Origin of the sequence: Herbaspirillum sp. 1130 (assembly GCF_017833835.1) — a bacterium.
GTDB lineage: Bacteria > Pseudomonadota > Gammaproteobacteria > Burkholderiales > Burkholderiaceae_D > Herbaspirillum > Herbaspirillum huttiense.
On the sequence record NZ_JAFICQ010000001.1, the window covers coordinates 1,496,955 to 1,552,785 of the forward strand.

Annotated in this window: 53 protein-coding genes (2 of these 53 only partly in view); 24 read left to right on the forward strand and 29 right to left on the reverse strand. The window is 63.1% G+C overall.

Features of this window, described 5'->3' with window-relative positions:
- Window positions 1-2,567, reverse strand: partial view of a transcription-repair coupling factor gene (gene mfd, locus JOD78_RS06515; RefSeq protein ID WP_121042326.1) — the 5' portion only. It extends 871 nt beyond the left edge of the window; only the first 2,567 of its 3,438 coding nucleotides appear in the window; its start codon is at window positions 2,565-2,567; its stop codon lies off the left edge, out of view.
- A 197-nt stretch (window positions 2,568-2,764) separates the two neighbouring features.
- Here mfd and ispD point away from each other — a divergent pair, with 197 nt between their 5' ends.
- The 3 genes from ispD to JOD78_RS06530 all read left to right on the forward strand — a co-directional run bounded on the left by ispD (window position 2,765) and on the right by JOD78_RS06530 (window position 4,528).
- Window positions 2,765-3,505 carry a 2-C-methyl-D-erythritol 4-phosphate cytidylyltransferase gene (ispD, locus tag JOD78_RS06520; RefSeq protein ID WP_209566897.1) on the forward strand — a complete coding sequence of 247 codons (741 nt, stop codon included), beginning with the start codon at window positions 2,765-2,767 and terminating at the stop codon, window positions 3,503-3,505.
- Window positions 3,502-4,005 (forward strand): 2-C-methyl-D-erythritol 2,4-cyclodiphosphate synthase, encoded by a 504-nt coding sequence (gene ispF / locus JOD78_RS06525; RefSeq protein ID WP_209566898.1) that lies wholly within the window; start codon window positions 3,502-3,504, stop codon window positions 4,003-4,005. The genes ispD and ispF overlap by 4 nt, the downstream gene beginning before the upstream one ends.
- A 316-nt stretch (window positions 4,006-4,321) precedes the next feature.
- A complete protein-coding gene (locus JOD78_RS06530) occupies window positions 4,322-4,528 on the forward strand; it encodes a cold-shock protein (RefSeq protein WP_006464465.1) in 207 nt (68 codons plus the stop codon).
- 151 nt (window positions 4,529-4,679) lie between these two features.
- On the opposite strand, the gene aceB is transcribed toward JOD78_RS06530, so the two are convergent.
- Window positions 4,680-6,266: a malate synthase A gene (aceB, locus tag JOD78_RS06535; RefSeq protein ID WP_204726666.1), complete on the reverse strand. Its 1,587-nt coding sequence runs from the start codon at window positions 6,264-6,266 to the stop codon at window positions 4,680-4,682.
- Between the two features lie 252 nt (window positions 6,267-6,518).
- Here aceB and JOD78_RS06540 point away from each other — a divergent pair, with 252 nt between their 5' ends.
- Window positions 6,519-7,427, forward strand: a complete 909-nt coding sequence (locus tag JOD78_RS06540; RefSeq protein ID WP_209566900.1) for a LysR family transcriptional regulator — start codon at window positions 6,519-6,521, stop codon at window positions 7,425-7,427.
- Between the two features lie 11 nt (window positions 7,428-7,438).
- On the opposite strand, the gene JOD78_RS06545 is transcribed toward JOD78_RS06540, so the two are convergent.
- The 6 genes from JOD78_RS06545 to JOD78_RS06570 form a co-directional block, all read right to left on the reverse strand.
- Window positions 7,439-8,440, reverse strand: coding sequence for a hypothetical protein (locus JOD78_RS06545; RefSeq protein WP_245201988.1), 1,002 nt, complete (start codon window positions 8,438-8,440; stop codon window positions 7,439-7,441).
- A 151-nt stretch (window positions 8,441-8,591) separates the two neighbouring features.
- Entirely contained in the window at window positions 8,592-8,978 is a 387-nt protein-coding gene (gene speD / locus JOD78_RS06550) for an adenosylmethionine decarboxylase (protein ID WP_121041987.1), read from the reverse strand.
- Entirely contained in the window at window positions 8,975-9,136 is a 162-nt protein-coding gene (locus tag JOD78_RS06555; protein ID WP_157845714.1) for a hypothetical protein, read from the reverse strand. Before JOD78_RS06555 ends, speD begins: the two co-directional genes overlap by 4 nt.
- The gene (locus JOD78_RS06560; protein ID WP_209566902.1) at window positions 9,136-10,581 is read right to left on the reverse strand and encodes a DUF4178 domain-containing protein; all 1,446 of its coding nucleotides are present in this window, start codon (window positions 10,579-10,581) and stop codon (window positions 9,136-9,138) included. The genes JOD78_RS06555 and JOD78_RS06560 overlap by 1 nt, the downstream gene beginning before the upstream one ends.
- A gap of 77 nt (window positions 10,582-10,658) precedes the next feature.
- Window positions 10,659-11,696: an SPFH domain-containing protein gene (locus tag JOD78_RS06565; protein ID WP_204726669.1), complete on the reverse strand. Its 1,038-nt coding sequence runs from the start codon at window positions 11,694-11,696 to the stop codon at window positions 10,659-10,661.
- Window positions 11,697-11,735: 39 nt separating this feature from the next.
- A complete protein-coding gene (locus tag JOD78_RS06570) occupies window positions 11,736-12,122 on the reverse strand; it encodes a DUF350 domain-containing protein (protein ID WP_039785084.1) in 387 nt (128 codons plus the stop codon).
- A gap of 54 nt (window positions 12,123-12,176) precedes the next feature.
- On the opposite strand from JOD78_RS06570, the gene JOD78_RS06575 reads away from it, so the two are divergent.
- Both JOD78_RS06575 and JOD78_RS06580 read left to right on the forward strand, forming a co-directional pair.
- Window positions 12,177-13,688 carry a polyamine aminopropyltransferase gene (locus JOD78_RS06575; RefSeq protein WP_209566904.1) on the forward strand — a complete coding sequence of 504 codons (1,512 nt, stop codon included), beginning with the start codon at window positions 12,177-12,179 and terminating at the stop codon, window positions 13,686-13,688.
- A complete protein-coding gene (locus JOD78_RS06580) occupies window positions 13,688-15,319 on the forward strand; it encodes an NAD(P)/FAD-dependent oxidoreductase (RefSeq protein WP_209566906.1) in 1,632 nt (543 codons plus the stop codon). The genes JOD78_RS06575 and JOD78_RS06580 overlap by 1 nt, the downstream gene beginning before the upstream one ends.
- 66 nt (window positions 15,320-15,385) lie before the next feature.
- Here JOD78_RS06580 and JOD78_RS06585 read toward each other — a convergent pair whose 3' ends face one another.
- Together JOD78_RS06585 and JOD78_RS06590 are read right to left on the reverse strand one after the other, a co-directional pair.
- Window positions 15,386-16,996, reverse strand: a complete 1,611-nt coding sequence (locus JOD78_RS06585; RefSeq protein WP_204726672.1) for a methyl-accepting chemotaxis protein — start codon at window positions 16,994-16,996, stop codon at window positions 15,386-15,388.
- A gap of 215 nt (window positions 16,997-17,211) precedes the next feature.
- Window positions 17,212-18,597, reverse strand: a complete 1,386-nt coding sequence (locus tag JOD78_RS06590) for a PLP-dependent aminotransferase family protein (RefSeq protein WP_209567640.1) — start codon at window positions 18,595-18,597, stop codon at window positions 17,212-17,214.
- Window positions 18,598-18,830: 233 nt separating this feature from the next.
- Between JOD78_RS06590 and JOD78_RS06595 the strand changes: the two genes are divergently transcribed.
- From JOD78_RS06595 to JOD78_RS06605, 3 genes are all read left to right on the forward strand, one after another.
- Window positions 18,831-20,132 carry a hydroxymethylglutaryl-CoA reductase, degradative gene (locus tag JOD78_RS06595; RefSeq protein WP_209566909.1) on the forward strand — a complete coding sequence of 434 codons (1,302 nt, stop codon included), beginning with the start codon at window positions 18,831-18,833 and terminating at the stop codon, window positions 20,130-20,132.
- Window positions 20,133-20,193: 61 nt separating this feature from the next.
- Window positions 20,194-21,408: an ABC transporter substrate-binding protein gene (locus tag JOD78_RS06600; RefSeq protein ID WP_121041999.1), complete on the forward strand. Its 1,215-nt coding sequence runs from the start codon at window positions 20,194-20,196 to the stop codon at window positions 21,406-21,408.
- A 399-nt stretch (window positions 21,409-21,807) separates the two neighbouring features.
- Complete coding sequence (locus tag JOD78_RS06605; RefSeq protein WP_134136051.1) at window positions 21,808-23,109, forward strand: MFS transporter; 1,302 nt, start codon at window positions 21,808-21,810, stop codon at window positions 23,107-23,109.
- Window positions 23,110-23,154: 45 nt separating this feature from the next.
- Here the strand turns inward: JOD78_RS06605 and JOD78_RS06610 are convergent, their stop codons facing one another.
- The 10 genes from JOD78_RS06610 to msrP all read right to left on the reverse strand — a co-directional run bounded on the left by JOD78_RS06610 (window position 23,155) and on the right by msrP (window position 33,660).
- Window positions 23,155-23,490 carry a helix-turn-helix transcriptional regulator gene (locus JOD78_RS06610; protein WP_039785071.1) on the reverse strand — a complete coding sequence of 112 codons (336 nt, stop codon included), beginning with the start codon at window positions 23,488-23,490 and terminating at the stop codon, window positions 23,155-23,157.
- A 140-nt stretch (window positions 23,491-23,630) separates the two neighbouring features.
- Window positions 23,631-24,005 (reverse strand): helix-turn-helix transcriptional regulator, encoded by a 375-nt coding sequence (locus JOD78_RS06615; protein WP_209566911.1) that lies wholly within the window; start codon window positions 24,003-24,005, stop codon window positions 23,631-23,633.
- A 2-nt stretch (window positions 24,006-24,007) separates the two neighbouring features.
- Entirely contained in the window at window positions 24,008-24,406 is a 399-nt protein-coding gene (locus tag JOD78_RS06620; RefSeq protein ID WP_245201989.1) for a hypothetical protein, read from the reverse strand.
- Window positions 24,370-25,947 carry an ABC transporter transmembrane domain-containing protein gene (locus tag JOD78_RS06625; protein WP_245201990.1) on the reverse strand — a complete coding sequence of 526 codons (1,578 nt, stop codon included), beginning with the start codon at window positions 25,945-25,947 and terminating at the stop codon, window positions 24,370-24,372. Before JOD78_RS06625 ends, JOD78_RS06620 begins: the two co-directional genes overlap by 37 nt.
- 929 nt (window positions 25,948-26,876) lie before the next feature.
- Window positions 26,877-27,752: an EAL domain-containing protein gene (locus JOD78_RS06630; RefSeq protein ID WP_209566913.1), complete on the reverse strand. Its 876-nt coding sequence runs from the start codon at window positions 27,750-27,752 to the stop codon at window positions 26,877-26,879.
- Window positions 27,753-27,821: 69 nt separating this feature from the next.
- Window positions 27,822-29,147, reverse strand: a complete 1,326-nt coding sequence (locus JOD78_RS06635; RefSeq protein WP_209566915.1) for a TolC family protein — start codon at window positions 29,145-29,147, stop codon at window positions 27,822-27,824.
- Between the two features lie 329 nt (window positions 29,148-29,476).
- Window positions 29,477-31,189 (reverse strand): tetratricopeptide repeat protein, encoded by a 1,713-nt coding sequence (locus tag JOD78_RS06640; protein WP_209566917.1) that lies wholly within the window; start codon window positions 31,187-31,189, stop codon window positions 29,477-29,479.
- A 55-nt stretch (window positions 31,190-31,244) separates the two neighbouring features.
- Entirely contained in the window at window positions 31,245-31,943 is a 699-nt protein-coding gene (gene msrA / locus JOD78_RS06645; RefSeq protein WP_121042007.1) for a peptide-methionine (S)-S-oxide reductase MsrA, read from the reverse strand.
- A gap of 77 nt (window positions 31,944-32,020) precedes the next feature.
- Window positions 32,021-32,677, reverse strand: coding sequence for a protein-methionine-sulfoxide reductase heme-binding subunit MsrQ (locus tag JOD78_RS06650; RefSeq protein ID WP_199725074.1), 657 nt, complete (start codon window positions 32,675-32,677; stop codon window positions 32,021-32,023).
- Window positions 32,678-32,691: 14 nt separating this feature from the next.
- Window positions 32,692-33,660, reverse strand: coding sequence for a protein-methionine-sulfoxide reductase catalytic subunit MsrP (msrP, locus tag JOD78_RS06655; protein ID WP_121042018.1), 969 nt, complete (start codon window positions 33,658-33,660; stop codon window positions 32,692-32,694).
- A gap of 242 nt (window positions 33,661-33,902) precedes the next feature.
- Here msrP and JOD78_RS06660 point away from each other — a divergent pair, with 242 nt between their 5' ends.
- Window positions 33,903-34,574, forward strand: a complete 672-nt coding sequence (locus tag JOD78_RS06660; RefSeq protein WP_209566920.1) for a heavy metal response regulator transcription factor — start codon at window positions 33,903-33,905, stop codon at window positions 34,572-34,574.
- Complete coding sequence (locus tag JOD78_RS06665; RefSeq protein WP_121042022.1) at window positions 34,571-36,037, forward strand: heavy metal sensor histidine kinase; 1,467 nt, start codon at window positions 34,571-34,573, stop codon at window positions 36,035-36,037. Before JOD78_RS06660 ends, JOD78_RS06665 begins: the two co-directional genes overlap by 4 nt.
- Here JOD78_RS06665 and JOD78_RS06670 read toward each other — a convergent pair.
- Window positions 35,967-37,130 (reverse strand): AI-2E family transporter, encoded by a 1,164-nt coding sequence (locus tag JOD78_RS06670; protein ID WP_245201991.1) that lies wholly within the window; start codon window positions 37,128-37,130, stop codon window positions 35,967-35,969. The two genes, JOD78_RS06665 and JOD78_RS06670, sit on opposite strands and share 71 nt — an antisense overlap.
- A 530-nt stretch (window positions 37,131-37,660) precedes the next feature.
- On the opposite strand from JOD78_RS06670, the gene JOD78_RS06675 reads away from it, so the two are divergent.
- The 6 genes from JOD78_RS06675 to JOD78_RS06700 all read left to right on the forward strand — a co-directional run bounded on the left by JOD78_RS06675 (window position 37,661) and on the right by JOD78_RS06700 (window position 42,139).
- A complete protein-coding gene (locus tag JOD78_RS06675; RefSeq protein ID WP_121042024.1) occupies window positions 37,661-38,233 on the forward strand; it encodes a GbsR/MarR family transcriptional regulator in 573 nt (190 codons plus the stop codon).
- Window positions 38,234-38,238: 5 nt separating this feature from the next.
- Window positions 38,239-38,511 carry a cytochrome oxidase putative small subunit CydP gene (gene cydP / locus JOD78_RS06680; RefSeq protein ID WP_209566921.1) on the forward strand — a complete coding sequence of 91 codons (273 nt, stop codon included), beginning with the start codon at window positions 38,239-38,241 and terminating at the stop codon, window positions 38,509-38,511.
- 6 nt (window positions 38,512-38,517) lie between these two features.
- Window positions 38,518-40,140: a cytochrome ubiquinol oxidase subunit I gene (locus tag JOD78_RS06685; protein ID WP_121042028.1), complete on the forward strand. Its 1,623-nt coding sequence runs from the start codon at window positions 38,518-38,520 to the stop codon at window positions 40,138-40,140.
- 27 nt (window positions 40,141-40,167) lie between these two features.
- Window positions 40,168-41,307: a cytochrome d ubiquinol oxidase subunit II gene (gene cydB / locus JOD78_RS06690; RefSeq protein WP_121042030.1), complete on the forward strand. Its 1,140-nt coding sequence runs from the start codon at window positions 40,168-40,170 to the stop codon at window positions 41,305-41,307.
- A gap of 36 nt (window positions 41,308-41,343) precedes the next feature.
- Window positions 41,344-41,514, forward strand: a complete 171-nt coding sequence (gene cydX / locus JOD78_RS06695) for a cytochrome bd-I oxidase subunit CydX (RefSeq protein ID WP_008330178.1) — start codon at window positions 41,344-41,346, stop codon at window positions 41,512-41,514.
- Between the two features lie 103 nt (window positions 41,515-41,617).
- The gene (locus JOD78_RS06700; RefSeq protein WP_121042033.1) at window positions 41,618-42,139 is read left to right on the forward strand and encodes a DUF2867 domain-containing protein; all 522 of its coding nucleotides are present in this window, start codon (window positions 41,618-41,620) and stop codon (window positions 42,137-42,139) included.
- A gap of 117 nt (window positions 42,140-42,256) precedes the next feature.
- On the opposite strand, the gene JOD78_RS06705 is transcribed toward JOD78_RS06700, so the two are convergent.
- Window positions 42,257-42,691 carry an organic hydroperoxide resistance protein gene (locus JOD78_RS06705; RefSeq protein WP_039785041.1) on the reverse strand — a complete coding sequence of 145 codons (435 nt, stop codon included), beginning with the start codon at window positions 42,689-42,691 and terminating at the stop codon, window positions 42,257-42,259.
- Window positions 42,692-42,930: 239 nt separating this feature from the next.
- Entirely contained in the window at window positions 42,931-43,416 is a 486-nt protein-coding gene (locus tag JOD78_RS06710) for a MarR family transcriptional regulator (protein ID WP_209566922.1), read from the reverse strand.
- 131 nt (window positions 43,417-43,547) lie between these two features.
- Between JOD78_RS06710 and earP the strand changes: the two genes are divergently transcribed.
- Together earP and JOD78_RS06720 are read left to right on the forward strand one after the other, a co-directional pair.
- Window positions 43,548-44,741, forward strand: coding sequence for an elongation factor P maturation arginine rhamnosyltransferase EarP (gene earP / locus JOD78_RS06715; protein WP_209566923.1), 1,194 nt, complete (start codon window positions 43,548-43,550; stop codon window positions 44,739-44,741).
- Window positions 44,742-44,862: 121 nt separating this feature from the next.
- Window positions 44,863-45,438 carry an elongation factor P gene (locus JOD78_RS06720; RefSeq protein ID WP_017451702.1) on the forward strand — a complete coding sequence of 192 codons (576 nt, stop codon included), beginning with the start codon at window positions 44,863-44,865 and terminating at the stop codon, window positions 45,436-45,438.
- A 230-nt stretch (window positions 45,439-45,668) separates the two neighbouring features.
- On the opposite strand, the gene JOD78_RS06725 is transcribed toward JOD78_RS06720, so the two are convergent.
- A complete protein-coding gene (locus JOD78_RS06725) occupies window positions 45,669-46,505 on the reverse strand; it encodes a FadR/GntR family transcriptional regulator (RefSeq protein ID WP_209566924.1) in 837 nt (278 codons plus the stop codon).
- A 141-nt stretch (window positions 46,506-46,646) separates the two neighbouring features.
- Between JOD78_RS06725 and denD the strand changes: the two genes are divergently transcribed.
- On the forward strand, window positions 46,647-47,621 hold the full coding sequence (denD, locus tag JOD78_RS06730; protein ID WP_209566925.1) for a D-erythronate dehydrogenase: 975 nt from the start codon (window positions 46,647-46,649) through the stop codon (window positions 47,619-47,621).
- 79 nt (window positions 47,622-47,700) lie between these two features.
- On the opposite strand, the gene mmsB is transcribed toward denD, so the two are convergent.
- From mmsB to JOD78_RS06745, 3 genes are all read right to left on the reverse strand, one after another.
- Entirely contained in the window at window positions 47,701-48,594 is an 894-nt protein-coding gene (mmsB, locus tag JOD78_RS06735; RefSeq protein ID WP_121042041.1) for a 3-hydroxyisobutyrate dehydrogenase, read from the reverse strand.
- A 10-nt stretch (window positions 48,595-48,604) separates the two neighbouring features.
- A complete protein-coding gene (locus JOD78_RS06740; protein WP_209566926.1) occupies window positions 48,605-50,113 on the reverse strand; it encodes a CoA-acylating methylmalonate-semialdehyde dehydrogenase in 1,509 nt (502 codons plus the stop codon).
- Window positions 50,114-50,184: 71 nt separating this feature from the next.
- Window positions 50,185-51,426 carry an ABC transporter substrate-binding protein gene (locus JOD78_RS06745; protein ID WP_121042045.1) on the reverse strand — a complete coding sequence of 414 codons (1,242 nt, stop codon included), beginning with the start codon at window positions 51,424-51,426 and terminating at the stop codon, window positions 50,185-50,187.
- 213 nt (window positions 51,427-51,639) lie between these two features.
- Between JOD78_RS06745 and JOD78_RS06750 the strand changes: the two genes are divergently transcribed.
- From JOD78_RS06750 to JOD78_RS06765, 4 genes are all read left to right on the forward strand, one after another.
- On the forward strand, window positions 51,640-52,557 hold the full coding sequence (locus JOD78_RS06750) for a LysR family transcriptional regulator (RefSeq protein WP_121042047.1): 918 nt from the start codon (window positions 51,640-51,642) through the stop codon (window positions 52,555-52,557).
- Window positions 52,558-52,648: 91 nt separating this feature from the next.
- Window positions 52,649-53,230 (forward strand): DJ-1/PfpI family protein, encoded by a 582-nt coding sequence (locus tag JOD78_RS06755; RefSeq protein ID WP_034329926.1) that lies wholly within the window; start codon window positions 52,649-52,651, stop codon window positions 53,228-53,230.
- Between the two features lie 153 nt (window positions 53,231-53,383).
- Window positions 53,384-53,971, forward strand: a complete 588-nt coding sequence (locus JOD78_RS06760) for a sigma-70 family RNA polymerase sigma factor (protein WP_034329923.1) — start codon at window positions 53,384-53,386, stop codon at window positions 53,969-53,971.
- A gap of 89 nt (window positions 53,972-54,060) precedes the next feature.
- Window positions 54,061-54,351 carry a hypothetical protein gene (locus tag JOD78_RS06765; protein ID WP_245202061.1) on the forward strand — a complete coding sequence of 97 codons (291 nt, stop codon included), beginning with the start codon at window positions 54,061-54,063 and terminating at the stop codon, window positions 54,349-54,351.
- Between the two features lie 29 nt (window positions 54,352-54,380).
- On the opposite strand, the gene JOD78_RS06770 is transcribed toward JOD78_RS06765, so the two are convergent.
- A complete protein-coding gene (locus JOD78_RS06770; protein ID WP_204726685.1) occupies window positions 54,381-55,634 on the reverse strand; it encodes an NAD(P)/FAD-dependent oxidoreductase in 1,254 nt (417 codons plus the stop codon).
- Window positions 55,635-55,636: 2 nt separating this feature from the next.
- Window positions 55,637-55,831, reverse strand: the final stretch of a protein-coding gene (locus JOD78_RS06775; protein ID WP_204726686.1) for an enoyl-CoA hydratase-related protein. Its footprint extends 609 nt past the window's final position; 195 of the gene's 804 nt are visible here — the last part of the coding sequence; its start codon lies off the right edge, out of view; its stop codon occupies window positions 55,637-55,639.

The window sequence follows — 55,831 nt, forward strand, 5'->3', positions numbered from 1 at the left end:
ATCACCTTCTCCAGGTCGCGTTCGTGCATCTGACCGTGCGCCACGCCGATGCGCGCTTCCGGCAAAAGCTGCTCCAGCGCGGCCTTGCGGTTGGCGATGGTTTCCACTTCGTTGTGCAGGAAGTAGACCTGGCCGCCGCGTTTCAATTCGCGCAGGCAGGCTTCGCGGATGGTCGATTCTTGTTCGGCGCGCACGAAGGTCTTGATGGCCAGGCGCTTCTGCGGCGCGGTGGCGATCACCGAGAAATCGCGCAGGCCTTCCAGCGCCATGCCCAGCGTACGCGGGATCGGCGTGGCGGTCAGCGTGAGCACATCGACCTCGGCGCGCAGCGATTTCAGGGCTTCCTTCTGGCGTACGCCGAAACGGTGTTCTTCATCGATGATGACCAGGCCCAGGCGCGAGAACTTCACTTCATCGGAGAGCAACTTGTGGGTGCCGATGACGATATCGATGGTGCCATCGCCCAGTCCCTTGATGGCTTGCGTGACTTCCTTGCCGGTGCGGAAGCGCGACAGTTCGGCGATCTTGACCGGCCAATTGGCGAAGCGGTCGGCGAAGGTGGCGGCATGCTGTTCGGCCAGCAGCGTGGTCGGGGCCAGGATGGCGACCTGCTTGCCGCCCATCACCGCCACGAAGGCGGCACGCAGGGCCACTTCGGTCTTGCCGAAGCCGACGTCGCCGCAGATGAGGCGGTCCATCGGCTTGCCGCCGGTCATGTCCTTGATGACGGCATTGATGGCGGCGGCCTGGTCGGCCGTTTCCTCAAAACCGAAACTGTCGGCGAAGGCTTCATAGTCATGTGCCGAATACTGGAAGGCATGGCCCTGGCGCAGCGCGCGGCGGGCGTACAGGTTCAGCAGTTCGGCGGCCGTATCGCGCACCTGCTGGGCGGCCTTGCGCTTGGCCTTTTCCCACTGGCCGGAGCCCAGTGCGTGCAGCGGTGCGTCTTCCGGCGAGGCGCCGGAGTAGCGCGAGATCACGTGCAGTTGCGACACCGGGACGTAGAGCTTGGTCTCCTTGGCGTATTCCAGATGCAGGAACTCGGTCTCTCCCTCACCCAGGTCCATGCTGACCAGGCCCATGTAGCGGCCGATGCCGTGGCTGCTGTGGACCACCGGGTCGCCGATCTTCAATTCCGACAGGTCGCGCACCATGTATTCCACATCGGTGGCGGCCTGCTGCTTGCGGCTGCCCACGCGGCGGCCGCTACCGGCGTACAGCTCGGTCTCGGTAATCAGCGCCAGGCCGCCGGCGGTGACGAAGCCGGCGTGCAGCGGGGCCACACCCAGCATCAGCGGCTCATTGCCGGAGAGGAAATCGTTCCAGTCATCGCACAGCGCCGGATGCAGGTCGTATTCGGCAAAGTACTGCTGCAGGGTTTCACGCCGGCCATTGCTTTCGGCACAGATCAGCACGCGCTCGGCCCCCTTGAGCAGGAAGCTGCGCAGGTTGACCAGCGGGTCTTCCGCGCGGCGGTTCACGGCGATGTTGGGCAGCGGCGCCGAGATGGCCGAAGGCGCATCATCGGTCTTGAGCACCCAGCGGGCGTGGGGTTTCAGCAGGGTGAAGAAATCTTCATCGTCCAGGTAGATGGCGCGCGGCTCCAGCACCGGGCGCTCGCGGTCGGCGTGAAGGAAGGTCCAACGCGAGCGGGTATCGCTCCAGAAGCGCTTGATGGCTTGTTCGATGTCGCCCACGGTGGCGAACATGGCATTGGCCGGCAGGTACTGGAACAGCGTGGCCGTCTCTTCGAAGAACAGCGGCAGGTAGTATTCGATGCCCGCCGAGGCGATGCCGTTGCCGATGTCCTTGTAGATGGCCGAGCGCGACGGATCACCCTCGAACACTTCACGCCAGCGATTGCGGAAGGCCAGGCGCGAGGCCTCGTCCATGGGGAATTCGCGGCCCGGCAGCAGGCGGACTTCCGGCACCGGATAGAGCGAGCGCTGGGTATCGGCGTCGAAGGTGCGGATGGTCTCGATGGTGTCGCCGAACAGATCCAGGCGATACGGCAGCACCGAGCCCATGGGGAAGATGTCGATCAGCCCGCCGCGCACCGAATATTCACCCGGCGACATGACCTGGCCCACGTGGGTGTAACCGGCCAGGGTGAGCTGGGACTTGAGCTTGCCCTCATCGAGCTTTTCGCCCTGCTTGAAGAAGAAGGTATAGGCCGCCAGGAACTGCGGCGGCGCCATGCGCAGCAAGGCTGTGGTGGCCGGCACGATCAGCAGGTCGCACTGGCCGGACTGCACTTCATAGAGCGTGGCCAGGCGTTCGGAGACCAGGTCCTGGTGCGGCGAGAAGGCGTCATAGGGCAGCGTTTCCCAGTCCGGCAGCAGGTGGCAACGCAGGCGCTCGCCTTCCTTGGACTGGAACCAGGGGATTTCAGCCAGCAGGCGCTGGGCATCGGTGGCCCCGGCCACCACCACGGCCAGCATGCGGCCTTCGGCCTTGAGGGCCAGCGCGGCTTGGGCCAGCAGATAGGCATCGGCAGAACCGTGCACGGCGGGAGGCTGGAAACGCACACCTGCTTTGGGCAGGCTTTTTTTCGGGTCAAAAGACATCAGGATCGGGAGGATCGGCTTGGTTTGGACTTGATTCGAGCAAGGCAACGGCGCAGGCCCGGCCGCGGTGGCCATGCTGGCAGCGCCGCAAAATGCCGGTCGCTTGCAAGGGATTGGCATTAGAATTCAGCCTCTCATTATAAACGAAGGCCCCATCGCAAGCCGCCGCCAGGCGGGCGTCGGGCCAGGTGCATGGCATGAACCCTTCGCAGTCCGCTTGTTCCCCGCCCCGCCACTTTGCGCTCATTCCCGCCGCAGGCGTGGGCGCGCGTATGGGCGTCCAGATCCCCAAGCAATATATGCCGCTGGCAGGCAAACCCATGCTGCTGCATGCGCTGCAGACCTTCGCGGACCACCCACGGATCGCCCATACCTTCGTGGTGGTCAGTGCCGAGGATGGCTGGATTGACTCCCTGATGACGCCAGATTTGTTGCAACGCGTGAGCATTCTGCGGGTAGGCGGGCCGACGCGCCAGGACAGCGTCTTCAATGGCCTCAACGCCATCCGTGACCGGGTGGCCGATGCCGACCGGGTACTGGTTCATGATGCCGCCCGCCCCGGTTTGGACGCGCCGCTGCTGGATCGCCTGCTGGATGCCCTGGCAGACGATGAAATCGGTGGCTTGCTGGCGGTGCCGGTCGTCGACACCTTGAAGCGCGGCGATGGCGGCGCCCCTGCCCGCTCGCAGGAGACCGTGCCGCGCGCCGGCCTGTGGGCGGCACAGACCCCGCAGATGTTTCCCTATGCCCTGCTGCAGCGCGCCTTGCATCAGGCGCAAGAACAAGGCCGCCTGGGCGAGATCACCGACGACGCCAGCGCCATCGAGATGCTGGGCTTGCGTCCGCGCCTGGTGGAGGGCAGCCCCCGCAATCTGAAGGTCACGCTGGCGCAGGACGCCGCGCTGGCTGAATTCTTCCTGAAAGGTCCGCACGCATGAACGCTTCTTCCCCCTTCCCTTTCCGCATCGGCCAGGGCTATGACTGCCACGCGCTGGTGGAAGGCCGCCCGCTGATCCTGGGCGGCGTCACCATCCCGCACAAAAAGGGCCTGCTGGGCCATTCGGATGCCGACGCCCTGCTGCACGCCATCACCGACGCGCTCTTCGGTGCAGCCGCGCTGGGTGACATCGGCCGCCATTTCCCCGATACCGATCCGCAATTCAAGGGAGCCGACTCGCGCGTGCTGCTGCGCGAAGCCGTCAAGCGCCTGGCCGCCGCCGGCTACGCCGTGGGCAACGTGGATGCCACCATCATCGCCCAGGCGCCCAAGATGGCACCGCACATCCCGTCCATGGTGGCCAACGTCGCCGCCGACCTCGGGATTTCTGAAGGGCAAGTGAATATCAAGGCCAAAACCAATGAAAAAATGGGCTTTTTGGGGCGTGAAGAAGGGATTGCGACCGAAGCGGTTGTGCTGATCCACCGGCAAAACGGCTGAAAAGCGGCGTCAGAAAGTTCCCGACAAGCGCACGTAGGACATTCACTGACACGCCGAAACCCGCACCAGACAAGGGATTGAAGCCGGTTCTGCGCACCATTTCCCGGCACTGAAAGAAATCTAAAGCACCAGAATCAGCCATTAAAACTTTTAATGGAAGTTTCGTACCGAAAATGGCTTGCATTCTCGATTTAATGAGTATAATCGTCGCGTCGTTAGGATTCGAGCTGGTAGTGCGGTTCTTCGCTGTCATTCCTCCCGAGTAACGATAAAGAGCCGGGCGCAAGCCCCAATCAATTAAATTTAGGAGTCCGTAATGGCAACTGGTACCGTCAAGTGGTTCAACGATGCAAAGGGTTTTGGTTTCATCACTCCCGATGAAGGTGGCGAAGATCTGTTCGCTCACTTCTCGGCTATTCAGTCGAATGGCTTCAAGTCCCTGAAGGAAAACCAACGCGTTTCCTTCGAAGTGACCACCGGCCCGAAGGGCAAGCAAGCTTCGAACATCGTTCCGGCTGCTTAAGCTTTCAAGCTGAAAAAAAATCCCCGACTCGTCGGGGATTTTTTTCGTCCTTCGCTTTCGTACTTTCGCAAAGTGAAGTGATGGGCATCAAAAAAATCCCCGCCCTCTTGCGAGTGGCGGGGATTTTCATTTGCGCTGAGGCGGATCTGAATCAGATTTCTTCGTACAGCGGCAGCGTCAGGAACTCGGCGAAGGTCTCGGAAGTGGACATTTCTTCAAAGATCTTGGCCGCGCGGTCGTAGGTCGGGCCATCGCCTGCCACTTGCTTCACCTTGGCCAGCTCTTCCGGAATCATCGCGCGCACCATGTCGGCGGTGACCTTGCGGCCGTCTTCCAGGTTGCCCTTGGCGCTGCGGATCCACTGCCACACCTGGGCACGGCTGATTTCGGCGGTGGCCGCATCTTCCATCAGGTTGTGGATGGGCACGCAACCGTTGCCGGCCAGCCAGGCACCCAGGTAGTGGATGCCGACGTTGATGTTGTAGCGCAGGCCGGCTTCGGTGATCGGGGTTTCGGGCTGGAAGTTCAGCAGGTCGGCCGCCTTGACCTCGACGTCCGGACGCTGTTTTTCGAACTGGTTGGGCTTGTCGCCCAGCACGGCCACGAATTCCTTCATGGAAGCTTCGACCAGGCCCGGGTGCGCCACCCAGCCGCCGTCGTAACCGTCGGTGGCGTCGCGGCGCTTGTCGTTGATGATGCCTTGCATGGCGATGGCGTTCTTTTCCGGATCGTTCTTGATCGGGATCAGCGCGCTCATGCCGCCGATGGCCGGGGCACCGCGCTTGTGGCAGGTCTTCAGCAGCAGCAGGGCGTAGGCGCGCATGAAGGGCGAAGTCATGGTGACCTTGGCGCGATCGGCCAGGCAGAAGTCCTTGTCGTTCTTGAACTTCTTGATGCAGGAGAAGATGTAGTCCCAACGGCCGGCGTTCAGGCCCGCGCTGTGCTCGCGCAGCTCGTACAGGATTTCTTCCATCTCGAAGGCGGCAGTGATGGTCTCGATCAGCACGGTGGCCTTGATGGTGCCTTGCGGCAGGCCGATTTCATTCTGGGCCATCACGAAGATGTCGTTCCACAGACGCGCTTCCAGGTGCGATTCCATCTTGGGCAGGTAGAAGTACGGACCGGCGCCGCGTGCCAGCTGCTCCTTGGCGTTGTGGAACAGGAACAGGGCGAAGTCGAAGATGCCGCCGGAAATGCGCTTGCCGTCCAGGGTGACGTGCTTTTCATCCAGGTGCCAGCCGCGCGGACGCACCACCAGGGTGGCGATCTTGTCGTTGAGCTTGTAGCTCTTGCCGTTCGATTCCAGCGAAATGGTGCGGCGGATCGCGTCGTACAGGTTGATCTGGCCGCTGATCTGGTTGTCCCACACCGGGGAGTTGGAATCCTCGAAGTCGGTCATGTAGCTGTCGGCGCCCGAGTTGAAGGCGTTGATGACCATCTTGCGTTCGACCGGGCCGGTGATTTCCACACGGCGGCACTTCAGGGCTTCGGGGATGGGGGCGATCTTCCAGTCGCCGGTGCGGATGGATTCGGTTTCCTTCAGGAAGTCGGGGCGCTCGCCGGCGTCCAGGCGCTTGACGCGCTCGGCACGGGCGGCCAGCAGCTCCTGGCGACGGCCTTCGAAGGCGCGCGAGAGCTTGGCGACCAGCGACAGGGCTTCAAAGGTCAGGACGTTCTCGTAACCCGGCTTGATCTCGCCGGAGATTTCCATGCCGGTGGGCAGCTTCAGTTGCGTCATGCTGGACTCCTCAAAAAGAAAAATGGACTGGGTGATCTTGTTTTCATGATTGTGCCTGAGACCGTGCAGCTTTTTGCATCGCATCAGACACTTTATGTACGCAGTATATTTAAACCAAATCGATATGAGTGAAAGCTTTTATCAATTTATCTTTGCGTTTTAGTCACAAGTGAGCCGATAATGGCTGCAACCCGCCGCACCAGTTCCGGCGCGGCTTTGCCGCCTGTTTTCAGGCGTTTGGAGAGTGCAGGCATGGACCAGTTCAAGCAGATTTCGACCTTTGCCGAGGTGGCCGCCCGGGGCAGCCTGTCGGCGGCCGCCCGCGCCGAGGGCATCGCCCCGGCCATGATAGGCCGGCGGCTGGATGCGCTGGAGGAGCGCCTGGGCGTGAAACTGCTGCAGCGGACCACGCGCAAGATCGTGCTGACCAACGAAGGCGCGGCCTTCCTGGAAGACTGCCAGCGTATCCTGGCCGACCTGGAAGATGCCGAATCGGCGGTGTCCGAACGCAGCGCGCGCGCCAGCGGGCAACTGCTGATCTCGGCCCCGGCCGGATTCGGCCGCCAGCACGTGGCACCGCTGGTCCCCTCCTTCCTGGCCGAGCACCGCGATGTCACCCTCACGCTCAACCTGAACGACCGCATCGCCGACGTCATCGGGGAAGGCATCGACGTCGCCATCCGCATCGCCACCCTGACCGACTCCAACCTGGTGAGCGTGAAGCTGGCCGAGAACCATCGGGTGATCGTCGCTGCGCCCTCCTACCTGCGCCGTCACGGCACGCCGGCCAGCCCTGATGAGCTGATGCGCCACAACTGCCTGGCCATGAGCAGCGAAGGTAGCCAGCGCGGCTGGACGCTCAAGCAATCCGGCAAGGTGAGCGTCTACAAGGTGGGGGGCAACATGGTCTGCAATGACGGGGAGGTGCTGCACAACTGGGCGCTGGCCGGACGCGGCCTGGCCTGGCGTTCGATGTGGGAGGTGGGTGCGGCGATCGAGGCCGGCGAACTGGTGACCGTGCTGGACAAATTCGCCGCCCCGGCCCCCTCCATCTACGCGGTGTTTGCGCAGCGTCGGCACCTGCCGCTGCGCATTCGCGCCTTCGTGGATTTTCTGCGGCACGCCTATGCGCAGCCGGACTACTGGAAGCAGCGTCTCTGATCCCTGACGGCTCACTTGTGTCCCGCGCTGCCGCCCCAGCTACTGCCTGAGGAGACTGAGTAGTCCTCTTCCTCTGCCTGAATCATTTGATGGACGAGGGCCACGCACGTGACGATGACCGCATAGATCGCGTAGCCTCGCAGCACGGATTGGGCCTGCCCTTTTTCTCCCATCGCCTTCAGCAAGCGCGCAGGCAGATACACCGCGGCCAAGGTCAGCAGGAATACCCAGGTCTGGCGCATGCTCCAGATGAAATCGCTGGCCCAGTAAAAGCTCAGGGTCATTACCAGGTAGCACACCACCGACGTATGCGCCGATCCCATCGGACTCAATTCGATGTCCTCGCTCGACGGATGTGTGGCCACACCGTGCGAGGGAACGGGTTCCTGTTGTGCGGCGGGTTCAGGCAGACTGATCAGCGCCTCCAGCGCCATCCGCTTTCCCAGATAAAGCACGGGCGTATCGCCGAGCGAATAGTCCAGCATCAGGACGCCATCGCCCGCCTCCAGATCGACCATGCGCGCGCGCTGCCGAGCAGACCGGGTCATGGCCCATTCGCCCTCGCCACCGCTGCAAGCAACATCGCGCACCGCACTGACCACCCAGCTTCGGTCGAATAACTTCACGCGCATGCGTGGCTTGAGTTGATCGAATCTCGGCAAGGCTTGCTCAAGCTCGACCCGGGAGACGATGGCGTAGCGTCCCCCGGCTTCCAGCAAGCGCCATTCCAGCGAGTCGCCCTGCATCTTCAGCCACCACTGGTTCCAGACACGCGCGCCAGTTCGCCACTGGCGTTGCCCCACGATGCTGAAGGCGCGCCCTTCGAAGCAGCCCGTTCGGCCGATCGGCAGCGGACCGGCGCCCTTTGCCAGGGCCGGCATCCTGGAGACGCCACGGGTCTTCTGATTGCGCCTGTCGACGACGGCGCGGCAGTACGCGCACACCGCCATGGTCGAGGCCAGGCTGTGGAATTCGACGAACTTCTCGCAGGACGGGCAAGTGACAGTCCACATGATTCACGCTTGGCAGAAAGAAAAGCGCGCATCTTAAGACAAAGAAAATGGTCTGACCAACGAAATTCCGGCCTTGTCGATCATCGCCGGAACCGCGCCCAGCCTGGTTTGCAGCGCGACTACTGCAACCCTGATCAATACCCGTGATATGTCAGGCGCACGTCGCCATCGGCAGCAGGCGTACCTGACGCTCGATCAGCTGGCGATGCAGCTGTTCAGGTTGCAGCCCCGCCACGATGATCTCCAGCGCCTGTTCCACCTGCAATGCGCCGCACAGGAAAATGTCGAGCGCAGCAAAGCGCGCTTCCGGCCAGGTATGAATGGAAAGGTGGGATTCGGCCAGCAACAGCACGCCGGTGACGCCCTGCTGCGGCCCGAAGTGATGAAAATGGCCCTGCAGCACGGTCGCCCCGGCATGAGCCGCCGCCTGCCGCAAGAGGGATTCGATCGCCACGGGATCGCACAGACGCGCAGCGTCGATGCCATCCAGATCGGCCAGCAGATGCTGACCACGGGCGGGGAAGGCGTTGGCGCTCACTTGTGCCCGCCTCCGCCGCCCCAGGATCCGCCCGAACTGGAGGACGACCAGCTGCTGCCGGAGGACGAGCGCGAACTGGAGAAGCTGGTCGAGCCCCAGTTGTACAGCGTCGAGATCGCGATGATGAACAAGGCGTAGAGCACGAAGAGGATCTTCATCAGAAATCATTCCCGTCGAGCTTGTAGGCCGGGGCGTAGATCAGGGTCAAGGTAATGAGGCCACTCCAGAAATGATCGTAGCCAAGGATAGGAATGCAATTCAGGATCACGAAGAGGACCGCCATCACGTGCGCCAGGGTCATGAAGGACATGCCCGGTGCAGCGCGCGCAGTCTGGGACGCGACTTCCTTGCCCAGCCAGGCCTTGAGCTGGTCGGGCGAGACCGGCTTGGCTTCGGACCAGGTGGCTTCCTCTGCCGTCACTTCCAGCGTCAAGCTCTTGCTGCCTTTGCCGTACTGGAGCACGCGCGTGACGTCGTCCACGGATACCTTCCAGTTGAAGGCACCGACCGCATAAGTGATCCGTGCCTCGAATTCGTATTGCAAGGGCAGGCGCAAGCGGCCCTGCGTGACACCGACACCATCCGCACCCGACATGTCCGGCCAGGTCTGGAGCACCGACGCGGTACTCCAGCCCTCGTCGGCTTCGACCAGCCAGAGAAAGCCGCGCCGTTCGTTGTGCAGGAGGTATTCGGTCCACTGCTCGTCATCATCAGTGCGCCGCATGGCGCCGATGACTTCGAACCTGGCACCGGCAATGGTGGCCTGCGTACCCAGTTCCAGCGTCAGCGCGGCCGCCGCGATCTTCTCTTGTGCGGCCACCACCTCGGCCTTGACGCCGGTCAGTGCGATCTGGCTGTGACAGGACTGGCACACCAGGTGTTCGGTCTGGCGCGGCAGGAAGCGAATGGCGGTGCCGCATGCGGGGCAGGTCATCGACCCCAGCTTGCCCTGATAGCGATAGCTCCCGGCGCGCACGGTATCGTCGTCGCGCAGGAATTCACATTTAAGCGATTCCAGCGTGACGCTCTTGCCCTGGTACAGCACCGGCACTTCTTCATCGGAGAAATCCAGCGTGACGAAGCGATCCGCCACATGCAGGTCCGCTACGCGCGCCTGCCATCCGTCACGCAGCCCCAGCGGCAGTTCGCCCTGGCCGCCGGTACAACGGGCGGTCCGCACATCGCCCACCACATGGGGGATGCCGCCGATCTCCACGCGGGTCAGCGGCTTGAGTTCGTCGAAACGCGGCCAGGTTTGCGTGGCGGCGGTGCGCCGGGTCACGGTATAGAGCCCTGAGGCATCCGAGAGCCACCATTCCTGCTGGCCGTCGCCGACCTGCAGGGCCCATTCGTTCCACAAGCCGCCGTCATATTGCAGCTGGATGCGTCCGACCACGGTGAACGCCTGGCCCTCGATGAATCCGCTGGTGCCGATCTGGATGGGCGAATAATCGTCGAGCACGTCGGAGACCTGCCCCAGCGTGTGGGCAGCCGAGCCGTCCTTGTAGACGGTGGTGCGGCAATAGCTGCACACCGCCATGACCGAGGCCAGCGACTTGAATTCAGTGGGTGCCCCGCAATTGGGGCAGCTTGCTGTCTGCATGAGTCAACCAGAGAAGCGCCGGCAGGCGCAGGCCCGCCTGCCGGCGGGAAGCATGTGGGGAAAATGCAGGCGCACCTTCAGCCGATCAGTTTCTTCAGGATCTCGGCTTTGGCGGCATCGTAATCGGCGGCGCTGATCAGGCCTTGATCCAGCAACTGCTTCAACTGGCCCAGCCGCTCCGCGGGTGTCGGGCCGGCGGCGGCCGCAGGAGCGGCGGCGGCGTGGCCCTGAGCGCCCGCTGCGCCAGTCCCCAGGGCATCGGCCATGACCTGCCCCATCGAGACGCCCGTGGCCAATCCAGCCCCCAGTCCTGCCAGGCCACCTTCATTGCCGGCCGCAATCGGAATTGCCTCGGCCGCCTGGACGCGCGCATAACCGGCGGCCTTGGCGGCATCCAGGCCGCCCTTCATGCCGGCCGCGATGCGCTGGTCCAGTGCCACTTGCAGGTCATCCGGCAGATTGAAGCTGGCGATATTGAACTGGTCCAAGGTCAGGCCGTATTGCGCAAAACTCAGGGCCATGGCGTCGCGCACCGTGTTGGCCATGAGCGTCTGGTTGGCCGCCAGGTCGAGGAAGGCGCTCTGCGCATTGCCCAGGGAATTGGCCAGCGTGGAGAGCAGGATGCCCTGCAGCTGGTCTTCAAAGTCTTCGCGGGTGTATACCTCGCGGGTGCCGCTGATGCGCGAGAAGAACACGCGCGGATCCGACAGGGCATACGAGTACATGCCAAAGGCACGCACGCGGATCATGTCGAAATCCTTGTCGCGGATCGTGATCGGCTGCGGCGTGCCCCACTTGCGACCGGTCTGCAGGCGGGTACTGAAGAAATAGACATCCGACTTGAAGGGCGACTCGAACAGCTTGTCCCAATTCTTCAGGTTGGTCAGCACCGGCAGGGTGCGGGTGGTGAGCGTGTAATTGCCGGGGGTGAAGATATCGGCCACCTGCCCTTCGTTGACGAAGACAGCGAGCTGCGATTCGCGCACCGTCAGGGTGGCGCCATTCTGGATTTCAAAATCCTGCATCGGATAGCGCCAGGCCAGCACGCCTTCCTGGTCCTCATTCCATTGCAGGACATCGATGAATTGCTTCTTGATGAATGATCCGAGATTCATGCGGTACTCCGGGGGGATGAAGGATGAACAACGAAGAGGTCAGGAAATGCAGGCCGCATTGATGGCCCCGATGCACAGTGAGATCGTGCCCATCAGGCCACCGAAGGCGACATTGTCGGTTTCGATATGTTCGCGTGAAATGCGCAGTCCGCGCGTGGTCACCAGATAAGCCAGCAGTTGCACCACCAGCGCACCGGCTGCCCAGGCAAAGAATTGCTGGTAATCGTTGGTATGCAAGATGGAGGAGGCGATGGTGAGCGAGAAGCCGCCCATGGCACCTCCCAGCGACATCGCCGCAGCACGGTTGCCTTGTCGGATCAACAAGACTTCATCATAAGGAGTGACCCAGGTATATACCTTGAAAAAGACCGCCAATAGAATAGCGGCCAGCAAGAGATGAAGCGCGTAGTTGAGGATGGCAGGCAAAACGATTCTCGCGTGGTGGCATCAAGACCTGCATATTAAGCCATAAAAAAATTCATGATCAACAGAATACTGGTGTTGTCGATTTTCGTGGTCGCCTCGTGCGGCCTCGCCTACGAACTGATTGCAGGCGCACTGTCGAGCTACCTGCTGGGGGACTCGGTGCTGCAGTTCTCCACCATCATCGGCTGCTATCTGTTTGCCATGGGGGTGGGCGCGCATGCCTCCAAATACGTCAAGGATGAAGACGTGCTGGCGCGCTTCGTGGACATCGAGATCATGGTGGGACTGATCGGCGGCCTCTCGGCGGCGCTGCTGTTTCTCTCCTTCTCGTGGTCGGCAGCGCCTTTTCGCATCCTGCTCTACAGCGTGGTGTTCCTGATCGGCGCACTGGTGGGCATGGAAGTGCCGCTGGTCATGCGCGCCCTCAATGCCCGCCAGACCGCCTTCCGCGAACTGGTGAGCACGGTGCTGACCTTCGACTATCTGGGTGCACTGGCCGTGTCGCTGCTGTTTCCGCTGGTACTGGCGCCGCATCTGGGCCTCACGCGCACCGGCTTCCTGTTCGGGATGAGCAATGTGGCCGTGGGCTTGTGGACCATCTACGTCTTCCGCGCCGAACTGAAGCAGGCACAGCGGCAGTTGCTGCGGGCCTGCCTGGTGCTGTTCCTGCTGGGAACCGGCTTTGCCGCCTCGGACCGGCTGGTGCAATGGGGCGAACATGGCATGTACGGCGATGAAGTCATCTATTCCACCAGCACCCCCTACCAGCGCCTGGTGATCACCCGCTGGAAGGATGATCTGCGGCTCTACATCAATGGCAATCTGCAGTTTTCTTCACGTGACGAATACCGCTATCACGAAGCCCTGGTGCATCCGGCCCTGGCCACCCTGCCCTGGGCGCGGTCAGTGCTGGTGCTGGGCGGAGGCGACGGACTGGCCCTGCGCGAAATCCTGCGCCATCCCGGTATCCGCGAGGTGACGCTGGTGGATCTCGATCCGGCGATGACGCAAGCCTTCCGGCAACGTCCGGAACTGGTGGCGCTGAACAAGGGCGCATTGTCCGATCCTCGCGTGAAGGTCATCAATGCCGATGCCGCCGTGTGGTTGCAGAACAGTACGCAGACTTTCGACCTGGCCATCGTCGACTTCCCCGATCCTTCCAGCTTTGCGCTGGGCAAGCTGTTCTCGGTGCCGTTCTACGGCGTGCTCAGGAAGCACATCTCGGCCAATGGCCTGATCGTGGTGCAGGCGACTTCGCCCTATTTCGCCCCGCATGCCTACTGGTCCATCGACGCCACGCTGCGCGAGGCGCAATGGAAGACCTATCCCTATCACCTCTACGTACCATCCTTCGGTGAATGGGGCTTCATCCTGGCCTCGCCGCAGCGAGATTACGTTCCACCCACCACCTATGCGCAGCCGATGCGCTATCTCAACGGGGCCACCACGGCCGAGATGTTCCGCTTCCCGCCCGACATGCCGCGTGTGGAGGTCGAGCCCAACCGGCTCAACAACCAGTCGCTGGTGCGCTACTTCGAGCAGGACTGGCATCAGGTGGTGCGCTGATGCAGCGGCGCAGCTTCGTCCTGGGCGCAGCCGTTGCGGCGGGCGCGGCCACGCTGGGCGCGGGCGGCGTCCTGCAGAAATGGCGGGAAGTCGATCCCGGCATTCGCACACCGGGCCGCGCGGAAGGCCACTTCCTGCGCGATCTGGCCAGGCATCCCGGCCGCCTGCCGGTCCCTTCGGAGATCATCGAGACCGACATCGCCATCCTCGGCTCGGGAGTGGCCGGCCTGACCGCAGCCTGGAAGCTGGAACGCTCGGGCCATCAGGATTTTCTCGTGATCGACGGCCCGGAAGCCGACGGTAATGCCGCCGGAGCACGCTACGGCCAGGCCGGTGAATACGCCTGCCCGACCGGGGCCCACTATCTGCCGCTGCCCTCGCAGGAATGCCTGCACGTGCGCGAAATTCTCGCCGACCTGGGCGTGATCCTGCGCGACGCCCAGGCCGAGCGCCCCTATTACGACGAACGCTATCTGCTGCACGCACCGGATGAACGGCTGCTGGTCGAGGGGCACTGGTACGAAGGCCTGCTGCCGCCCTTGCAGCCGGGCGAACAGGAAGAGCTGGATCGTTTCAATCGCAGCATGGACAGCCTGCGCGCCAGCCGCGATGCCCGGGGCCGGCGCGCGTTCATGCTGCCGTCCGCGCAGGCCTCGGACGACCCGCGCTGGCTGGCGCTGGACCGCATCACCATGCGGCAATGGCTGGAGCAGGAAGGCTATCGCTCCCCTGCCCTGCACTGGCTGGCCAACTACGGTTGCCGTGACGACTACGGCGCACGCTACGACCAGGTCTCGGCCTGGGCCGGCCTGCATTATTTCTGCAGCCGCAGCGGCCAGGCGGCCAATGCCGCCGACGGCGCCTGGCTGACCTGGCCGGGGGGCTTGCAGCCGCTGGCCGAGGGACTGGCGCGCCGCATCGGCCCGCGCCGCCGCCCCGGCACGGTGCTGCAGCTGCAAGAAACTTCGCGTGGAATCGAAGCGCTTTGCATGGTCCTGCGCGATGGCCAGGCCACCAGCTTCCTGCTGCGCGCGCGCAAGGCCGTCTGCGCCATGCCGCTGTTCGTCGCGGCGCGCATCACACCGGCCATGGCCACGCTGGGCTTCGATCCCGCGCAGCACCTGCCGGCCCGCGCGCCGTGGCTGGTGGCCAACTTCCTGCTCAAGCGCTTCCCCAAGGAAAAACCCGAGGCACCGCTGTCCTGGGATAACGTGGTCCAGCGTGAACCGGGCCTGGGATATGTCGTTTCGACCCATCAGGATATCCGCGTCCATCCGCCGCAACAGACGGTGTTCACCTCCTATGTGGCGCTGACGCATCTGGCCCCGGATCAGGCCCGGCGCTGGATGGACCAGGCCACGCCGGCCCAGTTGCTGGCACTGGCCATGGAAGACTTGCAGCAGGCATATGGCTGGCAATTCGGTGCTGCGGTGGAGCGCGTGGATATCACGCTGCGGGCACATGCGATGGCGATCCCCACGCCCGGTTTCCGCAGCAATGCGGGACTGAAAAAATTGCAGCAGGCAGACGGCAAGATCCTCTTCGCGCATGCCGACCTGTCCGGTTTTTCGCTGTTTGAAGAAGCCAGCTGGTGGGGCTATCAGGCCGCGCTCAAAGCGCTGAAGACCTGACGCTGCTGCCGTCGCTGGAATGACAAACGGCCCGCGAGGGGCCGTTTGTCATGGGTCCGCAGCCACTCAGTGCGGCAGCGTCGGGCCGGCCGGCGTGACGTCGATCTCGCGCCGCACCAGCGTCTCGCCCTCATTGATCCGGAACACGCTGACCATCTGCGCCAACCGTCCCGCCTGGTTCTGCATCGAGGCCGCTGCGGCCGCAGCCTGCTCGACCAGCGCTGCATTCTGCTGGGTTACCTGGTCCATCTGCGTGATGGCCAGGTTGATCTGCTCGATGCCACTGGTCTGCTCGGCGCTGGCGGCGCTGATCTCGGCCACGATGTCGGTCACGTGGCGCACGCTGCTGACCACTTCCTGCATGGTGACGCCGGCCTGCTCGACCAGGCGGCTGCCGTCGCCGACCTTCTCCACTGAATCGTTGATCAGTTCCTTGATCTCCTTGGCCGCCGAGGCCGAACGCTGGGCCAGCGAGCGCACTTCGGAAGCCACCACCGCAAAGCCGCGTCCCTGTTCCCCGGCGCGCGCCGCTTCCACGGCAGCGTTGAGTGCCAGGATATTGGTCTGGAAGGCGATGCCGTCGATCACGCTGATGATGTCCACGATCTTGCGCGAGGAGGCATTGATGGCCCCCATGGTATCGACCACCTGACTGACCACGCCGCCGCCCTGCTCGGCCACGCTGGAGGCCGATTGCGCCAGCTGGCTGGCCTGGCGCGCATTGTCGGCGTTCTGGCGCACGGTGGAAATCAGTTCTTCCATGGCAGAGGCGGTTTCTTCCAGCGAACTGGCCTGCTGTTCGGTGCGCCCGGACAGGTCGAGGTTGCCGGCCGCGATCTCGGCCGAGGCCGTGCTGATGGTATCGGTGCCGGTGCGCACATTGGCGACGATGCCGCGCAGGCTGTCATTCATGTCCTTGAGCGATTGAAGCAGCTGGCCGGTCTCGTCGCGCGAGGTCACCTGCACCTGGGTCGCCAGGTCGCCCTCGGCCACCTTGCGCGACACCACCACCGCCGTCTGCAGCGGCTTGGTGATGCCCAGCGTCAGGGTGCGCGCCAGCACGATGCCCAGCAACAGGATCAGGCCCTCCAGCACCACGATCAGGATCCGGCTCTGGGCAGCGATGTTGTCGATTTCCTTGGCGGTATCGTCGATATCCTTGCGCTGGATGTCGACCATCTCGCGCATCAGTTTCTGATAGGTCGCGGCGGCGGGCACGAAGACGGTGTCCAGCAGGCGCATGGCCTCTTCCACGTTGCCTGCCGCCTTCAGTTTGACGATCTGGTCACGCGACGACAGGTACACCTTGCGCTGCTCGCCGATCTTCTGGAACAGCGCCTTTTCTTCGGGGGTAACCAGCAAGCCCTCGACTTGCTTCTGGTACTCCGAGGAACTCTTGGTGGAGGCCGCCGCTTCCTCCGCGAAATACGCTGCCAGCGACGGATCACTGCTCTTGGCGATGGCCAGGGTGCGGCGAATGCCGGCGGTCAGGTTGGTATACCAGTCGCCCATGAGGCGTTCGGTCTTGAGCGGATCGTTCATCATCTCGCGCGTGGCCGCCGACACCTGCTCCAGCCGCCACAGGCTGATACCCGCCACGATGGCGGAAAACGCGAGGATCACGGCAAAGCCCAAGGTCAGGCGCTTGCCGATATTCATGTTGCCAAGGATATTCATGTCTTTTCCGTCCCTAGCGAAGCCTCCGGGCGAGGACTTCGCAATGTCATCTTGATTATTGTTGTCACCACGGCAGTCCCCGACTGCCGTCGTCCAGCACTATGGCACGCGAGGGCAAGTGGAACAAGACAAATAAGCCCGGAACAGATGGGCAATGGCGGCTCTCTTCGTACCTGCACGGAAACCCCGCTTCCATTACCTCAACATGCGGGAATTCAGGCCTGCTGATTCAGCAAAGCTGCCATGGCGGCGGCAAATCGCGGGTCCGACAGCTGTCCGACATTGAAGCGGGACCACGGCACGCTGTGTTCCGGGTCGACATGGAAGATGCTGCCCGGAGCCAGCACCACGTGATGCGCCATCAAGGCCTGCGCCAGTGGCCGGGCATCCGTAAAAGCGGGAAATCTCGCCCACAGGTACATGGATTGCTGTGGCGCGCAGAACAACTCTGCCCCCAGTTGCTGCAGCTGGTGGCAGGCGGCGTCGGTGGCGTGCGCCAGACGCTCGCGCAGGCGCGCCGTGTGGCGGCTGAAGTGGCCATCGGACAAGATCACGTCCAGCGTGCGTTCGCAGTATTCCGAACTGCTCATGTGGACCAGCATCTTGATGTCGGCCAGGTCACTGGCCAGATCACGGTGGCAGGCAATGAAGCCCACGCGCAGCGCGGCGGACACCGACTTGGAAAAGCTGCCGATGTAGAGCGTGCGGCGCAACTGGTCCAGCGTGGCGATACGCGGCGCGGTAGCCGGCTTGAAGTCGGCGAAGGCATCGTTCTCCACGATCAGGGCATCGTGGCGATCGGCCAGTTGCAGGATCTTGTGCGCCTTGTGCGGAGAGGTGTCCGAGGCCGTGGGATTGTGCGCCAGCGACTGAGTGAAGAACAGCGGCGGCTTGCCGGGCAGCTTCAATTCGCGTTCCAGGACCTCGATATCCGGCCCGTCCGCATGGCGCGGGATGCCGACGATGCGCGCACCGGACAGCTTGAGTTTGCCGTACAACATGTAGTAGCCCGGTTCATCGACCAGCACGCGATCGCCGGGGCGGATGAAATTGCGGATCACGATATCGAGCGCCTGGTTGGCCCCGTGAGTCAGCACGATCTGGCTGGTGGCAGCCTCGATGCCATGCTGGGCCAGCTTCTGCACCAGGTGCTGGCGCAGCGGCAGGTAACCGAAGCGGCTGCCGTAGCCGAACAGCGCACCCATGCCGGTGCGCACCACCTTCTGGTGGAATTTGTCCAGCCGCACATCGTGCAGCCATTCCACCGGCGGGAAGCCATCGCCCAGGCGCAGATGGCCGGGGTCGTGCTTCAACTGCTCACGCATGAGCCAGACCACGTCCATGGCGCGGCTCAGGCTGCCCTCCTCTTCTTCCTTCGGGCGCGGCGGCGTGGCGCAGACGAAGAAGCCGGAGCCGCGCCGGGGCTCGACCACGCCCTGCGCCGTCAATTCCTCGAACACGTTGACGATGGTGTTCTTGGCACAGCCATGCCGGGCGGCCAGCTCGCGGATCGACGGCAGGCGGCTGCCGGGAGCATGCGCACCCTCGGCGATCTGGCGACGGATCAGTTTCACCAGGGTCTGGGTGAGTGTCTGGGGGATGGTCACGGATAAGACTCTCCAAAAAGCAGGCAGGTACTCGCTCGCCCGGCCCGCGTCGTCGGGACTTGCTGCAATGCAAAGGGATTGTCCTGGGTACAGTTGCCCTGCTGTTGGCAGCAACTGTACCCATGCGCAATGGTACACCCTTGCTATTCTGCCAGCGCTGGACGGGGGGCGCGCAGCCTGCCGCCCATTCCAGATCTTCATATAACGACGAAAAGAGAGACCACCGCATGCACAGTGACAAACACTCCGCGACCGATTCGCGCCTGCCCGGATTCCGCAGCCTGACCCCGCCGCAACGCCTGGCGGAGGTCGCACGCCTGGCCGGGCTGGGCGATTCCGAGCAGGTCCTGCTGGGCCAGCCCGGCGGCCTGCCGCTGGCCACGGCCGACGGCATGATTGAAAACGTGGTCGGCACTTTCCAGCTGCCGCTGGGTGTGGCCGGGTATTTTCAGCTCAATGGCCGCGATGTACTGGTACCGATGGCGGTCGAAGAGCCCTCGGTGGTGGCGGCAGCGTCCTTCATGGCCAAGCTGGTGCGCGCCTGCGGCGGCTTCCAGACTTCCAGCAGCACGCCGCTCATGCGCGCCCAGATCCAGCTGCTCGGGGTGACCGATCCGCACGGCGCACGGCTGGCCATCCTCAAGGACCGCCAGGCCATCATCGACATCGCCAACAGCCGTGACCAACTGCTCAACCAGCTGGGCGGCGGCTGCCGCGACATCGAAGTGCATGTCTTCCCGGACACCCGGCGCGGTGCCATGGTGGTCACACACCTGATCGTCGACGTGCGCGATGCAATGGGCGCCAATACCGTCAACACCATGGCCGAAGCGGTGGCCGGACATATCGAGGAAATCACCGGCGGCAAGGTGCGGCTGCGCATCCTCTCCAACCTGGCCGATCTGCGGCTGGCGCGGGCCAGGGTGAAGGTTTCTGCCCAGGTGCTGGCCACCAGCGCATACAGTGGCGAGGAAGTCATCGATGGCATCGTCGATGCGTATGAATTTGCGGCCGTCGATCCCTACCGCGCCGCCACGCACAACAAGGGCATCATGAACGGCATCGACCCGGTCATCGTCGCCACCGGCAATGACTGGCGCGCGGTAGAGGCCGGGGCCCATGCCTACGCCTGCCGCCATGGCCGCTACACTTCGCTGACGCACTGGGAAATTGCCGCCGATGGCGACCTGGTCGGTACGCTGGAAATTCCCATGCCGGTGGGCCTGGTGGGGGGTGCCACCAAGACCCATCCGGCGGCGCGCGCGGCCTTGAAGATCCTGGGCGTGCAATCGGCACAGGAGCTGGCCGAGGTCGCCGTGGCGGTGGGGCTGGCGCAGAACATGGCCGCCCTGCGCGCGCTGGCGACTGAAGGCATACAACGCGGCCACATGGCCCTGCACGCGCGCAACATCGCTTTGGCCGCCGGGGCCGAACCGCATGAGATGGACTGGCTGGTGCAGCAAATGGTGGCTGGCCACGACGTCCGGGTGGACTACGCCAGATCGCTGCTGGCCGAACGCCGCCGCTGAAGCACGAAAAACAGAACGACCCGAGCCGCCCAGCGGCCGATCACAACGAGGAGACAAGCACATGATCCCATCGACCACCCTGCGCAGGCTGGCAGCCGCCTGTGCCATTGCAGGCATTTTTGCAGGGCCGGCCATGGCCCAGGTATCCAATGACGCGGTACGCATCGGCTTCATCACCGACATGTCCGGCCCCTATGCCGATACGGATGGACTGGGCGGACTGGAAGCCATCCGCATGGCGGTCGCCGACTATGGCGGCAAGGTGCTGGGCAAACCCGTCGAGATACTCTCGGCGGACCACCAGAACAAGGCCGACATCGCCGCCACCCGCGCCCGTGAATGGGCTGACGAACGCGGGCTGGACATGTTGATCGGCGGCGTCAATTCGGCCACGGCCTTGTCAATGAACAAGGTGATGGCCGAGAAGAAGCGCGTCTACATCAACATCGGCGCCGGGACCGCCCGCCTGACCAACGAGGAATGCACGCCCTACACCGTGCACTATGAGTACGACACCGTGGCGCTGGCCAAGGGCACGGCCAGTGCGGTGATCAAGCAGGGCGGGAAATCCTGGTTCTTCCTGGTGGCGGACTATGCGTTCGGCCATTCGCTGGCCAATGACACCAGTGCCGTGGTCAAGGCCAATGGCGGCACGGTCGTCGGGTCGATCAAGCATCCGCCGCAATCCTCGGACCTGTCGTCCTTCCTGCTGCAGGCGCAGGCGTCCAAGGCGCAGATCCTGGGATTGGCCAACGCGGGCGAAGATACGGTCAATTCGATCAAGGCCGCCAAGGAATTCGGGGTGACCAAGACCATGAAGCTGGTAGGTCTGCTGATGGTGATCAACGACATCCATGCGCTGGGACTGGCCAATGCCGAGGGCCTGATGATGACCGACAGCTGGTACTGGGACAAGGACGAGCCCTCGCGCAAGTTTGCCGAGCGCTTCTACCAGAAGATGAAGAAAATGCCCAGCACCCACCAGGCGGCCGCCTACTCGGCCACCATGACCTACCTGAAGGCGGTGGAGGCCATCGGCACCGATGATGCCACCAAGGTGATGGCGCAACTGAAGAAGACGCGCATCGATGACTTCTACAACAAGGGTTACATCCGCGCCGACGGGCGCAACATCCACGACATGTATCTGTACCAGGTCAAGTCGCCGGCCGAGTCGAAGAAGCCTTGGGATTACCTGAAGCTGCTGGAAACCATCCCAGGTGAACAAGCCTTCACCAGTGTGGCGGATTCCCGGTGCAGCCTGCTCAAGCAGTAAGGGACAGGTGAAGTTTCTGGCCTGAAGTTCAGAGCAACCCCTGCAGGCCCTTGTCGGCCAGCAGATTGAGCAGTTTGAGGGCGGGGCCGGCGCAGCGGGTCTCGCCCTTCTTCATTGAGGTGCCGCCAGGAAAGCTGAACACAACCTCCTGACCCTTTGTGCGGTCTTTACATCAGCGGCTTGCCTTGGCCGAGTCTTGCACCTACTCTTGCAACCCAGCCCAGCCGGCCTGCTGCATTGGTCCGATCGTCCGCCCGCCTGTGAATGGCACAATATCGCGGCCGCTCATTCGTCAGCGACGACACGGCCGCCTGCCATCGTTAGCGAGGCGCGACGCAGCAGCCGGTTCGCCGGCCAAGATTTCAACAAGCCAACAAGACCATCCGCCAAGGAGTCACTTTGAGTCAGCATCCTCCCCGCCAACCTGCCAGTCCGCCCGCCCCGGCGGGATTCACGCGCTACCAGAAGACCGTCGTCGGCCTGCTGGCCTTCCTGCAATTTGCGGTCATTCTCGATTTCATGCTGATGTCGCCCCTGGGTGCCGTGATCATGCCCGCCATGCAGATCACGCCGCAGCAATTCGGGCTGGTGGTATCGGCGTATGCCTTCAGCGCCGGGGCCTCGGGCTTGCTCACGGCCGGTTTTGCCGACCGCTTCGACCGCAAGCGGCTCTTGCTGTTCTTCTATTCCGGCTTCGTGCTGGGGACCGTGTGGTGCGGTCTGGCGCAGAGTTTTGAAAGTCTGCTGATCGCGCGTATCGTCACGGGCCTGTTCGGGGGCGTGATCGGTTCCATCACGCTGGCCATCGCCACCGATCTGTTCGCGCCGCAGCTGCGGGGACGCGTCATGGGCATCATCCAGACGGCCTTCGCGGCCAGCCAGGTGCTGGGCATTCCGATCGGGCTTTATCTCTCCAATACCTGGAACTGGCATGTCCCTTTCCTGGCCATGGCCGCGCTGGGCGCAGTGGGCGGGATCGTGGTCAGCTTCAAGATGCAGCCGGTGGACGGCCACCTCAAGCTCAAGCAGGAACACACCGCGTGGATGCACCTCTACCACACCATCACCGAGCCACGCTACCTGACCGCGTTTGCCACCACGGCCCTGCTGATGACGGGCGGCTTCATGCTCATGCCGTTCAGCAGCGCCTATCTGGTCGGCAACCTGGGCATCGACCTGCATCACCTGCCGACGGTCTATCTGGTCACCGGCCTGTGCACCATCGCCTTCGGTCCGCTGATCGGACGCGCGGCCGACAAGGTGGGCAAGTTCCGGGTCTTTGTCTTCGGCGCCGTACTGTCCATCATCATGGTACTGATCTACACGCACCTGGGACCGGTGACGGTACCGATGATCGTGCTGGTCAATGCCGTGCTGTTCCTGGGCATCTTCTCGCGCATGATTCCATTCCAGGCCCTGGTCTCTTCGGTCCCGGCGACTACCCAGCGCGGTTCCTTCAATGCCATCAGCGCCTCCATCCAGCAGCTCTCGGGGGGTGTGGCCTCAATCGTGGCCGGACATATCGTCACGCTGGGGGCCGATGGCCGGTTGCAGCATTTCGACGTCGTCGGCTATGTCATCGTCGGTACCACGCTGCTGGCCTCGGTACTGGTCTGGCGACTCAACCGCGACGTGCAGGCGCGCGCCGCCATCCTCGCGGCCGCAGCACATGCGTCGCCGGCCAACGCAGCGGGAGGCTGACCGCCCCTCCGAGCGGGGTATCTGCGCAGCGGCCATGCAGATCGCTCAGGCCGCAGTGCGGCCGGCGTAACTGGCCAGTGTGCGGATGATCTCGCGGCCTTGCACGTCCGTGCGGCAGTAATGGTCGACCAGTAGCCTGACGTCCGAATCGCTTTCCTGCGGCAGGACGTCCGGCTCGCTGCCGGTCAGCAGCCAGTTGAGATCGACCGCAAACTCGCGGTAGAGCTGCAACAGCAGCTCCCCGCCCGGCATGGCCTTGCCGGCTTCCAGCCAGCTGATGTGGCCGGTCGATGTATTGAGGCGCTGACCCAGCTCGCGCTGGCTCAGGCCGTGGGCGAGGCGGATCTCCTTGATCCTCCCCCCGATTTCTTCACTGAACATGTCTTCTCCTCTGAACGGACGCACCCGCGTGAGCCGCCCGTATCCCCGTCCCCACGACTGCGCCGGGGCCAGCAGCCCCGTGCCGAACCAGTGACACCCCCGCCGGACGGCGGCAGCGGGGGCGTAACCGGCGACCGTTCTCAGCCGCGCCGGCTTACCAGGAAGCTCGCGACCGCCATGACCAGCGACTTGCCGCGCTCCGATGCGCGGACGTAGTCACCAATGAGCACCTTGATGTGAAAACCATGGCGCGGCGGCAGTTCTTGTTCCAGGCCGGTCAGGAGCCAATTGATGTTGACGTCGAACTCGCGGTGCAGCGAACGCAGGAAGCGTCCGCCGGGCATGCTGTGCCCCAGCTCGACGCAACTGATGTAGGCACCCGAGGTGCCCAGCCGGCTGGCAAAGTCGCGCTGGTTCAGGCCGCTCATCTGACGCGTGGCCTTGAGGCGTTCGCCGATGGCTTGCTTGGCCGCGAGTGCAGCCTGGCCCGGCGCGTTGTCGATGGGCGCGTCCATGCTCAGCCTCCGAACGGAAACGCCGGTCCAGGTACCACGATAGGCTGCGGCTGTAGCGGCACATGCACATCGGCCGCCGGCACTTCCGCGCCAGTAGCGGATCCGGATTGATGCAGGAAGTCGAACTGTTCACTCTGCATGAAGATCTGCTGCAGGGTCAGCACGCCGTCACTGAACTGCAGCCGCCGGTCCGGATTGACAAGGGCATCCAGCGCACCTTCCCGCAACAGGATCTGGCCGCCGCTGCGCAGCACCAGCAACAGGTCGATGCCGAGACTGCGCACGTCCTGGATGGTCTCGATGGGAATCTTGCGCAAGGCGGTACCGGCCTGCATCACGTCGAGCGTATAGGTGGTCTTGCCCATCAGGGCGTCCTCGATGGAACTTGCGGCATCTGACATCGGGCCTCCTCACTCGGTCTTCTGGATACGGATTTCCAGACCTTCCGTGCCGGACTGGCGTGCTGCCGGAACCGGTTCGATACGCTGGCACGGATACTCAGCTGGTCAATGCTCATGGCATTGAGCAGGCTGCCGGCATAGGTGAATTTCACTTCTTCCACACGGAACTCGCCGCGCAGGGTGTCCGGGGTCAGCTGGCGCTCGTTGCCCTGATCAGTCTGCAGGGCATAGATTTTTTCCAGTCCGGCCAGGGTGGCCTTGGTATGCGCACGCTGCACCATCAGGCCGGGAATCATGGCCACCGGGGCCAGAATGCGGCCACCCAGGATGGAGCAGGCGATCAACGCACCCATGGTGATCTGGCCGTTGATGACCAGGAAGGAGCCGACGATGACGGTGGTCGAGTAGCTCAGTTGTTGCAGCATGGCAGCGATATAGCCGGCATGGTCGCCGATGGCGCGCATGGCCATGTCGCTGCGGATGGACTCGGCGCTGACGTCGATCCAGCGCGAGAGGAATTTCCAGCCGCCGGAACCGGACTTGATGGTCTCCACCCCCTCCACCGTCTCCACCAGCAGGCCGGTCTTGAGGTTGGAGGCCGCCGCGCTCTTGTCGGCCAGCCGTACCACCTTGCGATTGGAGAGGTAGCCGATGCCGATGGCCGCCAGCCCGAACACGGTCGGCACCAGCGCCATCCAGGGACTGGCGATGAAGGCGATCACCAGCACGAACAGCAGGCCCAGCGGCAGGTCGACCAGGGTGAACAGCGTCTGCGAGGTATAGAAGGAGCGAATTTGTTCATATCCGCGCAGTTGCCCGGCCAGGCTGCCGACGGAACCTGGCAACTGGTCCACCCGAACCGACAGCAAGCGTTCGAAGAGCGCCTGCGAGAGCTTGGCATCGAGGCCGGAGACCACGCTGTCCATGATGTGAGAACGCGCGAACTTCATGCCCAGCTCGAAGACGATGGCCAGCGAGACGCCGATGGCCAGCACGATCAGCGTAGCCACGCCGTGCGTAGGAATGACCCGGTCATAGACCTGCATCGAGAAGACCGAGGCCCCCAGCGCAATGACGCTCATCACCACCGAGGCAATGACCACTTCCAGGATGATGGGACGGTATTCGCCAAGCGCTTCCTTGAAGACGCGTTCAAAACCGTGCTGGTCCGGCTTGTTGCCGAGCGGGGCGAAATCGAGCTTGTAGGCGCCTTCGCTCAGATCACTGTCGCTGACCAAAGCATGGCCTTCTTCACTGATGAAAATCCAGCGGCCATCGGGACGCTGGTCGGCGATGACACCCCAGCCGCGCTCGCGCACCACGCCCAGCATGGGAAGCTGTGCGCGGTCCGGCTTGGCCAGATGCTGCGACTTGGGCAGGCTCAGGGCAGCGCAGAGGCTGTTGATGTCGATGGCCGCTGCGCCGCTTTTCACCATCGATTGGGTGATGGCGGCATTGAGCCGGACGCTGTCGATCACCACACCGTGGCGTCGCGCTGCCGTCATCACGGCCCATGACAAGGAAGACGCCAGTTCACTCATGACAGGCCTCCCGGGAAACCAGCAAGGCAGCTGGATACAGGCCCGTGCAGCCTGCGCCGGACATCTTGCTGGCCGCAGCGCGGCGCACCGCACCGGCAACGGGGGGCGAACTGGGACAGGAATGAATATTCTTTCTCATGGCGATTCGTTTGGTTTGATATCAGTCGCGACGATCGGCCTTCCTTCAGGGGAAGGACTGTCGACGGCGCGTATTCGGACGATGCGGACGATGCGGACGTACTCGGCTTGATCGACAGTGAGAGCGAAAAACGGGAGAGAACCCCTCGGACGATGTGTCGCGCGATGCCAGAAATGAGCGGGATGCGTCATCGTTGCTGCTTTGCCATCTCAGCAACAGCGGGCAAAACCGAGGGAGATCTCGTCCGGAATCAGGCGCTGCGGCAGATCGTCAATGGGGCTAATGATCTGTGAAAATATATAAAGATTTAATTGTCCTTTAGTTCATTTCAGACATATTTGTAGTCTCGAAAAAACTAAGTAAATGACGATTTCAGTCGATCAGAGAACAAACCTCACTCTGGAACGATGGACGCCCTTCCTGTCGACGAGTGAAGGGAAAATCCAGGACCACTTTCGCGACGATCAAAGAAATACGGAAGATCTTTGAAAGCCTCTTCATATCTGGATACACAAAAGAGAACTCCCCTCGAATCATGTTGAACCCGAGGGGAGCTTGGTGCCATTCGCCACCTGATCACCGACAATCAGTCAGCACTGGTGACAGCGTCTCCGCCAGACCATTAACATCGACGCCGTACTAACTTTATCTAACATTTTGCGCTTAAAAAATTGTCTGATGGTGCAGACGGAATGAACTATCGATGGCACCGTCGAGTGAACGACATCAACAGCAACGGAGAGGAAAGATCAGACAGGAAAGGACGCCTGTGCGCACAGCCCGCGCAAGCTCAGTGCGAGGACTGCAGATCCGGCGCCACCGCGGCCTCTGCGGAGCCGCCAGCCGCGAGAGAAGACAACGGCGATTCCGGCGCGTGCAACGACAACGGCGACAGTGGCGAATCCGCCGGGCTCGCTGCCCGATCGCAATAGCGCGCAAATTCGGCGGCCAGCATCGGCCGTGCGTAATGCCAGCCCTGGGCATAGTCGACGCAGGCCTGCTCCAGATAGCGCGCCTGCACCGGCGTTTCCACGCCTTCCGCGACGATCTTCAGCTTGAGCTTGCGGGCCAGGTCGATGATGCAGGCCAGTACCGGATGCTCGTGATCCGTACCGATGCCGATGACGAAGGAACGATCCAGTTTGAGCACATCACATGGAAGTTCGTGCAGATAGCGCAGGCAGGAATAGCCGGTCCCGAAATCATCCAGCGCAATGAGATGCCCCCGCTCCCGCGCCCGGGATAGCGTCTCGCGGCTCGGCAGGGTTTCCATGCTGCTGCTCTCGGTGATTTCCAGCCAGAGTTGGCCCGGCACGATACCGGTGCCGGCCAGCGCGGCATCCAGCACCTCCAGGATGCGGCCGCTGTTGACATCCTGGGCCGGAATATTGACGGCCGCATGCAAGCAGCGATGAGCGCGCAGCGTGGGGGCCAGGTCGCTGACGGTCTGTTGCAGTACCCGGTCGGTGATGGCATTGAGGTAGCCATGCCGCTGCGCTGCGGCCAGGAAACGGTCCGGCGGCAGCAGTGCCCCGTCTTCGCGCTGCCAGCGCACCAGGACTTCCGCGCCCGCACAGCGGCCGTCGGCCAGGACCACGATGGGCTGATAGACGACTCTGAATTCCTCGCGCTCGATGGCGCGCTTGAACTGCGCTTTGGTGATCATGCTCCCCCCTGCCGCAGTTCCCCTTGCGGTCCCCGTGCGCACCGCAGCGGATGCGCACGGGATTGATGGTCAGCGTACCTGGTCCAGGCCATACGCCCACAATTGCAGCTTGCGGCCATCCGCGATGATCATGGCCGTGACGTCGGCCTTCTGCAGATCGGTCTGCACCACTTCGCGGGCGGCATTCATCACGTCCAGCCAGGAGCGCCGGCCCGACAGATATTGGCGGGTATAGGAAGCCAGCACCTCCTCGGACGATACGGCGACGTCTTCCAGATTGCGTGCACGCGCCTCGGCTTGCTGATACTCGGTGTAGGTGGCGGCCAACTGCGAGATCAGTTCCAGCCGTGCCGCATCCACGGCCAGCAGCGCTGACTGATAGCGGCCCTGCGCGGCCGCCACTTCCGAACCCAGCGACAGGCCGGCCCCCAGCTGCATCTGCATGCCGATGAAAGCGCGGTTGGCATTGGGGGTGTGAGGCACGCTGAAGTTGCCGCGCTGGTGCTCCAGGCGGGCATAGACTTCCGGCCAGTAGGAGGCACTGCGGATCCGGATGGCCGACTCCTGGACCTTGGCATCAGCGCGCAGGCGCTTGAGCAGCGGGCTGCTCTCCAGCATGCTCTCGGTCAGTGCGGGCAGATCCTCGCTGACGGACATCTTCGCCACATCGGCCCGCAGTTCTTCATCGCTCAGCGGCAGGCCGACCAGTTGTTCCAGTTGCAGCCGCGCCGACTGGCGGCTGGCCTTGGCGCCCAGCAGGTCGGTCAGCGCCTGGTCGCGGCGGCCGCGCACCAGCGTCACGTCGACGCGCGCAGCGGCTCCTTCCTTCTCGCGGCGCTGGCTTTGTGCGAGGAAATCTTCCAGCGCTTTCAGATTCTTCTGATTGGCCTCGGTGGCCAGATCCGAACGCACCCACAGGCTGTATTGCGAAATGACCTGCTCGGCCAGGCGGAAGCGCTGTTCACGCAGGGCTTCGCCAGCAGATTCATGATTGTGCCCGGCCTGTTCCAGCTGGGCCGTCAGGCGGCCGCCGGACCACAGGGTCTGCTGCAGGCGCAGGGTCACCACGGTATCGTCGCCGTTGTACGAAATGTCGCGCGAACTGGTCACGCCGGCGCGTTCGACCGACATGGACGGTGTCGGAAAGAATTGCCACTTGGCCGACGAGATACCTTCGGCAGCGGCGTCGACGGCACGTTGCCGAGCGACCGCGGCGGGATTGTTGAAAGCGGCTTGCTTGACCAGATCACCCAGGCTGACAGCGCCCGCCGGCAGGCTCAACAAGCCCAGTGACATCGCCATCACGGCAGCCAGCCGGTTGGGCCAGCGCGGGCGCGGCAAGGTGGAGGAAGACTGCGGGCCGCACGCGCCGCCAAGGGGGAGGATGTCGTTCATCTGCGCTCATTTCAGGTTGATCTCGTCCAGGGAGGAAGGTCTCGCGGCAGGCGGGAAGACGGCGCCGGGCGCCGTACTTCACGCACCTGCACACTGGCCGGGCAGCAGCCGCAAAGGCGGCAGGGCAGCCGGCCGGCTGCGATGACGGGTGACGAGAATTGGCTTGGATGATCGCGGAAAGGACGGGGGGGAACGAATTGTCCGATGGTGCAGAAATCTTCATACGGCCTCGAAATAATTCGAGAAACACTACAAAGATTAATGAAGAACAGCTGCAGACCCTGCCAAGAACGTCTGCAGCCGGATGAGGTGCACGGGTTCCGGCACGCTCAGGAAGAAAACGCCGCTACCGCCAGGGCGGCACGCAAGGTGGTGATGACCTCATCCCAATCGCCCGCACGCTGCTGGCGGAACAGCCGTGCCGTCGGATACCAGGGCGAGTCATGGCGTTGCAGGAACCAACGCCAGTCGGGCGCATAGGGCAAGGCGATCCAGACCGGCAAGCCGAGCGCGCCAGCCAGGTGGGCGGCTGCCGTATCGACGCTGATGACCAGGTCCATGCAGGAAAGCGCGGCCGCCGTATCGGCGAAATCGCGAATGCCCTCCCCCACCGCATGCCACTGCGGTCCGGCCTGCCGCAGCCATTGCGCATCGGCGGTGCGCAGATCGGGCTGGATGATGAAGAAGGACACACCGTCACGCGCCTTGGCCAATGCCGCAAAGCGCTCCAGCGCAATGGACCGGCGCGCATCGTTGGCATTGCCGGGGTTGCCGGAGCAGATGATGCCCACCCGCACCTGCCCCGGCGCACGCGGTGCCAGCGCGTCGAGCTGCTGCTCCCACTGCCGCTTGAGGTCGATATGAACGTTCAGGTAAGGCACCGGTGCCGGGATGTTGTCCATCGCCGTATTGCACACCAGCGGCAGGCTCATCAGCGGCAACTGATAGTCGATCGCGGGCAAGGCGCCTGCGGTCGGCACCAGCTGAATGCGCGAGGCCACCGGCAAGCCCTGCATCAAGGTGAACAAACTTTCCGGAACCTCGAACACCACCTCGGCCCCGGCCTCGACGATCTGCTGCACGTAGCGGCTGAACTGGATGGTATCGCCCTGCCCCTGCTCGGCCCACAGCAGGATGCGCTTGCTGGCCAGCGAGCTGCCGCCGTTCCAGGGCGGGATGGCGGCGTGGCGATAAGGATCGGCACCACTTCCTTCCCAACGCCATTCGTAGAGCGGCAAAGCCTCTTCCAGCCGGCCGAGCACCAGCAGCGACAAGGCCAGATTGACATGGGCATCGGCGTCCTTGCCATCCATGCGCAGGGCGCGGCGGAAGCTGTCGATGGCTTCCTCGTGGTCACGCAGGCGCGCCAGCGTGGTGCCACGGCTGACGTGGGCATCCACCAGATCGGGGTCGAGGATGAGGGCGCGGTCGTAATAACGCAGCGCTTCCTCGTAGTCACCCAAGGCATGTTCGATCAGGCCCGCATCCAGCCAGTATTGCGCGCGCTCATCGAAGCGCAGCAGCACCTGGCGCAGGCATTCGCGTGCGGCTTCCCACTGGCCGGTGCGCTCATGCAGGCGCGCCTTGCGGTGCCAGGTATCGGGAACATCGGGATTGCGCCGCAGTGCCTCTTCCAGCAAGGCCAGCGCCTGGCCATCGTTCTTGCCGGAGGGCGACATGCCCTGCAAGGCGGCCGAGGCGGCGACCAAGAACTCGGGACGTTCATGCCCCGCCTCGATCAGGTCGCGATAGAGCAGGAAGCTGTCTTCATATCGCCCCTGCTCGTAGAAGGCGCGCCCCAGGCGATAGCGCAGGGCCAGCGCTTCCTCGCTGTCGGGGTCGACCAGCGGCAAGGCCTGCTGCCAGGCCAGGGCTGCTTCTTCGAAACGTCCTTGCGCGGCCACCACGCTGCCCAGCAGCTGCAGCGCATCCTTGTGCCGGGGATGGGTCTCCAGCAAACCGAACAGCACTTGTTCGGCGGCGGCGTAGTCATCCTGGTGGAAATGGTCGAGGGCGAGGCGGACGGTATCAGTGGCGTTCATGGCAGGCGGGGTGAGACAAACCCGCGTATTGTCTCATCCCTGCCGGGGTACTGCGTCAGCGCTTGAACACCAGCACCGGATCGGCGCGATAGATGGCCGGATACATCTTCTGCAGGTTGCTGATCTTGGGCAGGTCGTTGTAGGCGATGTAGGGCTGGTTCGGATGCAGGGTGGCGTAATCCTGATGGTAATCCTCGGCCCGGTAGAAACCTTGCAGCGGCGTCACCTGGGTCACGATGGGAGCGCTGAAGACCTTGGCGGCATTGATCTGGGCGATGTAGGCCTGGGTGGCCCGGGCCTGTTCGTCGCTGGCGGTGAAGATGGCTGAACGGTATTGCGTGCCATGGTCCGGGCCCTGGCGGTTGAGCTGGGTCGGGTCATGCGCCACCGAAAAATAGATCTGCAGGATCTGGCCATAGGAAATCTTGCGCGGATCGTAGGTCACCTGTACCGCTTCGGCGTGCCCGGTGGTACCGGAACTGACCATGGAATACGTGGCCGAATCGGCCTTGCCGCCGGCATAACCAGACACCGCCTGCAACACGCCCTGGGTATGCTGGAACACCCCCTGCACACCCCAGAAGCAGCCACCTGCGAGGACCACGGTGGCCGTGTTGGCGGTGGAAGCCAGCACCGCCTTGCCGCTAGGAGCTGGCACCGCCACCGCCGCTTCGGCAGCAAAAGTGGAAGCACAGGCCAGCGCCAGGCAAAGGCTGGCCGCAGAGGCCAGGACGGCAGGTTTGAACAGGGACATGGCAGGCTCCGACAGGGCAGGGAAAAATCAGAAAATCGGCTAGGACGATCAGGTCAAACGCACAAGATATGAAGCATTCAGCGCCGCACGGGCTTTCCCGGCGTGCCCGATGCGCCGCTGCGCCGCCACAGCAGGCGCACAGCGAGCATCACCCCGACCAGTACTGCGAACAACAGCGGCTGGGCGATCAGGTTCTTGCCGGCCTTGTCCCACCAGTAGTGCAGCACACCCAGCGGCACGATCACATAGACCAACCGGTGCAGGGCCTGCCAGCGCTTGCCTCCCAGGCGACGCACCATGCCGTTGGTACTGGTGATGGCCAGCGGGATCGACAGCAGCAGCGCCAGCACGCCCACGGTGATGAAGGGCCGCTTGACGATGTCCTTCCAGATCTCACCGAGGTCGAAGAAGTGATCAAACCAGACGAAGGTCGTGAAGTGCAGGCACAGATACAGAAACGCCATCAGGCCCAGCATGCGGCGCATGCGCACCAGCCAGTTCAGCCCGGTGATCTTGCGCAGGGGCGTCACGGCCAGGGTGATGCAGAACAGGTACAAGGTCCAGTCGCCGGTGCTGTGGGTGATGAATTCCAGCGGGTTGGCTCCGAGGCCGCCGGTGAAACCCAGCACCACCAGCCGCACCAGCGGAACGAAGGCCAGGGCCAGGAACAGCCACCACAGCCCCGTCACGGCGCGTGGTTTGAGATTGCGCAAGGCGGCCGGAGCGAGCTGCATGCCTGATCCGATCCTCAGAAGAACTTGCGCAGGTCCATGCCGGTGTACAGGCTGGCCACGTCGTTGTATCCGTTGAACATCAGCGTCTTGCGCTTGGGCGCGAAGAAGCCGTCCTCGCCGATGCGACGCTCAGTGGCCTGCGACCAGCGCGGATGGTCCACGTTGGGGTTGACGTTGGAGTAGAAGCCGTATTCCTGCGGGGCGTAGAGATTCCAGGCGGTCTTGGGTTCGTCCTTGACGAAGCGGATCTTGACGATGGACTTGGCCGACTTGAAGCCATACTTCCAAGGCACGATGATGCGCACCGGTGCGCCGTTCTGGTTGGGCAGCACTTCGCCGTACATGCCCAGGGTCAGCAGGGTGAGCGGGTGATTGGCTTCATCCAGGCGCAAACCTTCACGATAGGGCCAGTTCAGGATGGGGGTGGACAGGCCCGGCATCTGCTTCTTGTCGGCCAGGGTGACGAATTCGACATACTTGGCATTGCCCGTGGGTTCGGCCTTCTTGATGAGCGCCGAGAGCGAATAGCCGATCCAGGGGATCACCATCGACCAGCCTTCCACACAGCGCATGCGGTAGATGCGTTCTTCCAGCGGGGCCAGCTTGGTCAGGGCATCCAGGTCCAGGGTCATGGGCTTCTTGACCTCGCCTTCGATGTCGATGGTCCACGGGCTGGTTTTCAGGCTGCCGGCATTCTTGGCCGGATCGGCCTTGTCGGTACCGAACTCGTAGTAATTGTTGTAGCTGGTGGCGTCTTTGTAGGCGGTCTGCTTGTCCATGACCGCGAAGGCGTTATTGAGCTGGGCCGGCAGCTTCTTGCCCTGCTGGGCGAAGGCTTGCGGCAGCGCGCCCATGCCGCCGGCCAGCGCGGCACCGGCCGCCACGCGCGCCATGAAGCTGCGGCGCGACAGGTAGAGATCACGCGGGGTGATCTCGGAGGCGGTCGGGATGTCAATCTGGTCGGGACGAATCTTGATCAGCATGGTGCGCTCCGGCAAAAAAGGGGGTGAATGCAAAGCGGAGGCAAGGCTTGGACCTCGCCGATGAGATGCCATGGTAAAAGCGGCGCGGTGACGCCCGGGTGGCATTTTGATGACAATTTTGTCATGAAGAAAAATCCCTCCATTGCTAGAATCGAGTGCATTATCCGGTTCATTCTCTCCGATCCGGGCCGCCTTTGCAGCGGCACTTCCCGTCCATTCCACCTCACACGGTTCCCCACAGCATGGCCATCCTGGTAATCGAAGACGACCCCAAGACCGGTGACTACCTGCGCAAAGGCTTGCGCGAATCCGGCTATGCCGTCGACCTCGCCCGCACCGGCAGTGACGGCCTGCACATGGCACTGGAACAGGACTACGACCTGGTGGTGCTGGACGTGATGCTGCCCGGCCTGGATGGCTGGCAGGTCATGAGCGCAGTGCGCAGCAAGCGCGACCTGCCGGTGCTGTTCCTGACCGCCAAGGACCAGGTGGAAGACCGCATCCGTGGCCTGCAGCTGGGGGCCGACGACTACCTGGTAAAACCCTTTTCCTTCACTGAACTGGTATTGCGCATCCGCACCCTGCTGCGCCGGGGCGTCACGCGCGAGGCCGAGGTCTATGAGATCGCCGACCTGCAGCTGGACCACGTGCGCCACAAGGTCACGCGCCAGGGTATTCATATCGCCCTGACCAACAAGGAATTCATGCTGCTGCACCTGCTCATCAAGCGCCGGGACGAGGCACTGTCACGGTCCGTGATCGCCTCGCAGATCTGGGATATGAACTTTGACAGCGACACCAATGTGGTCGACGTCGCCATCAAGCGCCTGCGCGCCAAGATCGACGCGCCCTTCGAGAAGAAACTGATCCACACCGTGCGCAGTGTCGGCTACATGTTCTCTGAGAACCCATGAACACCGTTGCCACACCCGTGCGCAGCTGGACCCTCACTTCCCGCGTCACCGCCCTGTTCGCGCTGATGACTGCGCTGGTGGTCACCGGCCTGGGCTTCTACCTGGATCGGGCGGCCGGGGTCGCCCTCTCGCAGCGCGCCGACCAGGCCCTGATCGGGCGCGTGGAACATTTCCGCAACCTGATGCACGACCTCTACAACGTCGAGCAGATGGAGCAGCGCCCTGCCCTCTTCGAAAGCATGATGGGCAATGAGCAGGATGTGCGCATCTTCCGCCGTCAGGGTGAAGCGCCCTTCATCCAAAGCAATCCCGATCACCTGCAGCCGCCTGAGATGACCCCGCTTCCGGTGGGCCGTCCGGTCAGTTCGGCCAGCCTGCAGACCAGCTTCCGCCCCGATGGCGTGAAGGTACGCTGGGTCTCGGCACTGGCCGATGTGGGCAAGGGTGGCGCCGGCGGCGACCGCGTGGAGATCGTGGCCGCCTATGTGATGGTGCAGGAAAGCCGCATGATGCACAGCTACCGCTGGCGCATTGCCGGTGCAGCGGGCGCTGCCATCTTGCTGACGTCGCTGCTGGGATTCCTGCTGCTGCGACGCGGGCTGCAGCCGCTGGAAGCGATGAGCCAGCGCGCCGCCCAGATCACGCCCGACCGCCTTTCCACCCGCCTGGAGCAGGACGGCATGCCGTCCGAACTGCGGCGCGTGGCGCTCTCCTTCAATGCCATGCTGGACCGGCTGGAGGCTGGCTACGACCACCTGGCGCAATTCTCCGGCGACCTGGCCCACGAGATCCGCACGCCCATCAACGTGCTCATGGGCCAGAGCCAGGTTGCACTGGGCCAACGGCGCAGCCTGGAAGAATATGAACAATTGCTCGAATCGAATGTGGAGGAATTGCAGCGGCTCTCGCGCATCGTCGAGAACATCCTGTTCCTGGCGCAAGCCGACCATGCGACGCTGGCCGTGGAATGCAGCGCGCTGGACCTGCATGAAGAATTGGGCAAGGTGACCGAGTACTTCGAAGGCATCGCCGACGAACGCGGCCTGCGCTTCGAACTGGAGGCCCAGGGCACCTGCCACGCCAACCGCGACATGTGGCGGCGGGCAGTGAACAACCTGGTCATCAATGCGGTGCGCTATGGCGAGGCCGACAGCGTCATCCGCATCCAGACCGAGAACGATGCCAGCGGCAGCCGCATCCTGGTGGACAACCGCTGCGAGGGTGTCACGCCCCATGCGATGGCGCGCATGTTCGACCGTTTCTATCGCGGCGATCGTTCCCGCAGCGCCTTCACCGAATCCAACGGCCTGGGACTGGCCATCGTCAAGGCCATCATGGCCTTGCATCGGGGCACGGCTGCGGTCGAATGTCCGCAGCCGGGCTGGATTCGCTTCAGCTTGTTCTTCCCGTCGGCGGCAACGCAGGCGGGGCAGTTGCAGGCTCCGCCACCTCTGCCGACCTGAGCGCTTCCTGCGCGGCCTGGGCCGCCAGTTCAGCCTCGCGCGCTTCGGCCGCACGTCTTGCCTTCTGGGCCGCCGACGCACGCGTGAAGATGATCTTCAAGGCCGCCATCACCGGCACCGACAGAAAGATGCCCGCCACCCCGCCCAGCTGGTCACCGGCCAGCAGGCCCAGGATCACCATGAGCGGGCTCACTTCCACGCCCTCGCTCATCAGGTAAGGATTCAGTACGTAATCCTGGAACACCCGATACGCCACGATGAAACCCACCAGCCACAGCAGGTGGTCATAACCGCTGAAGCCGGCCACCACCAGGGCGGCCGCACTGGCGGCCAGCGGACCGGCAAAGGGAATGAATTCCAGCACCGCCGCCAGGCCCGCCAGCAGCATGGCGTAGGGCACGCCCATGAGCGAGAAGGCGATGCTGTAGGCCACGAAGGTGGCAATGGAGAGGAACAGCAGCGCGCGCACATAGCGCGAGAGCAGCACGTCGAGATCCTTGATGATGCCATCCCACAGCTTGCGGTTGGAACGGTTCATCCAGGACAGGATTTCATCGCGCATGGCCGGCGCTTCCTTGATGAGCAGGAAGCTGATCACCGGCACCAGCACCAGGTAGATCAGGTTGCTGGCCGCATGCATCACGCCTACCCCGAACTGCTTGGCCAGCGGCATGGCCTGGTCGGTGCCGTTGGCGAGCTGGTCGCGGATGAAGCCGAGGATGCGTGCGCGCAGCGGTTCGGCGAAGCCCGGCAGCGGAATCTTGGACACCGCATCATTGGAGCGCAGCAGCGCCGGCAGTTGCTCGGACAGGCGCACGGCTTCCTCCTGGATGCGCGCGCCGAAGATGGTCGCCACCGCTGCCACGATGCCGATGGCAAGCACGAACACCACCGCAATGGAGACGGCCCGCGGCACCTTGGCCGGGCGCACGCGCTCGACCTGCTCCACCAGCGGATAGACCAGATAACTGAAGAAGACGGCAAACACCAGCACCAGCACAGTGGCTGAAATGGTATAGGTGACATAGAGCAGCAATGCCACCAGGAAGACGGTCCAGACGATCCTGGCCACGCGGAAATCGAAACCCAGCATAAATATTCATCCTTGGAAAAAGAGGACGCAGCATGCGTGCGCCACGGGCAACCCCAGCCCGCCAGCCCCTCTCCACCGAGGTGAAGAAACCCGGTGGACGCTTGCACTCAGTACTTCACCTGTGGCGTGGCCGAGATGTCGCTTTCCGACCGCGTGCCACGCTACGGCTGAGCTGCAAATGCACCTTATTTGATCCGCATCAGGTTTCCTATCAGCCAAATCCTTCTGGCTTTGTAGGAAAGCGTGAAAATACGTTCATGCAGCGCAACATGATGCTGAACAGGGCTGCGTCCTTGTGAAACCGGGAAGTTCACAAGACGCGATGTCGTCGTGAAGACACGTTAATAAGCGCCTTCGCCCCTGCCAGCCCCTGAGCCTGCCGACGGCCCTCGCCCGCGCCTCCGCGCCGGGCGCGCGTCATTCTCAACCGTGATAACTGTTATCAGCAAATACACAGGTGCATGACATTGCGATGGGTCAAGCAATTGCTTTAAATTTCAGTAATTACTGAAATTTCGAAAGACTTCGACATGGAAAACAACGTACTCAGCCCGCTCATGCAGCGTTTCATCGGCCATTTCGGCGAGATGGGCAGCCGCTGGGGTATCAATCGCACCGTGGGCCAGATCTATGCCCTGCTCTATATCTGCGGGCGTGCGCTCAATGCCGACGAGATCGCCGAGTACCTCAGTTTTTCGCGCTCCAACGTGAGCATGGGATTGAAGGAATTGCAGTCCTGGCGGCTGGTGAAGCTGCTGCACAAACCCGGTGACCGCCGTGAATATTTTGAACCGCCGGGCGACATCTGGGACATCTTCAAGGTGCTGCTGGAAGAACGCCGCCGCCGCGAAATCGAGCCGACCCTCTCCATGCTGCGCGACGCCCTGCTGGAAGCGCCCGGTAGCAAGGACGACAAGGAAGTGCAAAAGCGCATGCGCGAGATGTATGAACTGATCGAACTTTCCAGTTCCTGGTTCGACGATGTGCAGCGCCTCTCGCCGGAGACGCTGGTGTCCTTGATGAAGATGGGTTCCAAGGTCAAGAAACTGCTGGACGTGCGCGACAAGTTCCGCGTCGGCGGCAGCAGCAACGAAAAGGAGTAATCCGCATGCAACTCGCCTCATCCTTGCTCAAGCGCCCGTGGCGCTGGCCACGCCTGACCCAGCTGCCGCTGGGGGTGGAGATCACCCTGCTGCTGGTGGTCAAGATTGCCCTCATTACGGTGCTGGCCAAGACCTTCTTCGCCCATCCCGAAGCCAAGCACATGCAGATGCCGGTACAGCGCGTGGAGCAGCGCATGCTGTCTTTCACCACGCCGCAGCCAGCCACCGCACAGCAGTACCCGTCCCAAGACCTGTCCGCCAAACAACAAACGGAGTAACACAACATGGTTCCCATCGATGAAGTCGTCTCGCTGTCACGGCTGCAGTTTGCCGTTACGGCGCTCTATCACTTCCTGTTCGTCCCCCTCACCCTGGGCTTGTCCTGGATCCTGGTCATCATGGAGTCGGTCTATGTCATGACCGGCAACCAGATCTACAAGGACATGACCCGCTTCTGGGGCAAGCTCTTCGGCATCAACTTCGCCATGGGCGTGGCCACCGGCATCACCCTGGAATTCCAGTTCGGCACCAACTGGTCCTATTACTCGCACTACGTGGGCGACATCTTCGGGACCCCGCTGGCCATCGAAGGCCTGATGGCCTTCTTCATGGAATCGACCTTCGTCGGCCTGTTCTTCTTCGGCTGGGACAAGCTCTCGCGCAAGCAGCACCTGATCGTCACCGTGCTGGTGGCGCTGGGCTCGAACCTGTCGGCGCTGTGGATCCTGATCGCCAATGGCTGGATGAACAATCCGGTGGGCGCCGAGTTCAACTTCGAGACCATGCGCATGGAACTGGTCAGCATGACCGACGTGATCTTCAATCCGGTGGCGCAGGTGAAGTTCGTGCACACCGTGGCCGCCGGCTACGTGACGGCTTCCATGTTCGTGCTGGGCGTGTCGGCCTGGTATCTGCTGAAGGCCCGCGATACCGCCTTCGCGCTGCGCTCCTTCGCGGTGGCGGCCGGTTTCGGCCTGGCCGCGACCTTGTCGGTGATCGTGCTGGGCGACGAGTCGGGCTATACCGCCGGTGAAGTCAACAAGGTCAAGCTGGCCGCCATCGAAGCCGAGTGGGACACCCACCCTGCCCCGGCCGGCCTGACCTTGTTCGGCCTGCCCAATGACAAGGAAGAGCGCACCGATTACGCCGTCAAGATCCCCTATGCGCTGGGCCTGATCGCCACCCGTTCGGCCGATACCCAGGTGCTGGGCATCAAGGACCTGAAGAAGGAACATGAAGCACGCATCCGCAACGGCATGCTGGCCTATGCGGCGCTGGCCAAGCTGAAGGCGGGCGACAAGTCCCCCGAAGCCCGCGCCGAATTCGACAAGCTCAAGAAGGACCTGGGCTACGGCCTGCTGCTGAAGAAGTACACCAACAACGTCGTCGATGCCACGCCTGAACAGATCAGCCTGGCGGTGAACGACACCATTCCCAAGGTCGCACCGCTGTTCTGGTCCTTCCGCGGCATGGTGGCGCTGGGCTTCCTGTTCCTGTTCATCTTCTCGGCGTCGTTCTGGTTCCTGGCCAAGAAGCAGCTGGCCCCGCAACGCTGGTTGCTGCGCCTGGCCGTGATCTCGATCCCGCTGCCGTGGATCGCCGCCGAGCTGGGCTGGATCGTGGCCGAATATGGCCGCCAGCCCTGGACCATTGCCGGCATCCTGCCGACCCACCTGTCGGCCTCCTCGCTGCAGCCGGGCAGCCTCTACTTCAGCCTGGCCGGTTTCATCCTGTTCTACACCTTCCTGCTGGTGGTGGAGATGATCCTGATGGTCAAGTACGCACGGCTGGGTCCGAGCAGCCTGCATACCGGCCAATACCACTGGGAAACCAAGGGTCATGAAAAGAGCCCCGGCGATGTCCTGCCGCCGCCCCTGAATCCGTCGGCCAATGCCGGCAGCCACTAAGCCATCAGAAGAAATGAGGAAAGCAGAATGATCTTCGATTACGAAACACTCAAGCTGATCTGGTGGGCCTTCGTGGGCGTACTCATCATCGGCTTCGCCCTGACCGACGGCTTCGACTTCGGCGTGGGCATGATGCTGCCCTTCGCCGGCAAGAACGACACCGAGCGCCGCATCCTGATCAATTCCATCGGCCCCACCTGGGAAGGCAACCAGACCTGGTTCATCACCGCCGGCGGTGCCACCTTCGCGGCCTGGCCGCTGGTGTATGCGACGGCGTTCTCGGGCTTCTACATCGCCCTGATGATCTTGCTGTTTTCGCTGTTCTTCCGTCCGGTGGGCTTCGACTATCGCAGCAAGGTGGCCGATCCGCGCTGGCGCAATGCCTGGGACTGGGGACTGTTCATCGGTGGCTTCGTGCCGCCTCTGATCTGCGGCGTGGCTTTCGGCAACCTGCTGCTGGGTGTGCCCTTCCACTATGACGACACCATGCGCGTGGAATACACCGGCAGTTTCTTCGCACTGTTGAATCCCTTCGGCCTGCTGGCGGGCCTGCTGTCGGTAGCCATGCTGCTGATGCACGGTGCGGCCTTCGCCTTCGTCAAGACCGAGGCCGCCGTGGGCGAGCGTTCGCGCAAGACCGTCATCGGTGCGGCGCTGGTGACGGTGCTGCTGTTCGTGGCCGGCGGCTTCTGGGTGGCCCAGATGCCTGGTTATCGCATCACCTCCATGCCGGACGCCAACAGTGCCTTCACACCCCTGGCCAAGACCGTGGAAGTGGTCGCCGGTGCCTGGTTCGACAACTATGCCAAGTGGCCCGTGACCAAGCTGTTCCCGGCGCTGGGCGTGGCCGGTGCGGTGCTGGCGGCATTGCTGGCGCTGGTGCGCAGTGCGCGCCTGGCCTTCATCGCCAGCGGGCTGTCGGTGACGGGCATCATCCTCACCGCCGGCATGTCGCTGTTCCCCTTCGTCATGCCCTCTTCGCTGGACGCCAAGAGCAGCCTGACCCTCTGGGATTCGGTCTCCAGCCACAAGACCCTGGGCCTGATGTTCTGGATGGTGCTGATCTTCCTGCCACTCATCATCGTCTATACCGGCTGGGTCTATCGCGTGGTCAAGGGCAAGGTCACCGCCCGCGACATCCACGAGAACGAACACACGGCGTATTGATTACGCGCAATCGCAAACTGCAACGAGGAGAACATCATGTGGTATTTCGCCTGGATACTCGGTATCGGCCTGGCCCTGGCCTTCGGCATCATCAACGTCATGTGGCTGGAAGCCAACTATGCCTTCGGCCGCCGCAAGGCCGAGGAAACCCACGAGCGCTTCGCCAGCGCCCGTGCGGCGGAAAAGCAGCGGCGCAACGGCAGGTAGGCTCGGGGATCGGATCCTCACGTGATCACATGATCGAGTGATCGCAGGAGCAAGGCCGGCAGCGTCGCTGCCGGCCTTTTTTTCAACTTGCCTGGAGACCATCATGCCTGCCTCCCCTGCCTCGCACACCGAAGAAGTCGCGCCCGCGCCGCGCCACTGGGCCTTGCTGCCAGGTGCCGGTTTCGCCGACAGCTACCGTATCCGCCTCACGCCGCAACTGGCGAAATTGAATTCGACCGAGATCGCAGCCCGCATGATGGCGACCCAGCCTGCCTGGGTCAGCGCATTGATCCGCTTGCGTGATCGCCTGATGGCGCCGCTGGGACTCAAGCAGGCCGGCGACCACGGCGGCGGGCCGGCCGGGTTTCCCCTGCTGCTGGCCGAACCGGCCAGGGTCGTGATGGGACTGGACGACCGCCACCTGGATTTCCGGCTGTGCGTCGAAAAGTCGCCGGCCGCGACCGGCCAGGCGGCAGATGAAGACCAGTGGCTCACCGTGACCACCGTGGTCCGCACCAAACGCCTGCTGGGCAAGGCCTATCTGGCGGCGATCATGCCCTTCCATCGCTGCATCGCGCGCAGTTTGCTGCTGGGGGTGGTGCGGGAGGAACGTCCGGCGCTTTGATCCGCATTCCGCAAATGAAAGAAAACGCCGCTGCGACCGGATGGACGCAGCGGCGTTTTCCTTCATGCTGACCGGCACAGGCAGGAAGCGCATAGGCTCCCGCCCGGCCTGCTGGCATTACACCAGGTTCAGGGTGACGTTGATGTTGTCACGGGTGGCGTTGGAGTACGGGCACACCTGGTGGGCCTTGTTCACCAGATCTTGCGCCACGGCCTGGTCGATGCCCGGCAGCGAGATGTTCAGCTCGGCTTCGATACCGAAACCGCCCGGGATCTGGCCGATGCCGACCTTGCCGGTGATGCTGGCATCCGCAGGCAGGGCCACCTTGGCCTGGCCGGCGACGAACTTCAGCGCGCCCAGGAAGCAAGCCGAGTAACCAGCAGCGAACAGCTGTTCCGGGTTGGTGCCGTTACCACCGGCGCCGCCCAGTTCCTTGGGGGTCGACAGCTTGACGTCCAGTACGCCGTCGGAGGACTTGGCCGAACCTTCACGGCCGCCAGTGGCGGTAGCGGTGGCGGTGTACAGGGCTTTTTCAATCTTGTTCGAAGGCATGGTATTTCCTTTCAAAGTTCAGGTTGTCGTCACCCTTGACGGGTTTCGTTCGAGGGGTGTGATGCCTAAAGATTCACTTTTGGTCATCACTGGCTTGCCAATCTCTTGCTGCTTCACTTGCGGTCTTGCTGATGTTTCTGGTGTTGCTGAGGTTGCGCTATTCAGTCCGGCTGCATCAACGATATAAATAATTAACTATATTATTGCGCACAATATAAAACACAAAGCTTGTTACATTTTTATTCACCTTCGGCATCGATCAGGCCCTTGCGGACCTGCTTCAGCTCCACCACCAGGGCCTTGATCTGGTCCAGCGCCGGCAGCATGCAACTCATCTGCTGCGGTACGGCCTTGGCCTTCTCACGCAATGCGCGGCCGCCATCGCTCAGGCTTACGACCACCCGGCGCTCATCGCCGGCATCGCGGTTGCGGTGAAGCAAACCCATGCTTTCCATGCGCTTGAGCAGCGGGGTCAGCGTACCAGAATCCAGGAACAGGCGCGTGCCCAGTTCCGAGACCGTGACGCCATCCTTTTCCCACAGCACCAGCATCACCAGGTATTGCGGATAGGTGATCTCCAGCGGCGCCAGGATCTTCTTGTAAGCCTTGGTCATGGCCAGCGACGCCGAATACATCGCAAAACACAGCTGGTTGTCGAGAAGCAGGGCTTCGTCGATCAGTGCGTCCGGGAGATTCGTGGTGTGCGTCTTGTCCATGTGCTGCATATTAAACTGCTCAAAATTGAATTGCAAGCTATTTAATTTGAAAAAATTTGTCGTTGTTGTTCATTTCGCTTCGTCGGTCCCTGCGCCAAGCCGGTATCATGCGGCCTGCATCCGCATTTTCCTGCATATCGATGAATTCCCACCCCAATCCCCTGCGCTCCCTGGACCTGTTCTGCAAGGTCGTCGACAACTATGGCGATATCGGCATCTGCTGGCGCCTGGCGCGGCAGCTGGCGCATGAGCACGGGCTCGCGGTGCGGCTGTGGGTGGATGACCTGGTGAGCTTCCGGCGCATCTGGCCGACGGTGGACACGCTGGCCGATACACAAGAGGTCTGCGGCGTGACGGTGCAGCACTGGCGCGGCCAGGACGGCCTGTTCACGCCGGACGATGTGGCCGATATCGTCATTGAATTCTTCGGCTGCGAGATCCCGCCCGGCTACGTGGAAGCCATGGCGCAGCGCTCGCCCAAGCCGGTCTGGTTCAACCTGGAAGGCTTGTCCGCCGAAGCCTGGGTCGAGGGCTGCCACACCCTGCCCTCCCCGCATCGCTCGCTGAAACTGACCAAGTATTTCTTCTTCCCCGGCTTCAATGAGCGAACCGGCGGGCTCAGCTTCGAAGCCGACCTGCAAGCCCGGCGACAGGGCTTCCTGGCCAACAATGAAGGCCCGGCTTTCCTAGGTGGATTGGGCGTGACTGCGGCCGAAGCGCAAGCCTGCAAGGTCTCTCTGTTCTGCTACGACTACGCCCCGATTGCCGAATTGTTTGCAGCCTGGCAAGCCTCGCCCCTCCCGGTCACCTGCCTCGTGCCGGAAGGCGTAGGCCGCGCGGCGGTCGAGGCTTTCCTGAACGCACCGATGCGCGCCGGTACGGTGGCCACGCAGGGCGCACTGACGGTACGTGTGCTGCCCTTCGTGGCGCAGACCGATTACGACCGCTTGCTGTGGAGCTGCGACCTCAATTTCGTGCGAGGTGAAGATTCCTTCGCACGCGCCCAATGGGCCGGCCGCCCCTTCGTCTGGAACATCTATCACCAGGACAAGAACCTGCACCACACCAAGCTCAACGCCTTCCTGAAGATTTACGACCCGGCCACGCCCGCCGTCATCGACCTCAACCGGGCCTGGAACGGCGCTTATCCGGGCGAGCTTGACTGGCAGGCAAGCTGGCAGACGCTGCAGGCAGAGCTGCCGGCATTGTCGGGCCAGGCTGAACAATGGGTCCAGAAGCTGTTGGCAAATGGCGACTGGATGGACAATTTGCTCGGCTTCGCCCGCCGGCTCGCCCTGGAAGAGTGGAAGAGCACGGAAAATGGGTTAAAATAGCGGGCTACCGTTTTAACGCAGTTTGGAATTCAATCGTACGTGGGCTTGCGGTGAAGTTTTAGAAGTTTTACCAGTGGGCTACTGACAGTTTGAAAAAACCTACTTTTCACGACACATCGCTATGAAATTTGCAAAAGAAATCCGCGTCGGCAACATCATTATGGTCGACAGCAAGCCCATGATCGTCCTGCGCTCGGACGTCAACGGTTCTTCCCGTACCGGCTTCACCTACAAGTGGAAGATGAAGAACCTGCTGACCAACAGCCCGCAAGAAAGCGTCTTCCGTGGCGACGACAAGTTCGACGTCGTGGTGCTGGACAAGAAGCCGGTGACCTATTCGTACTTCGCTGACCCGCTGTTCGTCTTCATGGACGAAGAGTACAACCAGTACGAAATCGAAGGCGAGAACATGGGCGACGCCATCGGCTACCTGAAGGACGGCATGCAGTGCGAAGCTGTCTTCTACGACGGCAAGGCCATCTCGGTCGAAATGCCGACCACCATCGTGCGCAAGGTTGCCTACTCGGAACCGGCCGTCAAGGGCAACACCTCGGGCAACGTCCTGAAGGAAGCCAAGATCGAAAACGCCATCGAAGCCAACCAGATCACCGTGATGGTGCCGCTGTTCGTGAGCCAGGATGACGACATCGAAATCGACACCCGCACCAACGAGTACAAGAAGGTCGTGCGCGGCTGATCGTTAGCCAACGCCAATAAAAAAACGCTGCCTGGTGCAGCGTTTTTTTATGCCTGTTTAATACCTGTTTGCCGGGCAATCCAATGGCCGTTCGTCCTGAGTAGCGGCATCGCCGCGTATCGAAGGCGCGCCGACGGGGCGCAGCGCAGTTTCACGGCCAGTGAACCCTTCGATACGACGCTGCGCGTCTACTCAGGGCGAACGGGTAGACAGTTTGCCCGCTGTCCCGCTCAACCTCCACTCCTCACCCGCGCCAGGTCCCGCGCCGCCGCCTGTCCTTCCGCGCTGGCCCAGAAGGCCTTGTCGGCCGCCTGCAGGCGCAGGGCCGACTGTTCCATATGGCGCAAGGCCGCTGCCCGCGCGGCCTCGGCATTGCCATCATTGATCGCTTGTGCCAGCGCCGCATGTTCGGCGCGTACCTGCTGCACGAACTCATTGCTGCGCGCTTCGTTCATGCGCGACACGCGGATGGCTGCATGCAGGAACTGGCTCAGGAACTGCACCAGCGAGGTGTAGAGCGGATTGTGCGAGGCATTGGAAATGGCGGCATGGAAGGCGAAATCCTCCTGCACGCCATCGCGCCCCGCCGCAGCCGCTGCATCGATGGCCTGCAAGGCCTGCTGGATCGCCAGGTTCTGCGCGCGCGTGCGGCGCTGCGCCGCCAGGGCAGCCATCTCCCCTTCCACCCCGCGCCGCAGTTCGATCACCCGCAGCACCGCCTGGATGGAGTCGCGCCCATCATCCACATTCAGGTCCAGCCGGAAGGGCGTGGCCTGCGTCACCGGCAGCACCACCGTGCCACTGCCCCGGCGCGAACCGACCAGCCCCTCGGACTTCAAGCGTGAAATGGCTTCGCGGATCACCGTGCGGCTCACTGAAAATCGTTCGGTCAACTCCATCTCCGAAGGCAAGCGCGCATCCGGGGCGAATTCCCCGCTGCGGATCTGCTGTGCCAGCACGCTGGTGACATGGTCGGCCAGCGTGGTCTTGCCGCGCGCAGCAGCGGCCATGGAGGCGAGCGCCGACGCCTGCGGCCTGGAGGAGGAGGATGTCTTCATGGCGCGCATGATACCGCGCAGGCATCGGCTTTTGTGACTTCCGCTTCATATTCTCAAAGTTGTATTACAACTTCCGCTATAATGCGCTGCACGGGTTTCGCTCAAGCGTTCATATCCCCCTATTCCGACGACAGATCACGAGGAGAACACATGCATATCGTCATTACCGGCGGCGCCGGCTTCCTGGGCAGCCGACTGGCGCGCCAGCTGCTGCAACGCGGCACCCTGACCGGCCGCGACGGCCAGCCGCAAGAGATCAAGCGCATCACCCTGCTGGACGTGGTTCCGGCCCAGGGTTTCACCGATCCGCGCATCGAAGCCGTCACCGGCGACATCGCCGACGCCGCCGTGATCGAGCGCGTCATCACGCCCGAGACGCAGTCCATCTTCCACCTGGCGGCCATCGTCAGCGGCCACGCCGAGGCCGATTTCGATCTGGGCATGAAGATCAACTTCGACGCCACCCGCGTCATCCTGGAACGCGCCCGTGCCCTGGGTACCAAGCCGCGCGTGGTCTTCACCAGTTCAGTGGCGGTGTTCGGCGGCGAACTGCCGGCCGTGGTCCCCGACAACACCCTGCTGATGCCGCAAAGCTCCTACGGTGCGCAAAAGGTCATGGGTGAACTGCTGGTGCAGGATTATTCGCGCAAGGGCTTCATCGACGGCCGTGCGCTGCGCATGCCGACCATTTCGGTACGTCCGGGCGCGCCCAACAAGGCGGCCTCCAGCTTCGCCTCGGGCATCATCCGCGAACCGCTCAATGGCCAGCCCTCGGTCTGCCCGGTCACGCCCGATACGCGCATGTGGCTGATGTCGCCGCGCCAGGCCATCGCCAACCTGATCCATGGCCATGAAATCAATGGCGCTGACCTGGGCCTGGCCCGCTTCCTCTCCATCGACGGCCTGTGCGTGACCGTCAAGGACATGGTCGAAGCCCTGGAACAGGTCGCCGGCAAGGAAGTGGTGCAGCTGATCGAATGGAAGGAAGACGAAGCCATCAAACGCATCGTCAATTCCTGGCCCGGTGCCTTCGAAGCCAAGCGCGCCAAGGCGCTGGGCTTTAAGGCCGATGCCAATTTCGCCGACATCATCCGGGCCCACATCGAGGATGAAGTGAAGAAATAAGCTGCACATCAGCACGCAGAAAAACGAAGGGACAGCCCCGCAAGAGGCTGTCCCTTTTTGCTGCCTGGGTGATACGGATTTACTGCGCCTTGCCCAGCATGTTGAAGATGCTGGAGAAGTCCAGCTTGCCGGCCCCGTTCATGCTGTGGATGTCGTACAGATTGCGTGCCGTCGAACCCAGCGGAATGGCGCAGTTGGTGGCCAGCGCATTCTCCACGGCCAGCCCCAGGTCCTTGAGCATCAAATCCACGCCGAAGCCGCCCGCATACCCCTTGGAGGCCGGTGCCGTTTCCATCACGCCGGGGCAAGGGTTGTAGACCTCCAGCGTCCAGTTGCGGCCCGAGCTCTTGGACATGATTTCCGAGAGCACCTTGGGATCCATGCCATTGGCCATCCCCAGGCGGATCGCTTCCGACGTTCCGATCATGAGGATGCCCAGCAGCATGTTGTTGCAGACCTTGACGGTCTGACCGCTGCCGCTTTCACCTGCGTGATAGATTGCTTTCCCCATCTTCTGCAAATAAGGCTGGGCGGCCTCGAAGGCCTCCTTGCTGCCGCCCACCATGAAGGTCAGCGTGCCCGCCGTCGCCCCGTTGGTGCCCCCGGAGACGGGCGCATCCAGCATCTCGAAGCCGCGCGCCTTGGCCGCTGCCGCCACCTTGCGCGCCGCTTCCGGAGCAATGGTGGAACAATCGATCAAGAGCGCGCCCGGCTTGGCCGAGGCCAGCACCCCGGCATCGCCCAGGTAGAGCGATTCCACATGACGGCTGGCTGGCAGCATGGTGATGACCACGTCGGCCTTGGCCACGGCCGCCATGGAGTCGGCCTCGGTCTTGCCGCCGACCTCCACCAGCTTGTCCACGCTGGCCTTGACCAGGTCGTGTCCGCTGACCGAAAAACCGGCCTTGACCAGATTCTGCGCCATCGGCAAACCCATATTGCCCAGGCCGATGAAGACGATGTTGGCGCTCATGCTGCTCTCCTTACTTCAGGGTGATGGTGGTGTTGACCTGGCCGGCTTCTTCATCGGGCGCGTACCAGCGGGCGGTGACGGTCTTGGTCTGGGTCCAGAAGGTCACGGCCTGCTTGCCGTTGGGGCCGAGGTCGCCCAGCTTGGAAGCGCGCGAACCGGTGAAGCTGAAGTAGGCCACCGGCACGGGGATGGGCACGTTGATGCCGACCTGGCCGACGTCGATCTCGTTCTGGAACTTGCGCGCCGCATAGCCCGAGCTGGTGAAGATGGAAGTACCGTTACCGTTGGGGTTGGCGTTGATGAAGGCAATGGCTTCATCGAGGGTTTCCAGTTCGACGATGCACATGGCCGGGCCAAAGATTTCCTGGGCGTAGATGTCCATCTCGGGCTTGACGCCGGTGAAGACGGTCGGTCCCACGAAGTTGCCGTTCTCGCTGCCGGCCACCTTGCAATTGCGGCCGTCCAGCAGCAACTTGGCGCCCTGCTCCACGCCGCTGGCGATGAGGCGTTCGACACGTTCCTTGGCCGCCTTGGAGACCAGCGGGCCGACATCGGCCTTGCGGTCGGTGCCGGGTCCGACCTTCATGGCCTTGGAGCGTTCGACGATCTCGGGAATCCATTCGCGTGTCTGGCCCACCAGCACCACCACCGAATTGGCCATGCAGCGCTGGCCGGCCGCACCGAAGGCCGCACCCAGCAGGTTGTTGATGGCCTGGTCCTTGGGGGCATCGGGCAAGACGATGCAGTGGTTCTTGGCGCCCATCATGCACTGGGCGCGCTTGCCGGCTTCGCTGGCGCGGCGATAGATGTGGGTGCCGACATGGGTGGAACCGATGAAGGACACCGCCTTGATGTCGGGATGGTCGCAGATCATGTTGGCCACTTCCGGACCGCCATGCACCACGTTCAACACGCCCGGCGGCAGGCCGGCCTGGTTGGCCAGCTCGACCAGGAACAGCGAGGAAGTCGGGTCCTGCTCGGAGGGCTTCAACACGAAGGTATTGCCGCAGGCCACGGCGATGGGGAACATGAAGCAAGGCAGCATCACCGGGAAGTTGAAGGCGGTGATGCCCGCCCCCACGCCGAGCGGCTGGTAGAGTGTGTAGACGTCCACGCCGCCGGCCACGTTCTCGGCCAGTTCGCCCAGCTGCAGCGAGGTGATGGAGCAGGCATGTTCCACCACTTCCAGGCCGCGCATGACTTCGCCTTCGGCGTCCGGCAGGGTCTTGCCGTGTTCGCGAGTGATCAGTTCGGCCAGCGGGGCGATGTTCTCGCGCAGCAGTTGCTGGAACTTCAGCATGATGCGCATGCGCTGCGCCAGTGAAGTATTGCGCCAGGTCTTGAAGGTTTCCTTGGCGTTGGCCACGGCCCGGTCGACTTCTTCCTTGGTGGCGAAGGGCACGCGCGCCACCACTTCCTGGGTGGCCGGGTTCAGCACGTCGCGCCACTCCTTGGAAGTGGACTGCACCTTTTCACCGTTGAGGTACAGGGGAACGTTGGGGATGTTGGCTTGGCTCATTGCAATTTCCATTGTGAAGAGGTGAACAGGATGGGGAGAGCAAGGCCGGGAGCAGCTCCCGGCCACAGGCATTACTGCTTGACCAGCGGGCAGGCCGCGTCCATCGGACGGAAGGCCTGCTGGGCCGGGATCACCGACAGCAGCTTCAGGTAATCCCACGGCGCCTTGGACTCGGCCGGGGTCTTGACCTGGTACAGGTACATGTCGTGGATCACGCGGCCATCCGGCCGGATGGAGGCATTGCGCATGACGGCGTCGGAGATCGGAATTTCACGCATCTTCTGCGCCACCACTTTCCAGTCCGAGGTCTTGGCGGCCGCGCGCGCCTTCAGGAACTGGTAGACGCTGGAATAGACACCGGCCTGCACCATGGTCGGCTTGATGTTCTTGAACTGCGCTTCGAAACGCTTGGAGAAGGCGCGGGTCTGCTCGTCGTAATCCCAGTAGAAGCCATCGGTATAGACCAGGCCTTGCGCGGCCTCCAACCCCAGCGCATGTACGTCAGACAGGAACACCAGCAGCGCCACCAGGCGCTGGTCCTTGCCGCCGACGGCAAAGGAACGGGCCTGCTTGATGGCGTTGACCACATCGGTGCCACCATTGGCCAGCCCGATCACCTGAGCCTTGGAGGCCTGCGCCTGCAGCAGGAAGGACGAGAAGTCAGACGCATTGAGCGGATGGCGCACCGAACCCACCACCGTACCGCCATTGGCCTTGACCACATCGGACGCATCCTTCTCCAGCGAATGGCCGAAGGCGTAGTCCACCGTCACGAAGTACCAGGACTTGTTGCCCAGCTTGGTCAGCGCCGCTGCCGCACCGGCCGCTTGCGAGTAGGTGTCGAACATCCAGTGGAAACCGTTGGTGGCGCATTCGGCCGTCGTCAGCGCACCGGTGGCCGGGCCGCTGTACATGGCGATGCCGCCCTTTTCCTTGATCAGCTTCTGCACCGCCAGCGCCACCGAGGAATTGGTGAGATCGGCGATGGCCTCGACCTTGTCGCGGTCCAGCCATTCGCGGGCGCGCGTCACGCCGACGTCGGGCTTGTTCTGGTTGTCGGCCGAGAGGATCTCGATCTTCATGCCCTTGCACTCATTCTTGAGGCAGTCTTCCACCGCCATTTTGGCGGCCACCACCGAACCCTGGCCGCCCATGGCCGAGTAGGGGCCGGACATGTCGGTGAGCACGCCGATCTTGACGGTGTTGGCATCCTGGGCAAGGGCGGGAATGGCGGTCATCGCAGTGGTGGCCAGCGACACCGCACAGGCCACGGCAGCAGCCGTGAGGGAACGGCCGAAAGCGTTCTTGGACATCTTGTCTCCTTGATCTTGTGATTGTTGTCGGACCTGCCCGCGTTCATGGACGCCGGGTCTTGCCGTTGTCTCCTGCCGCCTGTCGCCTCTGTCTTCCCGGGCGGCATCACGGCCCCGCTATTCTGCATGTGCGTATTTATCGATACAATAACCACAAAGACAAAACGCTTTTGCATTGATGCACATCGGTGACGATGGGCCCATGGAGACTACATGCTGGACTGGGACAACCTCAGGATCTTTCTCGAACTCACCCGCAGCCAGGGCCTGGTGGATGCCGCCAAGAAGCTGGGCATCGACCATTCCACCGTCTCGCGGCGCATGAAGCGCTTCGAGGAGCAGGTCGGCAGCCAGCTGTTCGACCGCAACAACCACGGCTACAAGCTCACCGCCGACGGCTACCGGCTGGTGGAATATGCCGAGCAGGTCGAAAGCACCCTGTATGCCGCCACCGAAGAACTGGGCGGACACAACAGCAAGCTCTCCGGCCAGGTGCGGCTGGGCGCGACCGAAGGCTTCGGCACCTTCGTGCTGGCACCGCAGATCGCGCATTTCTGCGCCCGCAATCCCCACATCACTGTGGACATGCTGCCGATGCCGCGTTTCGTGAATCTGTCCAAGCATGAGGCTGACATCAGCGTGTCGATCGAACGGCCGCTGTCGGGTAATTACGTGGTCACAAAACTGTCCGACTATGTCCTGAAGCTTTATGCTTCACGTGAGTACCTGGCCAGGCACGCGCCGATTCACACCATGGATGACCTGGCGCAACACAACTTCATCGGCTACATCGATGATCTGGTCTTCAGTGAAGAATTGCGCTACAAGGATACGGTGGCGCCGGACGCTTTCCGAGCCTTCCGCAGCACCAGCGTGGTAGCGCAATACACGGCGGCCTGCGCCGGCCGCGCGCTGGCGATCCTGCCCTGCTTCCTGGCGCAGCAGTCCGACGAGCTGGTGCCGGTGCTGCCTGAACAGATCGCCATCACCCGCACCTTCTGGCTGGTGGCTTCCAGCGAGCAGCGCCATGTGGCGCGGGTATCAGCCCTGTGGAGCTACCTGCGCGACTGCGTGGAGCTCAACCGCGACTTCCTGATGGGGCAGTCGCGCCGGATGCGCTGGCTGGAGTGAATCCTGCCCAAGCCAGCCCGCAACAAGATGTGTTTCAACCCGGCCGCCCGGTCCCTCCCCGCGCCGGCGGCCTTATCCCAAGGAGATGACGATGGCTGCAAAGAAAATCCTGCTCTTGACCGGTGATTTCGCCGAGGATTATGAAACCATGGTGCCTTTCCAGGCCCTGCAGATGGTCGGCCACACGGTACACGCGGTCTGCCCCGGCAAGAAAGCCGGCGACAAGATCAAAACCGCCATCCACGACTTCGAAGGCGACCAGACCTATACCGAGAAGCCCGGCCACCAGTTCGCCCTCAACGCCAGCTTCGACGATGTCAGCGCGGCAGGCTATGACGCGCTGGTGGTGGCCGGTGGCCGCGCCCCGGAATACCTGCGCCTGAACCCCAAGGTGATCGAGCTGGTGCAAGCCTTCGCCAAGGCCGACAAGCCCATCGCCGCGGTCTGCCACGGTCCGCAGGTGCTGGCTGCGGCGGGCGTGCTGGAAGGCAAGAAGGTCTCGGCCTATCCGGCTTGCGCGCCTGAAGTGAAGCTGGCCGGCGGGCAATTCGCCGATATCGCCGTGGATGCCGCCATCACCGACGGCAAACTGGTCACGGCACCGGCCTGGCCGGCACATCCGGCGTGGCTGGCGCAGTTCCTGCAGGTGCTGGGCACGCGCATCGAACTGTAAGGGCTGGAGCCTCAGGCGGGGAGCGGCTTGCAGGGCCATGGCTCCCCGCGCAAACCCGCTGGTTTTGCTTGTTTCTTCATTTCCTCTTCGCAGTTTCCCCCCATTTTTTCCTGCCGAGCCACAATATGCCCTGAGAACAACCGTCTTCAGGGCATGCAGCCCATTTCCACCCTCTCCCCGATGAGCGACCAGGACCGCGAGATCACCGCCACCGTCATGCGCGAACGCAGCCGGCTGGGCGGCTTCATCCGCCGCCGGGTGGCCGACGCCGGCGAGGCCGAAGACATCCTGCAGGAAGTGTTCTACGAGTTCGTCCAGGCCTACCGCCTGCCGGAGCCGATCGAGCAGGTCAGCGCCTGGTTGTTCCGGGTGGCGCGCAACCGCATCATCGACCGCTTCCGCAAGAAGAAGGAAGAGCCCTTGCCCGAGGCGCACGACATCGAGCAAGTCGAGGGTGGCGAAGACAGCTGGCGGCTGGACCTGGTGCTGCCGGCCAGCGACGGCGGCCCGGAAGCGGCCTATGCCCGTGCGGCGCTGATCGAGGCCTTGCAGGCGGCACTGGACGAATTGCCGCCAGCGCAGCGCGAGGTCTTCATCGCCCACGAACTCGATGGCCTCAGTTTCAAGGAAATGGCTGCTGCCAGTGGCACCAGCCTCAATACCCTGCTGGCGCGCAAGCGCTATGCAGTCCTGCATCTGCGCGAGCGCTTGCAGGCGGTTTATGACGAATTGGAGATGTAATGGAACAGAACGACATGCCTCAAAATCCGCCCACCCCGGCACGCCGCGATCGTAGCTTCCGTGGCGGGCGTGATCCGCGCCGCTGGGGCATGAAACTGCTGCTGTGCCTGCTGTGCTTGCCCCTGCTGGGCGTGGTGGTGATGCTGCTGTGGAACTGGGTGATGCCGCCGATCTTCCCGGGCGTAGCCGAGATCGGCTTCTGGCGGGCGCTGGGATTGCTGGTGCTGTGCCGGGTGCTGTTCGGCGGTTTCCGCGGGCGGCATGGCGGTTGGCATGAGAAGCGCCGCTTCATGCAGGCGCGCTGGGAAGCGATGACGCCCGAGGAGCGCGAACGCTGCCAGCGCCGCGGCCGCCTGTTCTGCCGCGAAGAGCGCAAGTGAAGGAAAACGTCTTCCCGGCTTGAACGCGATCAGCCCAGGGCCGAGGGCTGGGGTGCGATGTTCCAGTCGCGCTCCTGCAAGCCAATCGACGTGAAGGGATCGACCAAAGTGCCGGCCACCATCCGCGCCAACATTTGCGGTGCGGGCGGCACTACCGACAAGCGCGCCGCCAATTGGTCGCGCACCCACGGCAACCACACCGAATCGGACTGGTAGAACGGCGTGAACATCGCCGACATCGCCTGGAAGGTCCGCACGTGGCGGCGTCGCGAGGCGGCATAGCGCGGCAGCGCTTGTTGCAGCGTATCGGACTGCTGCAGGGCATGAATCAGCGCCCGTGCATCGAGCAAGGCCATGTTGGCCCCCTGCCCCAGCTGCGGGCTGGTGGAGTGGGCAGCGTCGCCGATGATGGCCAGCCGCTGGCCATAGGGCGAAGGCAGGGTGTGATGGCCGTAGCGCGCCAGCGTCATCTGTTCGAAGCCATCGATCTGGGCCAGATAGGGTTCACATTCCGGCCACAGCGCATGAATTCCCTCCTTCCATGCTTCCAGCCCTCGTTGCTTGAGCTGCTCCACCTGGTCCGGCTTGGTACTCCAGAAGAAGGCCACCATGGGATCATCCTGCTGCCTCGGGCGACCGATGGGCAGCACCCCGATCATGGTGCTGGCGCGGCGATAGCGCTGTACCAGCGAATTCACACCGAACGACAGGCCGGGCTGGGCGCGCAAGGAAACCCAGAAGGCACCATAAGGCAAGCGCTTCGGCTCGCAGGTATTGAGCGCGTGGCGGCGCAGCAGCGAACGGGCACCACTGGCATCGATGACCAGATCGAAGGGACCGATGCGGCGGCCATCCGCAGTGCTCAGGCTGGCACCTGCGCTGCCCTGTTCCAGGCCGTTGATCTCATGGCCGGTTTCAGCTTCGATCCCCTCCCGTTGCGCTGCTTCCTGCAGGACGCCGAACAGGGCCGCACGATGGACCGCAATGCCATAGCGTCCTCCGCGCACGGCGTCATACCGCACATCCAGCACCGTCTTGCCGCTGCGGGCGTCGGCCCCGTAGAGGCGGTCGATGCGCTGGCCCAGCGCGGCGATGCGCGAGAACAGGCCCAGGTCTTCCAGTACCGTCAGTCCCGTGGGCTGCAGGATCAGGCCGGAACCCACGGGCGCGGCCGTAACGAAGCGCTCCAGCAAGGTGACGCGATGGCCGGCGCGCTTGAGATAGAGCGCCATGGCCAATCCGGCCGGACCGGCACCGGCGATGGCTACGTGCATGGATTTCATGTTTATCCTGCTGAAGATGAAGCGCGTGTCCAGGCCGGGGCGTCTTTTTCGAGGAACGCGCGCAGGCCCTCCCGCCCTTCCGGGGAGGCGCGCAGGTCGGCGATGACGCCGGCCGTATATTCCGCCAGTTCAGACGTGACCTGCAGCGGATTGGCGACCTGTACCAGTTGCTTGGCGGCGCGCATGGCCTGTGGTCC

Coding starts and splice junctions, on each gene's coding strand:
- aceB (WP_204726666.1), bottom strand. CDS start 6,266: ATGACGCAACTGAAGCTGCCCACCGGCATGGAAATCTCCGGCGAGATC.
- JOD78_RS06710 (WP_209566922.1), bottom strand. CDS start 43,416: ATGCAGCACATGGACAAGACGCACACCACGAATCTCCCGGACGCACTG.
- JOD78_RS06585 (WP_204726672.1), bottom strand. CDS start 16,996: ATGAATATCCTTGGCAACATGAATATCGGCAAGCGCCTGACCTTGGGC.
- mmsB (WP_121042041.1), bottom strand. CDS start 48,594: ATGAGCGCCAACATCGTCTTCATCGGCCTGGGCAATATGGGTTTGCCG.
- JOD78_RS06635 (WP_209566915.1), bottom strand. CDS start 29,147: ATGAACGACATCCTCCCCCTTGGCGGCGCGTGCGGCCCGCAGTCTTCC.
- JOD78_RS06720 (WP_017451702.1), top strand. CDS start 44,863: ATGAAATTTGCAAAAGAAATCCGCGTCGGCAACATCATTATGGTCGAC.
- JOD78_RS06565 (WP_204726669.1), bottom strand. CDS start 11,696: ATGAATCTCGGATCATTCATCAAGAAGCAATTCATCGATGTCCTGCAA.
- JOD78_RS06660 (WP_209566920.1), top strand. CDS start 33,903: ATGGCCATCCTGGTAATCGAAGACGACCCCAAGACCGGTGACTACCTG.
- JOD78_RS06675 (WP_121042024.1), top strand. CDS start 37,661: ATGGAAAACAACGTACTCAGCCCGCTCATGCAGCGTTTCATCGGCCAT.
- ispD (WP_209566897.1), top strand. CDS start 2,765: ATGAACCCTTCGCAGTCCGCTTGTTCCCCGCCCCGCCACTTTGCGCTC.
- earP (WP_209566923.1), top strand. CDS start 43,548: ATGAATTCCCACCCCAATCCCCTGCGCTCCCTGGACCTGTTCTGCAAG.
- msrA (WP_121042007.1), bottom strand. CDS start 31,943: ATGTCCCTGTTCAAACCTGCCGTCCTGGCCTCTGCGGCCAGCCTTTGC.
- JOD78_RS06745 (WP_121042045.1), bottom strand. CDS start 51,426: ATGTCCAAGAACGCTTTCGGCCGTTCCCTCACGGCTGCTGCCGTGGCC.
- JOD78_RS06700 (WP_121042033.1), top strand. CDS start 41,618: ATGCCTGCCTCCCCTGCCTCGCACACCGAAGAAGTCGCGCCCGCGCCG.
- JOD78_RS06610 (WP_039785071.1), bottom strand. CDS start 23,490: ATGTTCAGTGAAGAAATCGGGGGGAGGATCAAGGAGATCCGCCTCGCC.
- JOD78_RS06640 (WP_209566917.1), bottom strand. CDS start 31,189: ATGAACGCCACTGATACCGTCCGCCTCGCCCTCGACCATTTCCACCAG.
- JOD78_RS06750 (WP_121042047.1), top strand. CDS start 51,640: ATGCTGGACTGGGACAACCTCAGGATCTTTCTCGAACTCACCCGCAGC.
- JOD78_RS06670 (WP_245201991.1), bottom strand. CDS start 37,130: ATGCTGGGTTTCGATTTCCGCGTGGCCAGGATCGTCTGGACCGTCTTC.
- JOD78_RS06575 (WP_209566904.1), top strand. CDS start 12,177: ATGATCAACAGAATACTGGTGTTGTCGATTTTCGTGGTCGCCTCGTGC.
- JOD78_RS06630 (WP_209566913.1), bottom strand. CDS start 27,752: ATGATCACCAAAGCGCAGTTCAAGCGCGCCATCGAGCGCGAGGAATTC.
- msrP (WP_121042018.1), bottom strand. CDS start 33,660: ATGCTGATCAAGATTCGTCCCGACCAGATTGACATCCCGACCGCCTCC.
- JOD78_RS06620 (WP_245201989.1), bottom strand. CDS start 24,406: ATGTCAGATGCCGCAAGTTCCATCGAGGACGCCCTGATGGGCAAGACC.
- JOD78_RS06740 (WP_209566926.1), bottom strand. CDS start 50,113: ATGAGCCAAGCCAACATCCCCAACGTTCCCCTGTACCTCAACGGTGAA.
- JOD78_RS06595 (WP_209566909.1), top strand. CDS start 18,831: ATGCACAGTGACAAACACTCCGCGACCGATTCGCGCCTGCCCGGATTC.
- JOD78_RS06615 (WP_209566911.1), bottom strand. CDS start 24,005: ATGGACGCGCCCATCGACAACGCGCCGGGCCAGGCTGCACTCGCGGCC.
- JOD78_RS06705 (WP_039785041.1), bottom strand. CDS start 42,691: ATGCCTTCGAACAAGATTGAAAAAGCCCTGTACACCGCCACCGCTACC.
- JOD78_RS06770 (WP_204726685.1), bottom strand. CDS start 55,634: ATGAAATCCATGCACGTAGCCATCGCCGGTGCCGGTCCGGCCGGATTG.
- JOD78_RS06685 (WP_121042028.1), top strand. CDS start 38,518: ATGGTTCCCATCGATGAAGTCGTCTCGCTGTCACGGCTGCAGTTTGCC.
- JOD78_RS06760 (WP_034329923.1), top strand. CDS start 53,384: ATGCAGCCCATTTCCACCCTCTCCCCGATGAGCGACCAGGACCGCGAG.
- JOD78_RS06650 (WP_199725074.1), bottom strand. CDS start 32,677: ATGCAGCTCGCTCCGGCCGCCTTGCGCAATCTCAAACCACGCGCCGTG.
- cydX (WP_008330178.1), top strand. CDS start 41,344: ATGTGGTATTTCGCCTGGATACTCGGTATCGGCCTGGCCCTGGCCTTC.
- JOD78_RS06600 (WP_121041999.1), top strand. CDS start 20,194: ATGATCCCATCGACCACCCTGCGCAGGCTGGCAGCCGCCTGTGCCATT.
- JOD78_RS06725 (WP_209566924.1), bottom strand. CDS start 46,505: ATGCGCGCCATGAAGACATCCTCCTCCTCCAGGCCGCAGGCGTCGGCG.
- ispF (WP_209566898.1), top strand. CDS start 3,502: ATGAACGCTTCTTCCCCCTTCCCTTTCCGCATCGGCCAGGGCTATGAC.
- cydB (WP_121042030.1), top strand. CDS start 40,168: ATGATCTTCGATTACGAAACACTCAAGCTGATCTGGTGGGCCTTCGTG.
- JOD78_RS06625 (WP_245201990.1), bottom strand. CDS start 25,947: ATGAGTGAACTGGCGTCTTCCTTGTCATGGGCCGTGATGACGGCAGCG.
- JOD78_RS06755 (WP_034329926.1), top strand. CDS start 52,649: ATGGCTGCAAAGAAAATCCTGCTCTTGACCGGTGATTTCGCCGAGGAT.
- cydP (WP_209566921.1), top strand. CDS start 38,239: ATGCAACTCGCCTCATCCTTGCTCAAGCGCCCGTGGCGCTGGCCACGC.
- JOD78_RS06765 (WP_245202061.1), top strand. CDS start 54,061: ATGAAACTGCTGCTGTGCCTGCTGTGCTTGCCCCTGCTGGGCGTGGTG.
- JOD78_RS06580 (WP_209566906.1), top strand. CDS start 13,688: ATGCAGCGGCGCAGCTTCGTCCTGGGCGCAGCCGTTGCGGCGGGCGCG.
- JOD78_RS06555 (WP_157845714.1), bottom strand. CDS start 9,136: ATGAAGATCCTCTTCGTGCTCTACGCCTTGTTCATCATCGCGATCTCG.
- JOD78_RS06530 (WP_006464465.1), top strand. CDS start 4,322: ATGGCAACTGGTACCGTCAAGTGGTTCAACGATGCAAAGGGTTTTGGT.
- JOD78_RS06665 (WP_121042022.1), top strand. CDS start 34,571: ATGAACACCGTTGCCACACCCGTGCGCAGCTGGACCCTCACTTCCCGC.
- JOD78_RS06560 (WP_209566902.1), bottom strand. CDS start 10,581: ATGCAGACAGCAAGCTGCCCCAATTGCGGGGCACCCACTGAATTCAAG.
- JOD78_RS06545 (WP_245201988.1), bottom strand. CDS start 8,440: ATGTGGACTGTCACTTGCCCGTCCTGCGAGAAGTTCGTCGAATTCCAC.
- denD (WP_209566925.1), top strand. CDS start 46,647: ATGCATATCGTCATTACCGGCGGCGCCGGCTTCCTGGGCAGCCGACTG.
- JOD78_RS06540 (WP_209566900.1), top strand. CDS start 6,519: ATGGACCAGTTCAAGCAGATTTCGACCTTTGCCGAGGTGGCCGCCCGG.